This is a genomic window from Limibacillus sp. MBR-115, assembly GCF_040549425.1.
GTDB lineage: Bacteria > Pseudomonadota > Alphaproteobacteria > Kiloniellales > CECT-8803 > Limibacillus > Limibacillus halophilus.
On sequence record NZ_JBEPTJ010000011.1, the window covers coordinates 1 to 50,219 of the forward strand.

48 protein-coding genes and 3 pseudogenes are annotated in these 50,219 nt (G+C 59.2%); 27 read left to right on the forward strand and 24 right to left on the reverse strand.

All coding sequences use genetic code 11. The annotated features are described in order from the left end of the window. Positions 1–465, forward strand: a 465-nt coding sequence (locus ABIE63_RS16670; protein ID WP_354506292.1) for a hypothetical protein, incomplete at its 5' end; no start/stop codon positions are given. 623 nt (positions 466–1,088) lie between these two features. Here ABIE63_RS16670 and ABIE63_RS16675 read toward each other — a convergent pair. The 4 genes and pseudogenes from ABIE63_RS16675 to ABIE63_RS16690 all read right to left on the reverse strand — a co-directional run bounded on the left by ABIE63_RS16675 (position 1,089) and on the right by ABIE63_RS16690 (position 3,291). Next, complete coding sequence (locus tag ABIE63_RS16675; RefSeq protein ID WP_354506295.1) at positions 1,089–1,793, reverse strand: IS6 family transposase; 705 nt, start codon at positions 1,791–1,793, stop codon at positions 1,089–1,091. A gap of 99 nt (positions 1,794–1,892) precedes the next feature. Continuing rightward, positions 1,893–2,366 carry a hypothetical protein gene (locus ABIE63_RS16680; protein ID WP_354506298.1) on the reverse strand — a complete coding sequence of 158 codons (474 nt, stop codon included), beginning with the start codon at positions 2,364–2,366 and terminating at the stop codon, positions 1,893–1,895. Positions 2,367–2,537: 171 nt separating this feature from the next. Continuing rightward, positions 2,538–2,798 (reverse strand): annotated as a pseudogene (locus ABIE63_RS16685) (IS6 family transposase); the annotation flags it as partial. Between the two features lie 64 nt (positions 2,799–2,862). Continuing rightward, positions 2,863–3,291, reverse strand: a complete 429-nt coding sequence (locus ABIE63_RS16690) for a helix-turn-helix domain-containing protein (RefSeq protein ID WP_297780390.1) — start codon at positions 3,289–3,291, stop codon at positions 2,863–2,865. Between the two features lie 253 nt (positions 3,292–3,544). Here ABIE63_RS16690 and ABIE63_RS16695 point away from each other — a divergent pair. The 3 genes and pseudogenes from ABIE63_RS16695 to ABIE63_RS16705 all read left to right on the forward strand — a co-directional run. Then, positions 3,545–3,787 (forward strand): annotated as a pseudogene (locus tag ABIE63_RS16695) (DUF411 domain-containing protein); the annotation flags it as partial. Positions 3,788–3,789: 2 nt separating this feature from the next. Next, the gene (gene lspA, locus ABIE63_RS16700) at positions 3,790–4,281 is read left to right on the forward strand and encodes a signal peptidase II (RefSeq protein WP_297780387.1); all 492 of its coding nucleotides are present in this window, start codon (positions 3,790–3,792) and stop codon (positions 4,279–4,281) included. A gap of 695 nt (positions 4,282–4,976) precedes the next feature. After that, positions 4,977–5,123, forward strand: a complete 147-nt coding sequence (locus ABIE63_RS16705) for a hypothetical protein (protein WP_297780384.1) — start codon at positions 4,977–4,979, stop codon at positions 5,121–5,123. An 18-nt stretch (positions 5,124–5,141) separates the two neighbouring features. Here the strand turns inward: ABIE63_RS16705 and ABIE63_RS16710 are convergent, their stop codons facing one another. The 11 genes from ABIE63_RS16710 to ABIE63_RS16760 all read right to left on the reverse strand — a co-directional run bounded on the left by ABIE63_RS16710 (position 5,142) and on the right by ABIE63_RS16760 (position 14,087). After that, positions 5,142–7,487, reverse strand: coding sequence for a cation-translocating P-type ATPase (locus tag ABIE63_RS16710; RefSeq protein WP_354506303.1), 2,346 nt, complete (start codon positions 7,485–7,487; stop codon positions 5,142–5,144). Between the two features lie 283 nt (positions 7,488–7,770). After that, positions 7,771–8,511, reverse strand: a complete 741-nt coding sequence (locus ABIE63_RS16715) for a cytochrome c biogenesis protein CcdA (RefSeq protein WP_354506305.1) — start codon at positions 8,509–8,511, stop codon at positions 7,771–7,773. Next, a complete protein-coding gene (locus ABIE63_RS16720) occupies positions 8,504–9,022 on the reverse strand; it encodes a hypothetical protein (RefSeq protein WP_297780377.1) in 519 nt (172 codons plus the stop codon). Before ABIE63_RS16720 ends, ABIE63_RS16715 begins: the two co-directional genes overlap by 8 nt. Then, positions 9,023–9,724, reverse strand: a complete 702-nt coding sequence (locus ABIE63_RS16725) for an SCO family protein (RefSeq protein WP_354506308.1) — start codon at positions 9,722–9,724, stop codon at positions 9,023–9,025. It lies immediately after the preceding gene. A 60-nt stretch (positions 9,725–9,784) separates the two neighbouring features. Further along, positions 9,785–10,075, reverse strand: a complete 291-nt coding sequence (locus ABIE63_RS16730) for a hypothetical protein (RefSeq protein WP_354506311.1) — start codon at positions 10,073–10,075, stop codon at positions 9,785–9,787. A gap of 334 nt (positions 10,076–10,409) precedes the next feature. Continuing rightward, positions 10,410–10,949, reverse strand: a complete 540-nt coding sequence (locus ABIE63_RS16735; RefSeq protein WP_354506314.1) for a TlpA disulfide reductase family protein — start codon at positions 10,947–10,949, stop codon at positions 10,410–10,412. Next, positions 10,946–11,548: a DsbE family thiol:disulfide interchange protein gene (locus tag ABIE63_RS16740; RefSeq protein ID WP_354506317.1), complete on the reverse strand. Its 603-nt coding sequence runs from the start codon at positions 11,546–11,548 to the stop codon at positions 10,946–10,948. The genes ABIE63_RS16735 and ABIE63_RS16740 overlap by 4 nt, the downstream gene beginning before the upstream one ends. Continuing rightward, positions 11,541–11,696: a hypothetical protein gene (locus ABIE63_RS16745; RefSeq protein ID WP_354506320.1), complete on the reverse strand. Its 156-nt coding sequence runs from the start codon at positions 11,694–11,696 to the stop codon at positions 11,541–11,543. The genes ABIE63_RS16740 and ABIE63_RS16745 overlap by 8 nt, the downstream gene beginning before the upstream one ends. Positions 11,697–11,736: 40 nt before the next feature. After that, positions 11,737–12,189, reverse strand: a complete 453-nt coding sequence (locus ABIE63_RS16750; RefSeq protein ID WP_354506323.1) for a DUF411 domain-containing protein — start codon at positions 12,187–12,189, stop codon at positions 11,737–11,739. 29 nt (positions 12,190–12,218) lie between these two features. Beyond that, the gene (locus ABIE63_RS16755; protein ID WP_354506326.1) at positions 12,219–13,694 is read right to left on the reverse strand and encodes a multicopper oxidase family protein; all 1,476 of its coding nucleotides are present in this window, start codon (positions 13,692–13,694) and stop codon (positions 12,219–12,221) included. A gap of 141 nt (positions 13,695–13,835) precedes the next feature. Further along, positions 13,836–14,087 carry a hypothetical protein gene (locus tag ABIE63_RS16760; RefSeq protein WP_354506329.1) on the reverse strand — a complete coding sequence of 84 codons (252 nt, stop codon included), beginning with the start codon at positions 14,085–14,087 and terminating at the stop codon, positions 13,836–13,838. Positions 14,088–14,622: 535 nt separating this feature from the next. Between ABIE63_RS16760 and ABIE63_RS16765 the strand changes: the two genes are divergently transcribed. Continuing rightward, a complete protein-coding gene (locus tag ABIE63_RS16765; protein WP_354506332.1) occupies positions 14,623–15,087 on the forward strand; it encodes a MerR family DNA-binding protein in 465 nt (154 codons plus the stop codon). Further along, positions 15,084–15,305, forward strand: a complete 222-nt coding sequence (locus tag ABIE63_RS16770; protein WP_354506335.1) for a heavy-metal-associated domain-containing protein — start codon at positions 15,084–15,086, stop codon at positions 15,303–15,305. Before ABIE63_RS16765 ends, ABIE63_RS16770 begins: the two co-directional genes overlap by 4 nt. A gap of 58 nt (positions 15,306–15,363) precedes the next feature. Here ABIE63_RS16770 and ABIE63_RS16775 read toward each other — a convergent pair. Beyond that, positions 15,364–16,050, reverse strand: a pseudogene (locus ABIE63_RS16775) (IS6 family transposase); the annotation flags it as partial. Between the two features lie 31 nt (positions 16,051–16,081). Beyond that, positions 16,082–16,369, reverse strand: coding sequence for a hypothetical protein (locus ABIE63_RS16780; RefSeq protein ID WP_354506337.1), 288 nt, complete (start codon positions 16,367–16,369; stop codon positions 16,082–16,084). Between the two features lie 301 nt (positions 16,370–16,670). Between ABIE63_RS16780 and ABIE63_RS16785 the strand changes: the two genes are divergently transcribed. Next, positions 16,671–17,729 carry a LacI family DNA-binding transcriptional regulator gene (locus ABIE63_RS16785; RefSeq protein WP_354506340.1) on the forward strand — a complete coding sequence of 353 codons (1,059 nt, stop codon included), beginning with the start codon at positions 16,671–16,673 and terminating at the stop codon, positions 17,727–17,729. Here ABIE63_RS16785 and ABIE63_RS16790 read toward each other — a convergent pair. The 3 genes from ABIE63_RS16790 to ABIE63_RS16800 are packed head-to-tail and all read right to left on the reverse strand — an operon-like array spanning position 17,717 to position 20,618. Then, on the reverse strand, positions 17,717–18,271 hold the full coding sequence (locus tag ABIE63_RS16790; protein WP_354506343.1) for a carboxymuconolactone decarboxylase family protein: 555 nt from the start codon (positions 18,269–18,271) through the stop codon (positions 17,717–17,719). The genes ABIE63_RS16785 and ABIE63_RS16790 overlap by 13 nt on opposite strands. 35 nt (positions 18,272–18,306) lie before the next feature. After that, entirely contained in the window at positions 18,307–19,356 is a 1,050-nt protein-coding gene (locus tag ABIE63_RS16795) for a Glu/Leu/Phe/Val dehydrogenase dimerization domain-containing protein (protein WP_354506346.1), read from the reverse strand. 56 nt (positions 19,357–19,412) lie between these two features. Continuing rightward, positions 19,413–20,618 carry an alpha-hydroxy acid oxidase gene (locus ABIE63_RS16800; RefSeq protein WP_354506349.1) on the reverse strand — a complete coding sequence of 402 codons (1,206 nt, stop codon included), beginning with the start codon at positions 20,616–20,618 and terminating at the stop codon, positions 19,413–19,415. Between the two features lie 454 nt (positions 20,619–21,072). Between ABIE63_RS16800 and ABIE63_RS16805 the strand changes: the two genes are divergently transcribed. From ABIE63_RS16805 to ABIE63_RS16825, 5 genes are read left to right on the forward strand one after another with little or no spacing between them, the layout of a single operon-like run. Beyond that, positions 21,073–21,936 (forward strand): branched-chain amino acid ABC transporter permease, encoded by an 864-nt coding sequence (locus tag ABIE63_RS16805; RefSeq protein ID WP_354506352.1) that lies wholly within the window; start codon positions 21,073–21,075, stop codon positions 21,934–21,936. After that, positions 21,933–22,931 (forward strand): branched-chain amino acid ABC transporter permease, encoded by a 999-nt coding sequence (locus tag ABIE63_RS16810; RefSeq protein WP_354506355.1) that lies wholly within the window; start codon positions 21,933–21,935, stop codon positions 22,929–22,931. The genes ABIE63_RS16805 and ABIE63_RS16810 overlap by 4 nt, the downstream gene beginning before the upstream one ends. Then, entirely contained in the window at positions 22,928–23,647 is a 720-nt protein-coding gene (locus tag ABIE63_RS16815; protein WP_354506357.1) for an ATP-binding cassette domain-containing protein, read from the forward strand. Before ABIE63_RS16810 ends, ABIE63_RS16815 begins: the two co-directional genes overlap by 4 nt. Continuing rightward, complete coding sequence (locus tag ABIE63_RS16820; RefSeq protein ID WP_354506360.1) at positions 23,644–24,384, forward strand: ABC transporter ATP-binding protein; 741 nt, start codon at positions 23,644–23,646, stop codon at positions 24,382–24,384. Before ABIE63_RS16815 ends, ABIE63_RS16820 begins: the two co-directional genes overlap by 4 nt. Before the next feature lie 10 nt (positions 24,385–24,394). Further along, positions 24,395–25,600 carry an ABC transporter substrate-binding protein gene (locus ABIE63_RS16825; RefSeq protein WP_354506363.1) on the forward strand — a complete coding sequence of 402 codons (1,206 nt, stop codon included), beginning with the start codon at positions 24,395–24,397 and terminating at the stop codon, positions 25,598–25,600. A 98-nt stretch (positions 25,601–25,698) separates the two neighbouring features. Here ABIE63_RS16825 and ABIE63_RS16830 read toward each other — a convergent pair whose 3' ends face one another. From ABIE63_RS16830 to ABIE63_RS16840, 3 genes are read right to left on the reverse strand one after another with little or no spacing between them, the layout of a single operon-like run. Next, positions 25,699–26,367, reverse strand: coding sequence for a hypothetical protein (locus ABIE63_RS16830; protein ID WP_354506366.1), 669 nt, complete (start codon positions 26,365–26,367; stop codon positions 25,699–25,701). 13 nt (positions 26,368–26,380) lie between these two features. Then, entirely contained in the window at positions 26,381–27,448 is a 1,068-nt protein-coding gene (locus ABIE63_RS16835; protein WP_354506369.1) for a MaoC family dehydratase, read from the reverse strand. Positions 27,449–27,456: 8 nt separating this feature from the next. After that, positions 27,457–28,122, reverse strand: a complete 666-nt coding sequence (locus ABIE63_RS16840; RefSeq protein WP_354506372.1) for a hypothetical protein — start codon at positions 28,120–28,122, stop codon at positions 27,457–27,459. Between the two features lie 178 nt (positions 28,123–28,300). On the opposite strand from ABIE63_RS16840, the gene ABIE63_RS16845 reads away from it, so the two are divergent. The 11 genes from ABIE63_RS16845 to drmC all read left to right on the forward strand — a co-directional run bounded on the left by ABIE63_RS16845 (position 28,301) and on the right by drmC (position 47,880). Continuing rightward, a complete protein-coding gene (locus ABIE63_RS16845) occupies positions 28,301–29,278 on the forward strand; it encodes a quinone oxidoreductase (protein WP_354506375.1) in 978 nt (325 codons plus the stop codon). A 571-nt stretch (positions 29,279–29,849) separates the two neighbouring features. Beyond that, on the forward strand, positions 29,850–30,101 hold the full coding sequence (locus ABIE63_RS16850) for a helix-turn-helix domain-containing protein (RefSeq protein ID WP_354506378.1): 252 nt from the start codon (positions 29,850–29,852) through the stop codon (positions 30,099–30,101). Further along, positions 30,094–31,191: a DNA cytosine methyltransferase gene (locus ABIE63_RS16855; RefSeq protein WP_354506380.1), complete on the forward strand. Its 1,098-nt coding sequence runs from the start codon at positions 30,094–30,096 to the stop codon at positions 31,189–31,191. The genes ABIE63_RS16850 and ABIE63_RS16855 overlap by 8 nt, the downstream gene beginning before the upstream one ends. Next, positions 31,163–31,603: a very short patch repair endonuclease gene (locus tag ABIE63_RS16860; RefSeq protein ID WP_354506383.1), complete on the forward strand. Its 441-nt coding sequence runs from the start codon at positions 31,163–31,165 to the stop codon at positions 31,601–31,603. Before ABIE63_RS16855 ends, ABIE63_RS16860 begins: the two co-directional genes overlap by 29 nt. Further along, on the forward strand, positions 31,600–34,713 hold the full coding sequence (gene drmD, locus ABIE63_RS16865) for a DISARM system SNF2-like helicase DrmD (RefSeq protein WP_354506386.1): 3,114 nt from the start codon (positions 31,600–31,602) through the stop codon (positions 34,711–34,713). The genes ABIE63_RS16860 and drmD overlap by 4 nt, the downstream gene beginning before the upstream one ends. Beyond that, a complete protein-coding gene (locus tag ABIE63_RS16870) occupies positions 34,710–38,858 on the forward strand; it encodes a type IIL restriction-modification enzyme MmeI (protein ID WP_354506389.1) in 4,149 nt (1,382 codons plus the stop codon). The genes drmD and ABIE63_RS16870 overlap by 4 nt, the downstream gene beginning before the upstream one ends. Beyond that, complete coding sequence (locus ABIE63_RS16875; RefSeq protein ID WP_354506392.1) at positions 38,855–40,270, forward strand: ATP-binding protein; 1,416 nt, start codon at positions 38,855–38,857, stop codon at positions 40,268–40,270. The genes ABIE63_RS16870 and ABIE63_RS16875 overlap by 4 nt, the downstream gene beginning before the upstream one ends. 3 nt (positions 40,271–40,273) lie before the next feature. Then, the gene (locus ABIE63_RS16880) at positions 40,274–41,269 is read left to right on the forward strand and encodes an O-methyltransferase (protein ID WP_354506395.1); all 996 of its coding nucleotides are present in this window, start codon (positions 40,274–40,276) and stop codon (positions 41,267–41,269) included. Between the two features lie 22 nt (positions 41,270–41,291). Next, positions 41,292–45,281, forward strand: coding sequence for a DISARM system helicase DrmA (gene drmA / locus ABIE63_RS16885; RefSeq protein WP_354506398.1), 3,990 nt, complete (start codon positions 41,292–41,294; stop codon positions 45,279–45,281). Continuing rightward, positions 45,278–47,119 carry a DUF1998 domain-containing protein gene (locus ABIE63_RS16890; protein ID WP_354506400.1) on the forward strand — a complete coding sequence of 614 codons (1,842 nt, stop codon included), beginning with the start codon at positions 45,278–45,280 and terminating at the stop codon, positions 47,117–47,119. The genes drmA and ABIE63_RS16890 overlap by 4 nt, the downstream gene beginning before the upstream one ends. Continuing rightward, on the forward strand, positions 47,119–47,880 hold the full coding sequence (gene drmC, locus ABIE63_RS16895) for a DISARM system phospholipase D-like protein DrmC (protein WP_354506402.1): 762 nt from the start codon (positions 47,119–47,121) through the stop codon (positions 47,878–47,880). The genes ABIE63_RS16890 and drmC overlap by 1 nt, the downstream gene beginning before the upstream one ends. Here drmC and ABIE63_RS16900 read toward each other — a convergent pair. Further along, positions 47,877–48,260: a hypothetical protein gene (locus ABIE63_RS16900; RefSeq protein WP_354506405.1), complete on the reverse strand. Its 384-nt coding sequence runs from the start codon at positions 48,258–48,260 to the stop codon at positions 47,877–47,879. The two genes, drmC and ABIE63_RS16900, sit on opposite strands and share 4 nt — an antisense overlap. Before the next feature lie 194 nt (positions 48,261–48,454). Here ABIE63_RS16900 and ABIE63_RS16905 point away from each other — a divergent pair, with 194 nt between their 5' ends. From ABIE63_RS16905 to ABIE63_RS16920, 4 genes are all read left to right on the forward strand, one after another. Beyond that, positions 48,455–48,991, forward strand: coding sequence for a hypothetical protein (locus ABIE63_RS16905; RefSeq protein WP_354506408.1), 537 nt, complete (start codon positions 48,455–48,457; stop codon positions 48,989–48,991). A 325-nt stretch (positions 48,992–49,316) separates the two neighbouring features. Further along, positions 49,317–49,625 (forward strand): DUF3489 domain-containing protein, encoded by a 309-nt coding sequence (locus ABIE63_RS16910; protein WP_354506411.1) that lies wholly within the window; start codon positions 49,317–49,319, stop codon positions 49,623–49,625. Beyond that, positions 49,622–50,029: a DUF2924 domain-containing protein gene (locus ABIE63_RS16915; RefSeq protein WP_354506414.1), complete on the forward strand. Its 408-nt coding sequence runs from the start codon at positions 49,622–49,624 to the stop codon at positions 50,027–50,029. The genes ABIE63_RS16910 and ABIE63_RS16915 overlap by 4 nt, the downstream gene beginning before the upstream one ends. Further along, positions 50,026–50,219: recombinase family protein (locus ABIE63_RS16920; protein ID WP_354506417.1), on the forward strand; the 194-nt coding region annotated here is incomplete at its 3' end. The genes ABIE63_RS16915 and ABIE63_RS16920, both read left to right, overlap by 4 nt.

Here is a 50,219-nt window from a genome sequence, read left to right on the forward strand (position 1 = left end):
GAGGGGCAACTGGAGACGGGCTTGATCACGATCGATCTTGAGGTTAAGCAGCTGGCAGAGGCGCTGGGCCTGGAGGCCAGCCTGCTGGCGCCGGCTCTCTCTCAGGTTACGGCCACTTTCGAGATCCGACGGCGCGGCGTGGAGGCCCGGATCATCGTCGGTAAGACGCATCCGGCCGCGGACCCGGCCTTGTTGCGCGGCCTGGCAAAAGGCCATAGATGGGCCGCGGCCTTAAAAGCTGGTGCATCCCTCTGCGAGATCGCCCGACAAGAGCGTGTGACGGAGGCCTACATCAGGCCAAGGATCAGGCTCGCCTTCCTGTCGCCCCGCATCCAGAGCGCCATTCTGGAAGGACGCCAGCCGGTGGATCTGACACTGGAGCGTCTGGTGCGCCTGCGGCTCCCGCTAGCCTGGACTGCGCAGGAGCGCCTGCTGGGGTTCGAGGTCCCTCGAGCAAAGCCATAGCATCGGGTGGGGGGGGGTAAAAGATGTCGCAGGCGACAGCAGCCTATCGCATGCATTGGGTCAGCAAGACCGGCCGCAAGGACTGGTGCGAAACACCCTTGAGCGCTTTGATCAACGATTCGGATGAGGAAGATCCCCCAATCATCGCAAACGCGACCTGCCAGGATTTCGCTAGGGGCAGGCGCAAATCCCGTTCCCTGTTTTTCCTGAACGGTTTCCCTGTTCGTCAAAAACCTTTCCCTGTTCCCCTAATTTAAATTCCCTGTTCTGTCTGGAACAGGGAAATGCCCTATAACCCGCTGGAATCAGGTCCATATTCATGGCCAAAATTCGCAGAAACCGGCCAAAAGGCCCTCAAAAAACGAAAATTCCCTGTTAATTCCCTGTAAAGCAGGGAAGCCCCCTAAAACCGAACCGCCTCAAAGAGCCTGCTGAGACTCGGGCTATATTTTCGGCTGATCTGGGGGCTGCGGTGCGTCTCTGATAGGGCAGCCCCAAGGTAACTCGCGGAAAACACGCGGTAATTCAGAGCCTTTCCGAAGCCTACGAGAGAGACGGGGGTGAGTGGCGGTGCTGTCAGACCAATTCGAACTAGTCTCAGTATACTGCATCCAAGGCGAGCGTCAGGCAGCGAAAAGACCGCGCCACTCGGAGAGAGCGGCCGCACAGCTTAGCTTGAAGTTGGCTCGAAAGGAAAGGCTGCGTTCTGTATTGAAGAGGTTATAGACGGAGGCGTGGACGGCGACGAATTGCTGCAAACTTCGCATTCGTCTGAAGCGGGCCATTGCTCGTTCCCGTCTTCGAAAGGGCAGGTGTGAGTTCTCTGCTCGGTTGTTCAGCCATCGGCCACACTCCTGGCAATCTGCAGCCCCTATTTCCCTGAGCGCAGCGCCGTACGAACGCAGCCGATCTGTCACGATAACCTCGGGCCGGCCGTGCTTGCGCATTGCTTTCCTCAGGAATTTCAACGCAGCTTTCGTATCCCGCTTCTTCGTTACGAAGCTTTCCAGAACCTCACCCTCGTGATCCACGGCGCGCCATAGATAATGTATCTCGCCATTGATCTTCACGAAGACCTCGTCCAGATGCCACCGCCAGAGGCTTGACCGCAGGCGTTGGATCCGTCGCTTACGGATCTCAGAGGCGAACATTGGGCCGAAGCGCTGCCACCAGAAACGCAATGTCTCGTGGCTGATATCGATGCCACGTTCGTGGAGAAGATCCTCTACATTCCGAAGCGAGAGTGGGAAGCGAATATACATCATGACCGCTAGGCGGATGATCTCGGGCGATGTCTTGAAGTAGCGAAAGGGGTTTCGTTTGGTCATGGCCGGACGCTACGAAATCGCCCGACCTTGCTCAAGGCGATTTGCTCTGACAATGCCCCCTCTTGAGTTTGCAGAGACAAGGCAAGCAAGCCACTTTGCCTATTGAACCGCCTGCATGCGTCCCGTGTGGCGGTCGACTTCGATCTTCCGAACCAACGAGCCGTCCTTGGTCACGATTTCGGTAACGATGGTATCGGCGTCTTGTTCCGTAATCTTTCCGACTTTCAGGTTCGGGTTTCCGGCCCAGTCGACACGATGTTCCATCATGTGCTTGACCTCGTCGGTGGTCAGGTCGCGCCGCAAAGGCTGCATCTGCCCGTATCCGTATCCGCCCATCATCGGCATCTGATCCATCATTCCTTGGCCCATCATCGGCATGTGCCCCTGACCCATCATGCCCTGTCCCATCATCGGCATGTGCCCCTGACCCATCATGCCCTGGTGGCCCATCATCGGCATCTGTCCTTGGCCGCTGCCCTGGGAGTCGGGATCGTGCGCGATAGCCGACGCGACAACCGATACGGTAAAAACGCCTGCCAAAGCCAAGCCGGTTAAATTCATTGTCAGTCTCATGGTGTCGCCCTTTCATTGATGCGGCGTAAAAACATCGCTTTCGTGGAATTTAGGTCAGTTGTGGAATACGTACATTGATCTAGGTCAAAGTCTTGTAAGATTGTGTCCCAGGATGCGCACTGACACGCTAACTACTCACTTTGAGCCGGCTCACACACGAAGCGACGCCATTCAAGCTGCGTAGCATGCAGACTCCCAGACCAAGAAGGCTTCGTTGCGAAGTGTTTTGTAGCTTGATCGGTTGAGGAGGTGACGTTGGCAGTTGAAGGTGTTGTAGATGGCTGAATGGATGGAAAGGAAACGCTGAGCGGAACCAAAACCTGGTGACTTGAAGCCTTGTTGCTATCGCTCTCGCCTTCGAATGGGTTGATGAGAGTTCACCGCTCTATTATTGGCTCTAAGCCCGCGATCATGCCGCGCTGACAGGCCAAGACCGACGAAGCATCCTGCGATCTCGGCCAGAGCGGCCAGTGGATAGACAAGTGCGGCCGGCACCTCAGGCGCCGATCTCGCTATGGTCGGTTAGGCATTCGGAATGGTCGCGCAACACCTCCAGCACGCGGCAATCCGCCGTTCGGCCGCCAGCGCAGTCTTGTACCATACGTTTCAGTTCGGCACGCAGTGCTTCCAATCGGGCAAGCCGCTGCTCGACCTGCTTCAACTGCCGCCGGGCGATGGCGTCGGCCTCATGGCATGGCCGGTTCGGATGGTCCGACAGGCCGAGAAGCTCGCGGATCGCCGCCAGCGTGAATCCCAATTGCCGAGCATGTCGGATGAAGGACAGCCGGTCGAGATCGGCATCGCCATAGCGGCGCTGCCCGCCTTCGGTGCGGCCCGGGTCCGGCATCAATCCGATCTGTTCATAGTACCGGACGGTCTGAACCTTGGTTCCGGTCTTCTGCGCTAGCGTGCCGATCGTCAGCATGGATCCTCCTGAAACATACAGCATTTGTAGGTTTTCGGGAGCTGGAGGGCAAGACTGCGACATCGTGCACAGGTCAGGGCCGCTGAACCCGAACAGCGGAAAATTGCTTGAACCTCCAGTAGCTATAGGATGTAAGCACGCCGATAAGCACGATCCCATTCAGGCACACACTTTGAAACTTACCCCGTTACAGAAGGGCCTTTGGGCGCTAGCAGGCAAATCCACCGAACGAAAGGATCTGACCGCACGCAACCCTTCACAGCGCATGGTCGCCTGCCATGCGGCGGAGATCGAGGGCTACATCGTCGATGGCCATGTGCCCGCCGCCGAAAATCGCCGCCTGCTGGAGGTGCGCCCAGATGCCGTCGGTCTCGCCGTTCCCGACATGCCGCTCGGATCTCCGGGCATGGATCAGGTTCGTAGAGCAGAAGCCTATGACGTGTTTCTGATCCGGAACGACGGTACGACCGAGATCTTCGCGAGCTATCCCGGATAGCGATGACCTTGAAGCATTTCAGACGAACCACGGGCATTGGACTTTTTGCAGCGACTGTCGCCCTGGCGGTCGACCAGTTCAGCAAGGTACTTGTCGTGCTCTCAGCAGATAAGCTGTCAGCCGGCGTGCCGGTCTTCCCCGGTTTCAACCTCGTCTTTCTGCGCAACGACGGCGTGAGCTTCGGTATGTTCGGCGGGTCGGCGCCATGGCTGCTGGTTGCGCTCGCGCTGTCGATCTGCTGCTGGCTCATGGTGGTGATGCTGCGCACCCGGAACCAATTCGAAGCAGTGGGCTGCGGGCTAGTCATTGGCGGTGCGCTCGGCAACGTCGTCGACCGGCTGCGTCATGGCGCGGTCACGGACTTTCTCGATCTTTACGTGGGCATTTGGCACTGGCCGGCCTTCAATCTCGCGGATACTTTCATTTTCTGCGGGGTCGCGGCGCTTCTTCTTGCGGGTCCGCTTGAAGCGCGTCTCGGGCAGGGGCGGTCCTGAGCCTTGGTGTCGGTCGTCGACCTCTGCGGATCCAAGACGGCCGGTCTTGCCGCAAGGCTTGCCCTTGCGTTTGGGGCCGGGGCAGCGTCCGTCCTGACCCTGCCACCGTTTTCCCTGCTCGCCCTGCTTCCTATCGCCTGGTCGAGCCTATTCGCCTGTCTCGTGAACATTAGGCCGCGCAGGGCTTTCCTGGCGGGATTTGCCTTTGGCCTCAGCAATTTCGGTTTGGGTCTCTCATGAATCGCCGAAAGCTTTTATGTGGATGCGGCGCGCTTCGGCGTACTGGTGCTTCCCGCCGTCGCCGGTCTCTCGACCGGCCTTGCGGTGTATTCTGCACTCGCCGCTTTCGTGTTCGCACGCCTGTCACGGCATTTCGGCCCGGGCCTTCCTGCCGCGCATGGTCGAGAGTCGAGGCACCTTCTCACCGGGACGCGGGCCGCGCACACTGGCATTGGCCGGAGTACCGCCGGTCGCCCCCCGGCCATTTGCTACGAGATCAGCTTTCCCTGGCCATGTGATCGACGGGGTGTACCGGCCCGACTGGATCTTCAACACCACTAATGACGCTTGGTTCGGCACCACTTTTGGTCCCGAACAGCATCTTGCCGTGGCGCGGATGCGAGCGGTGGAGGAAGGAATGTCAGTGATCCGAGCGGCAATCCGGCATCTCCGCGGTTATCAACGCGCACGGGGACGTGATTCGGCGGCTCGATCTCGACCGCGCAGGTACCGAACTGCCACGCGCATTGCCCCAGACGCTCTACGCCTGGGTCGGCGATCTGGTGCTGCCGTTGCTGATCTTCTCGGTATGGCTGGGCGTCGTGGTCGGCGCCCACGCCTAAGCGATCCCGTCGCGCGAATCAATGGCCGTCGGCTAGTGCTCCTGCAGCCACGCGGTCGCCAATGCCGTCGCCTCCTATGGGAGGCGGGGCATCCGGGTCCGCTGCATTCAGCAAGCGCAGGGCGTTGGCCACGACGAGCAGCGACACGCCCACGTCGGCGGCGATCGCGCCCCACATCGAGGCCATGCCGAAAGCAGTCAGCCCAACAAAAAGCGCCTTCGTCGCCAGCGAGAGCCCGATGTTCTGGCGGATGATGCCGATTGTGCGGCGCGAGTGGCCGATGAGCCAGGGAACCTTGCCGATGTCATCGGTCATCAGCGCGATGTCCGCCGTCTCGATGGCGGCGTCCGAGCCAACCGCGCCCATGGCGATGCCGTAATGCGCCCGCGCCATGGCGGGGGCGTCGTTCACCCCGTCGCCGATCATCGCCACTATGTCGTGCGACGCGACCAACTCCTCGATTGCCGCGACCTTGTCCTCGGGCAGAAGCTCGGCGCGCACCTCGTCGATACCGACCTCGGCGGCGACTGCGTGCGCGGTGCGTTCGTTGTCACCGGTCAGCATGATGATGGTCTTCACGCCCTGTGCGTGCAGCCGCGCCACGATGCCCTTGGCGTCAGGGCGAATGCGGTCGCGCAATTCGAGCACGCCGAGTACCCCGCCTTCATCGCCCACCACGACCATGGTCGTGCCGGCGCCCTCGATCCGCTCGCGCAGGTTGGAGGGGATCGCTTCGGCAAACCCCTTCTCGGCGGCGAATCGGTCGGAGCCGAGCCAGACCGCGCGGCCCCGGAACCGGCCTTCGAGGCCGCGGCCCGGCACAGTGCGGGTACCTTCAGCGGCGGTCACTTGCGGACCGGCGCGGTCCAGAATGGCGCGCGCCAGCGGGTGCGAGGAGCGTGCCTCGAGCGATGCAGCGATGGCGAGCAGATCGGCCTCCGCCGTGCCTCCGAGCGGATGCACGGCGGCTACCTCGGGCTTGCCTTCCGTGATCGTACCGGTCTTGTCGAGTGCTAGCGCCGTGGTGCGCGCCGGTGCCTCGACATAGGCGCCACCCTTTATCAGCACGCCGCCCCGCGCCGAGGCGGTGAGCGCCGCGACGATGGAAACCGGTGTCGAGATCACCAGCGCGCAGGGGCAGGCGATGACCAGAAGCACCAGCGCGTTGTAGAACCAGAAGCCCCAGGCCCCGCCCGCGATGAGCGGCGGCATTAGCGCGATGGCGATCGCAAGCGCCATCACGGCGGGGGTGTAGACACGGGCAAACCGCGTCACCCATTGCTCCACCTCGGCGCGACGGGAATGCGCGTCGCCTACCATGCGGACAATCTTCGCGAGCACCGTGTCCGACGCGGGCTTCGTGGCCCGCACCGTCAGCGTGCCCTCGCCGTTGATCGTGCCGGCATAGACGGCGTCGCCCGGCTCCTTGGGGACAAGCGCGCTCTCGCCCGTGATCGGCGCCTGATCGACCGCGCCCGTGCCGTCCGTCACCTCGCCGTCGAGTGGGATGCGATCGCCACCGCGTACGACAAATCGGTTGCCCACTGCAACCCGTTCGGCTGGCACGACCGCCTCGGTCCCGTCGTCGCGGATCACCCGCGCTGTGGGCGGTGCAAGATCGAGCAATGCCGATACGGCATTGCGTGCCCGTCCCACGCTCCAGCCTTCCAAATAAAGAGAGAGTGCGAAGAAGAAGGCCACGGTCGCCGCCTCGAAGAACTCGCCCAGCCCAATCGCACCCGCGACTGCGACAACCATCAAGAGGTTCATGTCGGGCGAAACCTTGCGGGCCGATGACCACGCCTTGGGCGCGACCAGCCAGACACCGAACAGGATCGCCAGGCCGAACAACGCCGCCTCGGCCAGCGGCATCGCCGCCTCGCCGTGTCCCGCGAAAAGCCCGAGCGCGCCACCCAAGCCCGTCTCGACGATGTGATAAAGGAATCCCGCCGCCCAGAAGCCACCGCTCAGCGCCGTGAACCGTCCCTGCCGCCGCAGATGCGCGGCCCGGTCCGCCTCGGCATTGTCCCTATCCCATGGACGGGCGCTCATGCCAGTGCTCGCGACTGCCTCAACAATCTGGTCCTCGGAGACATCGTCAGCAGTGTCGAGCACCGCCATCCGCCCGTTGATGACATCGAAGGCTAAATGCTCCGAGCCGCCGACCACCGGCCCCACTATCCGGTTGAGGATAGCCACTTCCTCGGCGCAATCCAGACCGCTGACCTGGAAACTGCGTCCCCTGTTTGGGCCGGTGCTCGCCGGCGCGGGATCGTCGCAGCAGATGCGAGCGGGTTCCTGTTCCGTCTGCGGATGCATGTTGCCGTTGTGGCAGTCAGGATGGTCAAATGTATCAGGCGGCATGGCAAAGACCCTCAGGTTACTTAGGTCCTCGAAAGATAGTTCCTACATCAACTAGAGGTTCAAGAGGCAATGTGACGGGGCTTTCTCCGGGATATGCGGCACACCCGCGCCTAGTCCCCTCAGCGCAATGTCAATAGCGTCTTACCGAGGTTGGTTTCATCCCGGGAGATCAGCCGTTGGCTTCGAGACGTGACAGATCAGTTAGCTATTCATAGCCCGACTGAGGCTACGTCGAAGCCTGGAACCTCTGAAAATCTCACCAGGGAGAAGCTGTTGCTGTGGCCTAGCCAATCCGTCCTAGCACTGGGAAAGCACCCAATAACCAGTAGGAGAAGGCCGATAATCGACCAGTCATCATTGCAAAACCCATGGCGATCATGACAACGCCCGCAAACATTTGAAGCCATCGGCCCACCTGTCCGATCATTCGGACCCTTCGAAGCAAGCGGTCGGTAAAGGCAGCGGCAAGCAGGAACGGTATCCCTAAACCCGCCGAGTAGACCGCCAGCATGACGATCCCTTCCGATATAGTCGAGGCGGCGGCGGTCGCGGTCAGGATCGCTCCCAAGATTGGCCCTATACAGGGAGTCCAGCCGAAACCGAAGGCAAGCCCCAGGATGTAGGCGGAAAAGGGCTTGCCACCAGGAATGTTTAGGTGGAACCGCCAATCACGCTGAATCGCACTGATCCTAACCATTCCGATCATCAGCAGGCCAAACAGTATGACAATGACGCCGCCCGCGATGTTGAGTTCGTAGCGATAGCTCAACATCAATTGACCAAGCGCTGTGGCGCTGGCGCCAAGTATCATGAACACCGTCGAGAAACCGAGCACGAAGTAGAGGCTGAGAAGGATCGCAACAAAGCGCCCGACAGGCCGAGCCCGATGTGCATGACCCGGTGCGGTCTGCCCGGCCACATAGGAAACATAACCCGGCACCAAAGGCAGCACGCAGGGCGAAACAAAGGAGATCACGCCTGCCAAGAAGGTGGCAAGGACTCCTATTCCTAGAAAATCAGGCATGACTAGTTGCTCGATTGTACTGCGCCCTACAGGGCAGGGTTGCCCACCAGTAGGCAACCACAGGGATGAGTATCCACTGCAGCATTGGCGTGAGTCCGGCGTCGAGGTAGGGCACAATCGGCATGATGTCACGATAGGCCCAGGCCTCTCGGATCACGATGTTGAGCCACTCACTGAAGATCGTATAACCGAGACCAAAACAGACTGTCAGCCATAAGACACGACGGTCATTGCCGTATGGCCAACGATGATCGCCCACCAGTAACAATGCGAGCATAATCGATGCCAGGGCAATCAGAATGTCACCGCCCGTACAGTGGACTGCGGCAAAGACGATTTCCTGCAACGTCCCGGTTTCCCAGAGTGTGTAGAGCGGAATGTGGGCAAACTCCCAAATGAGATTTGCTACCGCGACGAAAGTCATATAGCGGCGCAATACCCAAAGCCAGGCACTGTCCGTTAATCTAGAAGGCCCACGCAGGCCATTCGATCTTTTGAACAGACGGATCATTTAGAACCAACTCCTAACTTTCTCCCACCAATTTTCATCTGGCTTCTCTTGGGGGCCGTAAGCCTTGTTGATCAGTCCGTTCACGTAGAGCACAAAATTCACGGAATCAAAACGCAGTCCGTAGAAATTGGCAGCCCAATGGCCATCGGTGTCGATAACGTGGGTTACGATGCTATGGGTCTGGTATCCCCCATCGTTCGGCGTGAATTTATGACCGAACTCCTGGGCCAGTTGCCGCGTCGCGTCCTCGCTCTGCCCAAGTTTCCTGGTCAGGAATACCCAATTGGTGTCCTCAAGCCCATGGATTGCGCCGTAGCTTCCTATAACCTCTGGCGTATCGTTCTCAGGGTCGGTTGTGATGGTGACGAATTGTACCACGTCTTTCATTGGGGAGGCATTGATCTTCGCCTGGATGTCGGCAATTTTTTCGGAATGCAGCGGGCAGACATCTGGACAGCTGGCGTAGATGAAATTCAGCACGACGACTTTCCCAGACAGGGCTTTGATTCCCACGCGATTGCCCTCTGAATCCTGTAGTTCGAAGGTAGGTGCGGGTTTGTCGATCGCCTGGAAATAGGTTTCCTTGTCACCGATGATCTTATTGAGATCGGCTCCTGCGTCATGCGCGAATGCCGATAGCGCGCCGCCAAACACAGTGACTGCGACTATGAGAATCGAAAATACGGCCTTCAGGTATGCCATGTTATTTCTCCGGAGTGCCCCTTGCCGGCAATGACACCGGCAAGGGGATTGCTGGACTGGCTAACTCTTGTCGTCCGGTGTCCCGAAAGCCTTTGGAGTACTATCCATGTGATCGGCCATTGCGGCCATCATCTCGTTACAGCGCTCCATCATTGGCCCCATCTGCTGCATCATCTTCATCATGTCCATCATCCCGGACATTCCGTCGCCCATCTTCTCGTCACCCATCATGCCGTTCTCCTGCATGTGGGAGAGTTGCGAGGGTGTCTTTCCTGCATCGTCCGATGGGCCAGCGGCGAATGCGACTGACGTCGCCGCTAAGAGAGCAATTGCAAGGGGGATCACTTTCATAGTTACAAACATCCTTAATCTCCTTTCAGGGAGGTTCTGGTTGTGGCCCCTAGTTGGGGCCGTTGCTGCTGGTCGGCAGGTCGTGGCGGCTCAGCAAGGGATGCGGAGCCTGCGGAGCAGGTGTTCTTGGAACTACCTTTCATGCAGAGGCCCAAGGCACACATGGCCGCGCAGGGCAAAACAGCCAGAAGGATGGGCGCGGCTCCGACAGCCGTAAGCCAGCCCCAGTTCAAAGCTGAGCCTGTCGCGATGGCAGTTCCTCCAATAAGAATGATGGCGCGCGGTTTTGTTAACCAAGGGGGCAAGGACAGCTTGTTGATGGCACTATCCAAAGTCATTTCTGACCACCTTTCATTTGCTGGCTAATGGTTGATTTGATGAAACTTATCATCTCGGGAGAATCCCACTCGGTGGCGCCAATCAGGCGACCCAACTCCTGTCCCTTTGTGTCTATGAGCAACGTTGCAGGAAGTCCGAAGACCTTGAGATCGCGCGCCGCGGCACCGCTATCGTCTACGAAGACTCTCAGGTTCCGAATGTTGATTTCGCGGTAGAACTCTTCGACGACCTTTATACCCGCCCGATCAATGGAGAGGGCGACAACTTCGAAGCTGTCGCTCCCCAACTCTTTCTGGACCTTATCGAGAGTTGGCATTTCCTCACGACAAGGTACACACCATGTTGCCCAGATGTTGAGCAGCACGAGTTTCCCTTTCCAATTTCTGAGAGAGACTGTTGCTCCTTCACTATCGGCGAAGGATATTTCCGGCAGGGCCCTTGGCTTTTCATGGAGTGGTATAAGTGGCTCACCTTGCGCCATTGCGGTCTCGGCTGACCCAATGAGCATTAGCATGGCCAACAGGATTTGCCTCATGATGCTGGCTCCCTTTTCACGCCTCGCAGGCGATCGACGAGGGGTAGGACCGTCTCCTTTAAGATTGATTCTGTAACTGGCCCGACATGTTTGTAGGCGATGCGACCGTCGGCACCGACAACATAGGTTTCGGGCACGCCGTAGACACCCCACTCGATGGCGACACGGCCATTCAGATCGGCACCGGTCCTGCCGTAAGGATCCCCCAAAGTGTCAAGCCAGGCCGCAGCATCGGCAGGCCGATCCTTGTAGTTGAGACCGTGGACCGGCACCCTTCCTTGCTGGGCAAGATCCATAAAAAGAGGATGTTCCTGGCGACAGGCCGTGCACCAGGACGCGAAGACGTTGACCAGAGAGACCTCGCCGTGCAGGTCGTAACTGGATAGTCCGAGAACTCGCCTTTGCACTGGCGGTAGCACAAACTCAGGCACCAGTTTGCCGACCATCGTGGAGGGAATTGTCCCCGGGGCTCTCGTCAACCCCCAAACGAAGGCAAAGCCGAGTCCCACAAAAGCAACAACCGGGATGAGCATGATCAACCGCTTGCCAGTGATTGCCAACTTGGTGCGACCAGCGTTGTCCGTAGGTGTGTCAACCATCGCTCTGAATTCCGCAGTGGGCAAAAAAGAGCAACTTGACAAGCGCTGCGATACCCAGCACGAGCAGAACGATGACCAGGAGCCAAGTCAGCCCCATGGCCCCCATCATGCTCCCCATGCGTTCCATCATGCCGTCGGACATATTCATTTTTATCGCCTCCATTAGGGTTTGCGCCGTCTATTGATGGCTACTCGACCGCGTAGACTTGGGGCTGTTCTTTCCCGACCTCATAGATCGTGAAGGGCTCACTCTTCTGTCCTCCCATACCCGGGGAGCCCATCGGCATGCCCGGTAGCGTAATACCCTTTATCTCGGGCCTTTCATCGAGCAGCTTCCTCAAAGTGTTCACGGGAACATGTCCGCTCACGATATAGCCCTCGACAAAGGCAAGGTGGCAGCCCTGAAAATCGTCGGGTATGCCGGCATCTCGACTCATGGCAACCAGTTCATGGGTCGGATTTACTTCGACAGTAAAATCGTTGGCGCGGAGATAGTCCGCGTAGCCCTCACAGCAACCGCATTGAGGGTTCTTGAAAAGCTTGACCTCCTGCGCTTCCACTTTTGAGGTTTGTAGGAAATAAGTGACTCCGGTGATGGTTAGCGCGGCTATCGTGCCGAAGATCATCAATCGCTTTCGCATGGTTTGCTCCTTTCTTGAAATGTGTTTGGTCAGGCAACGCGGATGACACCCATCATGCCGCCAGCCATGTGTTCTAAGATGTGACAGTGGAACATCCAGTCGCCCGGGTTGTCGGCGACGAGGGCGATATCGACGCGTTCTTTGGGGGCCATCAGCACCGTGTCTTGCCACTCTCGGTGCGTTGTCGGCGTACCGTTTCTTGAGATGACCCGGAAAGAATGGCCGTGGAAATGGATAGGATGGTGCCAGGCTGTCGCGTTCGTCATGGCGATAACATGGCTGCGGTTTTGCTCTAGCGTGAGCATTGGCTCGAGGATATGGCCCTCCGCCGCTACGCCGTTGATAAACCAGATATTTCCGCTATGCATGCCGCCCATCATTGACCCCATGCCACCCATCATGCCGGTGGGGCTGCTGTCACCCATGCTACCGCCCATCTCCTGCATGACCATGCCGCCCATCATGCCGCCGTTGAAGACGACCCTATGGCGGATGGCGTTGTTCAAATCGGGTTCCGGTATTGGGTTCGCCGGCAGTTCAAGCGGCCAGTCCGGTGGCTGCGACCTCAAGGGCTGATTGCTATAGGCAAGATCGACCAGGCGGTACTCGAGATCTTTGTAGAAGCGATCAATAACGGTGGTGCTCTGGTTTGCCTCGCCCTTCATGTCGAGCACTACATCAGCGCGCATTGCCGGCCCGAGTACGATCAACCCTCGATCTGGTGCATGGGGTGTAACCGGTTGCCCATCGAGCGCGACAACAATGGGTTCGTGATTCTGAAAATCGAGCCCAAAGATGCGAGCGTTTGCCGCGTTGATGAGACGCAAGCGGATGCGCTCACCCTTGTGAACAGTGAACCTGTCAGGCACGCGTCCATTGATCGTGACGCTGTTTCCGATCCTGCCGCTATGGCTTATGTCGTGTGCGTTGCCGAAGTCATCGCTGATGGCGGCAGAAGGGGTGAGGCGCCAGTCATCGAGCACCCAGGTAACCTCCCTGTCGACCTGCAGCGGTTCCCTTTCCTCTATGATCAAAGGGCCATAGAGGCCGCGGCCAACTTGTTCGAAGCCACGCTGGTGCGGGTGATACCAGAAGGTCCCGGCATCGACGGCGTCAAACTCGTATAGGAACTCTCCACCAGGCTCTATGGGGGGCTGTGTCAGATCGGGCACGCCATCCATTCCATTGGGCACCCGGACGCCGTGCCAGTGCACGGTTGTTTGTTCATCTAATGCATTATCGACGATGACCTGAAGTCGGTCACCCTGACGCACTCTGATCTCGGGTCCCGGAACGCTACCGTTGTAGCACCAGACAGCGGTTTCACCAGCCGGTTCGGGCGCAAGGCGAACGCTCGCCTGTCCCGCCTTCAAGCGGACCTGTGTTGTTGTTTTAGCGCTCGACTTCGAGATGTGTGGCCCGGATATGGCGAATCCCGCGGATATCAGAGCCGCCGATTTGAGAAATCCCCGGCGTGTGATCGCCGGGACTATCTTGCTGGACATTTTTTGTTTTCCTGATGGCCAGACATCCGAAATGCAGATGCCGGGCACAGAACGCTTTTGCATGCAGAGCGGTCGATTTCTGACCCTGCGGCGAACGGCATTCTGGCGTAATGTGCCGAACAGGGTCCGGCTTACGTCAGATCAGGAAAAATTTCGGGGAGGGTCAGGATCGTTGTGCGCTGATCGTCCAATGAGAATGCTGTTAAGGATTGGCAAATTTTGGTGAGCAATTTGCGCAACCAAATCGACTTCCTTAACCAGGATCGCTGTCATAGACGTGGTGCAGACCATGTCGCAGGTGGGCGTTACATCTTCCTTGCCACTCCGATCACAGGCTTGGCAATCCACGCTCATCATGCCGCTCGAGTCAGTCGTGGCCATCTTCGCAGCCATGGAAGAGATTCCAGCCGCATGCACGACTGTGCTGACCGCGAAAGCAACCAGAAGAACCAAAATTCCGATACGAGCACGTGACCACATGGAAATTAGATAAGATACTTGTAGGGGTTTGTCTAGAGACAGTTCGTCGCAACTAGGCGCAATGGCCCAAGCTTTCGATTAAAACGACCGTAGGGCGCGCAAAAACCAGGTGCTGTGGATTAAGGTTTCTATCCAACCGCCCTTCCAACCCGTGCCTATTATCTAATACCAGAGGCAAACTGAAATCTTCTATTGGCACTGGCCGTGTATTGTTTTCTCAAATTTTCGAGGCGCTGCAGTTCAACCTGAGAGGGACGGTTGTTGACCAACTCGGGTCCAGACTTCAGAGGGTCAATTGAATGCCCATTGATACGCATCTCGAAATGGAGATTAGGTCCGGTGGCAGTGCCGTCCAGGCCCTCACACAGCAAAGCGCGCTTATCCCCTGTCACGACCTCTTGACTCCGTACCATACTACGAAGTGCATGATTGGCGAGGAGGTTAAGCGATGTCGCGATTCACTATCAGTCGCGCCGCTAAAGCGGCCAACGTAAATGTCGAGACCATACGCTTCTACGAGCGCAAAGGACTGATCGAGCAGCCTCCCAAACCCAGCGGTGGGGGCTCTCGGGAATATGACGACAAGACCGTATCCCGTATCCGCTTCGTGCGCCAAGCACAGGAGATCGGATTCTCATTGCGTGAAGTTGGCGACCTGCTTTCGCTTCGCGCCGACCCCGATGCCGACTGCGCCGATGTACGCAGGCGCGCAATCGAGAAGAAGGACGAAGTCCAGGCCAAACTCGATCAGCTTTCGCATATGCGTGATGCCCTCGACGAGTTGATCGCGAGCTGCCCGGGCGGCGGAGATGTCAAGGCGTGCACCATTCTCGAGGCCATGGAGCGGGGCACGCAGGGTTCGGTACCGTATCGCCAGGCGAAGGAAAACCATCAAGGGAAGACGCTGAAATGATGAAAACAACGGTTCTGAGTGTCAACGGAATGCATTGCGATGGCTGTGCACAAACGATCGAGGCCCTGCTCAGTCGGGTGCCCGGCGTGAGAAAGGCCGAGGCGTCCTACGAGGGTCGCCGTGCCCGCATCCTGCATGATCAAGAGCAAGCGCCGGTACGCAATCTCATTGCGGCGATCGCCAAGGGCGGTTTCGAAGTGAAAGCCGCCGTGGGATGATCGAACTGAGTTTCATGGGCCTTGTCGCCATTCCTGCCGGACTTGGCTTGATCGGGCCGCGCCACTCGGAGAGAGCGGCGGCGCGGTTCAGCTTGAATATGGTACGAGAGGAAAGGCTGCGTTCTGTGTTGAAGTGGTTGTAGACGGAGGCATGGATGGCGGTGAATTGCTGCAAACTTCGCATCTGCCTGAAGCGAAGCATCGCGCGCTCTCGTCGTCGGAAGGGCAGATGTGAGTTCTCTGCTCGGTTGTTCAGCCAGCGGCCACATACCTGGCGATTGATGTTGCCGACCTCTTTCATAGCGGCCCCGTAGGATCTCAGCCGGTCGGTCACAATGATCTTAGGCTGGCCATGCTTACGCATTGCTTTCCTTAGGAATTTCAACGCAGCTTTCTTATCTCGTCTCTTTGTCACAAAGCTTTCAAGAACCTCGCCCTCGTGATCCACGGCGCGCCATAGGTAATGTATCTCGCCGTTGATCTTCACAAACACCTCGTCCAAGTGCCATCGCCAGAGGCTTGACCGCAGGCGTTGGATCCGGCGCTTGCGGATTTCGTTAGCGAACATTGGGCCAAAGCGGCTCCACCAGAAGCGCACCGTTTCATGGCTGATATCGATCCCGCGCTCGTGAAGGAGGTCCTCTACATTCCGAAGTGAGAGTGGAAACCGAATATACATCATAACAGCCAGGCGGATGATATCGGGGCTGGTTTTGAAGTATCGGAATGGGCTGCGTTTTGTCATGAGCGCAGGGTAGGGGGCAGCACAAGTTCTCTCAACCCAAGTTCTTCTGACAATCCCTCACGAAGACCTTGTCCAGGTGCCATCGCCAGCGGCTTGACCGCATGCTTTGGATCCGTCGCTTGCGGATCTCGGCAGCGAACATCGGTCCAAAGCGGCTCCACCAGAAACGCACTGTCTCGTGGCTGATATCGATCCCGCGCTCATGAAGGAGATCCTCCACATTCCGAAGTGAGAGTGGGAAGCGAATATACATCATGACCGCTAGGCGGATGATCTCGGGCGACGTCTTGAAGTAGCGAAAGGGGCTTCGTTTGGTCATGTGCGCAAGGGTAGGGGGCCGCACAAGTTCTCTCAACCCAAGTTCTTCTGACACTGCCACCGTGACAGTATTGCCAAGGCAACCAGACTGCGCCTCGTAGATGGTTCTGCCTTCGCCGTTGACAGATAGACTGCGTGATGGTCGAGTTAAAATTAGTGATGGGATTGCAGCGCAACCATTGGTGGGACATTCAGTCGTCGGCCAAACGGCGACGCTGGATATCCCATTCTACAAACGCTGACATCGGACTGGGCCTCCAGGCGCAGCGCCCTTCCACCCTTGAGAGATCATACGGACCAGCATGCCAGATACCAGAAAATCCGCTAACAAGGCGCCGACGATCAAGGATGTAGCCCGTGTTTCCGAGGTTTCGGTTGGCACAGTTTCCAAAGTCATCAACAAGGATGCAACTGTCCGCGAAGCTCTGCGAGAAAGAGTCATACGCGCGATCGAGGAACTTGGTTTTCAGCCGAATGCGTTGGCTCAAGGAATGCGGCGGAGCGGCACCGGTATCATTGGCTGTACTATTTCGGATATCACGCATCCTATCATAGCCACGATGGTCAGTTCGGCGGAAATGGTGCTCAGCGACGCTGGTTACGGCATGGTGCTGACCAGCCACCGCGATCAGCTACGCCACGAGCACCGACTGTTCGAGTTCCTCAGGCAACGGCGGGTCGACGGCCTGATCGGGACTGTGGTTTACGATGATTCGCAAACGGTTCCGGATATTCTGAGAAACGCGCGAATTCCTATCGCCCTAATGGAGCGGCAGTTCGGGGATTGGTTTGATTCCGTGGTCAGCGATCAAGAACGCGGTTGTTATCTTCTAACCAAGCATCTGCTCGATCTCGGTCACAGACGGATCGGGATACTGACACCGCCGCACCAGTCGCGACCGGGGCGGGACCGCATCCGGGGCTTTCATCGCGCACACGCCGATTTTGGTCTCAGCGCCGACACCTTGCTGATCAAGGATCGAGAAAATCGCGTTGATACGGGTTTTCGCGACTCTTACGCGATGCTAACGCAGGCACATCGACCTTCCGCCATAATCATTTCTGTGAATGAATTGCCCGGTGTCGTCCAGGCGGCAAACATGTGCGAGCTTTCGATCCCACATGATGTGTCAATAGCAGCCTGCGGCGATTCCGATCTTGCCGCAATGATCAAGCCCGCTGTTACCTGCTTTCGGTGGGATGCCGCCAAGATCGGTCGCTACGCGGCCGAGCTTTTGATTTCTCGCCTGCGAAACAACTCAGATCGGCCGGTGCAACAAATTGTCCTCGAAACCGAAGTTGTCCTGCGGGATTCTTGCGCTCCGCCAGCTCGCGGGAAGAAGTCGTCTCAGGCTTTCTGATCCAGGACCGCGACATCGTCCTCAATCGGGATCTGCAGCACATCGTTGAGGCGATTGAGACCGATACCAAAAGTAATCCTAAACGTCAGTTCGACAATTTGGGCATCGTCAAAGTGTTGACGGAGCCTGTCAAACATCGCATCGCGGATACGGTGATGGTCCCGGAACAGGGCGATGGTGTACTCGACGATCACCTTTTGCGCATCGTCGAGTTCGGGATGATCCTCGTAATCAAGCAAATTTTCGACGCCTTCCGCGGTAAGCTTGGCCTCCGACATCAACATAGGTGTGTGGTGAGATACGCAGTAGGTGCAGAGGTTCAGCTTTGATACCGCGACCAACGCAACCTCGAGATACTTGCGCGGCACGACTTCTTCCTCACGAATCTCAAGCATCATTTTAAAAATACTGTTGAGGATTGGAGGGCGGTGCGCCAGAACGGCGATCTGATTGGCAAATGATCCGTAGTTTAGCCCTTGATCATAGACCTTGAGGGCATTGGGTGAGACTTCATGTCGTTGCAGAAGCTTTACGCGGGCCATGGTCTTCTCCTGTTTGGTCGTCGTAGTTGAATTCGCTATGCGGTCGATCGGTTTCCATAGATATCGAGGATCAACCGGTCGGTGAAGCGAGCAATTCCGGCATTCGCGGAGATTCCGGCACGCTCCGCCTCGGCAAAGAAATTGAGACAAAGGCTATGAAGCGCATCAATTTTGCGTTCAGCGTCGAAACTCGCCTGCCCGGCGCGGATCGCCGCGACGGTAATAACGCCACCCGAGTTCGATAGGTAATCGGGCACGAAGAGGATTGAGCGCTCTGCAAGGCGCTCTCCGTGGCGCGGTTCGGCAAGGAGATTGTTCGCCCCCCCGCAGATAACCTTCGCGCGTATTTTGTCGATCGTCAGGTCATTCACCACTTCGCCGAGAGCGCAAGGAGCCAGGACATCGACGTCTTGGAAAAGGAGGGCTTCGGGATCGACAGCCGTGGCACCGAGCTCGGTAACAGCGCGGACCACCCTTTCGCCCACAATGTCTGAGACCACCAGATGTGCACCGGCGTCGCGAAGCAGTCGGCAGAGATTGTAGCCGACATCACCGAGCCCTTGCACGGCGACGGAAGTGCCCTCCAAGCTGTCGCGTCCGAGTCTATGGGTTACCGCCGCACGCAGGCATACCAGGATTCCCAAAGCCGTCCCGGGCGAGGGGTCCTGTCCAGGCAGGCCTACGACATGCGTCGTCTCCTGCGCGATAAAGGTAAGATCCTCGGCCACGATGCCAATGTCTTCGGCGCAGAAGTAACGTCCGCCGAAGGATTCGACGACACGTCCGAAGGCGCGGAGCAAGGCTTCGGTCTTATCCTTCCGAGGGTCGCCAATAATGACCGACTTTGCGCTTCCGATCCTGATCCCCGATACAGCAAGTTTGTATGTCATAGCGCGGCTGAGGCGTAGTGCGTCTGCGACCGCCGCTTCCTCGCTCGGATAGGGCCACATGCGGATTCCCCCACCGGAGGGCGCGGCGGGGAGGCGACGGTGGAAGGCAATGATCGCCTTCAGTCCTGATTCCTGATCGTTGAAAAAGTGCAACTCCTCGTGCCCATCAAAATCCACTGCTTTAAATATGCTCATATGTCCCCGCCTTTCAGATTCGCTTGAAGGATGGAATGAATAGGGCAGGTCATCCGTTAAGCCGCGCCACCTTGTTGTTTGCCTTGACTGGTCGCCTCACTGTCGAAACCCGCTGGCCAGGGAAAGGCTTGGCGTAGCGCTATGTCGCGTCGGGAAACCTGATTGATGCTGTTCCAACCGCCATGAGCGAGCGCCCTTGCCAACTCGTCTTTGAGAATGTCAAAGACCCGGGTGACGCCGGCTTCGCCCCCCGCTCCCAGGCCCCATAGATAGGGGCGGCCGATAAGGCAGCAGCGTGCGCCAAGCGCGAGGCATTTCAGAACGTCGCTACCGCGGCGAATGCCGCCGTCAACAATAACCGGCACCCGATCGTCCACGGCCTCGACGATTCTTGGCAAAACCTCGACCGTTGCTGGTTCTGTGTCGAGTTGCCGACCACCGTGATTTGAAACCATTACCGCATCGACACCGACTTCTATGGCGAGCCTTGCGTCGTCAGGGTGCATGATCCCCTTGATAACCAAAGGGCCTGACCAATGCTGCCGCAGCCATTCTAGGTCTCGCCACTGCACCGTTGGGTCAATCAAACCGTTAAGCCACTCGCCAATGTCCAACAGGCCCGAGCTCCCATAGCCCTCGAAGTTTGGAAAGGATATGCGTGGCTGGCTTGCCATCTGACGCAGCCAGCCGAACCGTCGCATCATATCGAGACCGCTGGAGATGGTGAGGCTAGGCGGAACGGTGAAACCATTCCGCAGATCTCTAAAACGCTTGCCGGGTGCTGGAACGTCAACCGTGACGACGAGCGCTTTGTAGCCAGCCGCTTCAGCGCGGGCTGCGAGGTCAAGCGTGACACCGCGATCCTTGTAAATAAACTGCTGAAACCACTTTGGCCCGGGTGATGACTGGGCGATCTCCTCCATACTGAGGCTCGATGCGGCGCTTACGACCATTACGCTGCCGGCCGCAGAGGCGGCGCGTGCGACAGCTGCCTCCCCGCGCGGCCAAACGATGCCGGTGAAGCCAGTTGGCGTCACGAGCACCGGCATGGCCAAGCGGTCACTGAAGATCTCCACTCCAGTATCGCAATCTGGAGTTGGCCGCAACATGTGTGGCAACAGAGCAATCTCGGCGAATGCCCTCACGTTCTGTGTGGCTGTGATTTCTTGGTCGGCGGCGCCGTCGATGTAATCGAAGACCACACGCGGTAAGCGCCGTTGCGCACGCGAGCGGAGATCGGCAATGCTGTAGGCATTGTTCACCGATCTTGCCCACCTAGTGGAACGCTCAGATGGCAATCGATATCTCCGTTGCTGGAAGGCCAATGCGGTTGCACCGTGCCAAACGGCGCCCTATCCACTGCATAACGCGACATCTTTCGACTGAATTATCAAATATGAAACGTTATTATATCGAGATAATTTTTTCAAGAAAGAAGGAAATAGAATCTCCTTCAAAAGGCCATTGCACAACAAATTAATTTATGAGAATCTTCTATGAAACGTTCTCATATTATAGTAATTTCATGGCCGAGGGGGGAGCCTTGCCTGTGGGGGAAGTTGCAACCTACGAACTGCGTTTTGGTGCCATTGCGTCTGCAACGGGGCGTCGACATCGCTTCTGCGCGCGGAATCGGTGGCTGCGGTCCGCAATCATTCGATTTAAGCACGGTTCAACCAATTGCATCGCGCCAATTACCACGCGGGGGGAGACGTAATGGCCGAGCTCATTGGGCAGATGATTGCGGGAATTACCTACGGTCTGATTCTGCTCCTGATTTCTCTCGGGCTAACGGTGGTTTTCGGAATCGGGCGGGTCGTGAACTTCGCGCATGGCGCGTTTTACGCTTTGGGTGCTTTCGTCGGTGTTTCCCTGGCTCCTTATCTTGGCCTTTTTGGCGCCATGATCGTGGCGCCGTTGGTTGTCGCGGCACTCGCAATATTTCTCGACCATCTGGTGATCCATAAGGTTCGTCATCACTCAGAGCTGATGACGTTCATCCTGACTTACGGTCTGCTGTTAATTTTGACCAACCTGACCAGGGAAGTTTGGGGAACCAACAGCCAATACATCGACATTCCGCAATCCCTTCAGGGTTTCTGGGAAATCTTGGGCGTCCGTATCGGCCGCTATCAATTGGCGGCTGGAGGTATTGCCCTGGCAGTCGCTGTCGGATTGCTTACAATTCTTTACCGCACAGAGATTGGGCTCAAGTTTCGCGCTTCCTCCGAGGACCCGGACGTAGCCGCATTCATCGGAATTGATGTCGAGCGCATGTTCCGGGTCGTCTTCGCAACGGGGAGTGGGCTTGCAGCCTTTGCCGGTGTGGTCAGCGTGCCACTGTACTCCGCCGTAGTAGGCATGGAAGAGATCGTCATCTACACCTTTGTCATCGTCATAGTCGGCGGCTTGGGCAGCCTGCGCGGTACCGTGCTGGCTGCCCTCCTGGTTGGCGTACTTACTTCGGTAGGTTCCGCTTACGTAGCGGCCTGGTCGAACATGTTGGTATTTCTGCTGATGCTGGTTGTGCTGATCCTCGAGCCACGCGGCATCTTCCGCGAAGGAAGGGTGCTGATATGACCGCGCTTGAAGCCATGAAGCGGACGCGCGAGCCCGGTGGACTGCTGGGGTTGCCGATGCCTTACCTCGTCGCCGTTTCTGTGACATTAATCCTGATGCTGGCGCCGGCATTTAATCCGTCGAGCGGGACTATATCCCTGCTTTGTCTCGTGGTGGTCTATGGCATTGCCGTGATGAGTCTTGATTACGTCTTCGGTTACGGCGGCATGATGAGCTTCGGCCACGCAGCTCTGTTCGCATTTGGCGCCTACATGGGCGGCTTCGTCTTGCTACACCTCAACACGGAAATCCTTATTGGGCTACCGTTGGCCGCGCTAGCCACTGCTCTGCTCGGCGCCTTCTGGGGCATCCTGCTTGGTCGATTGGAAGGTGTTGCTTTCGCGATGGGCACTCTGGCGTTGGCATCTAGCGTACGCTTCCTTTTTATTCAGCTCCGCGACATCACCGGCGGAACTGATGGCTTGGTTGCCCTGCCGCTCGCGGAATTCTTCGGCATGCCCATCCGTACCGGCGCACTTTACTATGTCAGCGTCCTTATCGCCTTTGCCATCTTCTTGATCCTAAAGCAGGTCGTGCGCACCCGCTACGGTTTGTCCTTGCAGGCGGTCCGCGACAACCCTCAAAGGGCCGAAGCAGCAGGGATCAATGTCTATGGTCACCGAGTGGTAGCGATGGGCATCAGCGGCGCGGTGGCGGGGGTCGCGGGAGCGCTCTTCGTCTATCTGCAAGGCGCGATCGATCCGAGTCAGGCCCATTGGGTACTTTCAGGCCACTTCATGATCCAGCTGCTCATGGGCGGGCCTGGAACGCTGATCGGACCCTTCATCGCCGCACTCTTTATGACTTACCTGCAGCATTGGCTATCCGGTGTGATTGCTCACTGGGAGCTAATCCTCGGGACGCTCGTAGTGCTCTTCGTCTACTTCACCCCGCGGGGCGTCGTCCCCGGAATCATCGAGTTTGCCGGCTGGTACCGGCGGAGGAGGCGCACGTGAACAAAGTAGTGCTCTCCGGCAGCAATCTTTCGAAGAGTTTTGGCGGCGTACATGCAGTGCGCAGGGTATCGCTCGAACTCGGCCCCGACGCACCGGTCACCACCATCATTGGGCCGAACGGTGCCGGTAAGACAACCCTGCTCAACCTGCTCTGCGGTGCAATACCGCTTGATGAAGGCAAGGTAGAGTTCAAGGGTGCAGACATCACCGGTGTCCGGATGCGTCAGCGGATGAAAATGGGGATCGCCCGCACCTTCCAGCACACAGGTATCTTCGGGCGCTTAACACCTCGCGAGCACTTTTTTCTGATGGCGCGTAACCTGGGGCCGGGCAGCAAGTGGCATTCCATCGAGCAGTTTCTTGATATCTTCAATCTCGAGACTTTCGCCGACGTTCAGGCTGAGAGCCTCAATCACGTTAGCCAGCGATTGCTCGAGATCGGAATGATCGTGTCGGCTTCTCCGTCGGTCCTCATGCTGGATGAACCGACAGCGGGAATGGATTTGGCGGAAACCGCCCAGATTGCCTCTGTGATACGAGAGCTCCGCGGCATCATGCAGGTTATGATCATTGAGCACGACATCGACTTCGTACTCGATATTTCCGACCGCATCATCGTGCTCGACCAGGGTGCGGTGATAGCAAGCGGCCTGCCGGACGAAATTCAGCGGGATGACGTCGTCGCGGCCGCATATATGCGTCGGGGGCACAGATGATAGAGGTTCGTAACCTGTGCGCATGGTACGGCCAAGTACCGGTCTTGCATGATCTTTCCTTTGATGTGCCAGTCGGAAGCTCGCTTGCGATCCTCGGCCGAAATGGCATGGGAAAAACCTCTCTTTTGCGCTGTCTGATTGGCTCCGAGTCGCCTTTTTGGACCGGCGACATCCAGGTCAAAGGCGAAGCGGTCCGAATTGGCAAACCACACGCCGTCGTGGCCCGGGGGTATGCTTACGTGCCCGAAGGCCGTGGCTTATTCCGCAGTTTGACGGTGGCTGAAAACCTTCGCGTAGCTCGCCGTCAGATCGCCAAACCGAACTGGACGCTTGAGCGGATTCACGAAATGTTTCCGGTTCTTAAGGAGCGAGCGACACAGGTCGCCGGAACGCTTAGCGGCGGCCAGCAGCAGATGCTAGCGCTGGGTCGGGCGCTGGCAAACGAGCCGGACATACTCGTTCTCGACGAACCATCCCTCGGGTTGGCGCCTGCGATCATCGGCGACCTCGAGCAATCCCTGATCGATGTCTCAGCGTCGGGCGTGACCATGATTACCGTCGAGCAGCACCTGAATTTTGCACTGACTGTCAGCAGCCAGGCGATGGTGCTGGAAAAGGGCCGCATTACCGGTATCCATTCCTCAGCGGATCTGAGGGCCAATCCGGATTTCGCGGAATCGATACTTAGCCTGGGTACTCGGAAGTCACCGAGCCCGGATCCCACTCCAATCTCATAGGGAGATTCTGATGAGAAATGCCATTCTCGTATTTGCCGGAATGCTGGGGGCAGTTTTCTCCTTCCAGCAAGCCTCGGCGGCGGCCAGCAAGGGCGTGATCGAAATTGGCTGCATCACCCCACTTTCAGGTGCTGCCGCACCAATCGGTGATCGTCTGAGCGCTGGCGCTAAATTTGCAATCAGTCAGCGCCCCACGGTCAACGGCTGGGAAGTTCAACTTAATCTGCAAGACACGGTCGGCGACCCGGCCAATGCCTTGCAGAAAGCGCAGGCACTAGCCGGTAATGACAACGTTCGTGCGATCACCTGCCTTGGTTACAGCCAGGAAGCCGCGGCGATCAGCGGGGCCCTGAAAACAGGCCGTCTCGAGATTCCCTACATCGACGGAAACAACGTTGGAGACAACATCACCGGGGATTTCTGCAACGATTGGACCTTCCGCGTGGCTCCGAATATCTCGACCATGATCAATGCCATGAAGCTCTATCTTGAGCGCAATCCTTCTGTTGGCCAGAATGGCTGGTACATTATCGGCTCCGATTCCGCCTACGGTCACGGCATGGAGAAAACCTTCGCCAAGGTTGGCGCTAAGGTAGTAGGTAGCAACCTAGCCGCGCTCGACACCCAGGACTGGTTGCCGGTTATCAACAAGGCATTGAGCTCCGGGGCGGATGCAATCTGGCTTCCCGTGAATTTTGGAACGTCGCTTTCGCAGTTCTTGAATCAAGCCAGCCAGCTTGGCCTGCTCAAGCAGACCAAGGTCTTCCTTCCGGTAGGCCTCCCCTTTCTTGATGCTATCCAAACATTGGGAGACGACGGCATCGGCTTGATCAGCACCTCGTATCAGACCGACTTCGTTCTGCCGGAGGCGCACGATATTGCCAAGGCGTACTACGAGGCCAACGGAGAGCCGCCGTCACAGCAGACGCTGCAGCAGATCGCTGTCACCAACATTATCCTCGATGCGATTGAAGCGACCCAAGAACCAACTCGCGAAGCCATTCGCGAAGCATTAGCGACTAAGGAATTCAAGAACTTCAACGGCACCGTAAAATTCCGACAGCCCGACCAGCAAGCCATTAACACCCTCTTGGAAGGTTCGATCCATAAATTAAGCGAACCGCAGTTTGGGGTTAACTACTCTTGGGTCGCGGAGCGAAGCTACTCCAGCGCCGAAGTGATGCCCTCCGCAGAGGAGATGGGCTGCAAGAAGTAGTCAATCGAACAGGAGTGCAAGACCAAATGAAAAACCCCGGTAGGCCGAGAGGTCTACCGGGGTTTTTGCATCAGCACTCTAGAGCCGGTGGCGCAACGCTACTTAGCGCTTTTTTCGACCTCAATTGAGGTCTTGCTCGGATAAACATCGATCAGCGCATGTCCGGCTTTCAAATTCTCCACCGTAACTGCTTCCGAGTCGCGAAAGGCGCGGGCAACCGATAGTACTTCTTCGATGCGCTCGGCGGGGCAAACCATGACACCATCCGCATCCGCAGCGACAAGGTCACCTGGTGCAACCTCGACACCATCGATTTCGAGGGTAACAGCGACCGAGGTATCCGCATCGTTGGGTATCATGCCGGTCGGAGTAGCGCCTCGCGTCCAGAAAGGCAGTCCGATTTCACGCAACTGGAGGACATCCCTGGCGTCGCCGTCAACCACCACGCCAGCGAGGCCGCGCCGGTTGAGCCTCAGCGCGACCATCTCACCAAAGACGGCGGCACCAACATCCTCGTCGGCTTGGATCACGAAGATCGCGCCACCGGGTGCGGTATCAATGGCATCGAACCAGCGAGCCCGTTCCTCTCCAGTCTTTTCCTGTGCGAAGCGGACACGGACCGTATAGGCGAGCCCGACCGCCGGTTTTCCCGACTGCGGCTGAAAGCCTGAAAGCTGCTGCCCGCGCACAAAAGAAACGCCACCCACCCGCTGCATTGCGTCTGCTATCAGCGAGGCGTTCAACCGATCGATATCTTCTAAGCTCATAGTCATTCTCCTCTCAGGCCTTCGTAGTGCGGCGCGGTATGAGACCGATGTAGTCAAGTTCGAGTAACACGTCGCCCGGTTGCCCAGCGGCAGGTGCTGGCGGAAAGTCTCCGCAAGGCTGATTCTTGGTCGCGGTACTCCGCAGCCGTAAGGCACCGATGTCGGTGCTACCGGGGATTGCTAATTTTTCAACCACCTCCGTCCAGGCATAGATCGTAGCACCCGGAAAGGTGTGCTGGAGGTGCCGTGCTCGATCAATCGATGCCATCCGGAAGACGTTGCCAAGACCATTGTAGGACAGCGCTCGCGTCAAACCGACAATGTGTCCGACAAAGGCAATGCGCCGCTCCAAAGGCGTAGAGGACATGAAGTGCGCGTCGTAATGCGGCGGTGCAACATTCTGGTATAGCCGGGCCGCCGTCATGGCTTCGCTTTCTTCGATCGTACAGCCAACGACGTGGTCGATACGCTCTCCGACCTCATAGTCCTCCCAGAGGTGTTGAGAGCCCGAAACCCGGGTGTCGTAGTTTCGCATCGACAATCCGTCGAGACCTTGTATTTGCTCTGCGGATACCGGCGGCGGCAATGAGTCCGCCGACAACACCGCCGTCACTGTTGCAGGCATTCGCCGACGCACAGTAACCCAGCGATAGTAGGAAACAACCATAGCACCATGTTGGTTGCGCCCAGTCGTGTGGACGCGCACAAGTCCGACGTCTTTCGTCGGCCCTGGTTCCAGCGAAATGATCTCGGTTTCCGACTGTATAGTATCACCCGAATAGACAGGTTCACCAAACACGCAGCCCCCGTAGCCGAGGGTAGCGATGGCGCGCATCGAGATATCGGCGACCGTTTGGCCGAACGCGATCTTGAACACCAGAACGTCATCCAGCGGACAATCGCGATAGCCCAGCGCGCGCGCGAAAGGCTCCGCACATTGCGTCGGAAAGCGAATCCCGGACAGCACCCGATAGAGTGTAGCCATGCCTTCGGTCGCAGTTAGCGCACCGGCATGGTAAATGACCTGATTAGCCTGGAAATCCTCGAAGTAGCGACCTGAGAAACTTTTTTGCTCGGTCATGAATCCTCCTAAGCCTTGGGAAGCTTGGCCTTGGTTTTCGAGGGATAGGCCTCGACTATCGACTTGCCGCTGGCCACGCCTTCATGGGTTTTGCTTTCGGAGGTCAAAAACTCCTGTGCCAAGGTAGTTGCTTCCTGGGCGTAGGCAGCGGGACAAACGAACACTCCGTCCATATCGACCGAAATGAGATCGCCGGGACGGACCATCACGCCATCCAGATTGATCGGCACGCCGATCTCCACTTCAACTTCGCTCGGCACCATGCCCGCCATACTGATCTCACGCGCCCAGACCGGAAAATCAAACTGCCCGATGGCCAGCACGTCGCGAATACAACCGTCAACCACGGCTGCCTTGACGCCTAGCTTCTTCAAACGATGGGCAACGACATCTCCGACAACGCCGCCACCTAGATTTCCAACGACCTCGATAGCAAGAATAGTGCCGCCGGGCGCATTGTCGTATGCGGCCATGACGCGCTCCCGCTCGCCGCCATCCAGTTCGATGGCGCGGCTGAGACGCAGTGTATGTGCCGGCGCGACAAAAGCTTTCTGGGGCGCGATGGCGCGTAGGTTTCGACAGCACAAAGCTTCACTCACCGAGTGGCCCTTCAGTCGCTCGATCGCATCATGAAGCAAGGATGTGTTAAGACCCTGGGCATTGATTTCCGCCATTGTACGCCTTTCGCTACTCAATATGAAACCATTCATGTTTAAACTGGTAACCTTAGAGATAATGCTAAAATAAACAAGAAAATCCAACGATTATATAATATGGAACGTTTCAATTTTTCGCTGCGATCCCTATTATCACGCTGGCAGCTAGGTTTATCGAAATTGGAAAGGTGAGAAAATGGGAAGAGCAGCCGTTATTCGTCGTACAGGAGGCCCCGAGGTCATCGAAATCGAGGAGGTTACTGTGGGTCACCCGGGACCGCGCGAGGCGAAAGTCCGCCACGAAGCCATCGCCGTCAATTTCCACGACATCTACGTGCGCTCCGGCCTCTATCCCGTGCAAGATCTTCTGCCGCTCGTTCTCGGAACAGAAGCGGCGGGCGTTGTCTTGGAGGTTGGAGCGGATGTGGACTACCTGCAGCCCGGAGACCGCGTCGCTTATGCCTGCCGACCCTACGGCGCCTTCTCTGACGAACGCCTGATCGAAGCGGATAATCTGGTCAAGCTGCCCGACGTTATCGATGCTCGGACCGCTGCGTGCGTTATGTTGAAGGGCATGACAGCCGAATACCTCCTGCACAGGACACATAAGGTGCACGCTGGCGACACTATCCTCGTGCATGCTGCCGCTGGCGGGGTCGGACAGATCCTCTGTCAGTGGGCTCGACACCTCGGCGTCACGGTTATCGGGACTGCCGGCGGCCCCGAAAAGACCGCGATTGCCCGCGCAGTGGGGTGCGCCCACGTGATCGACTACAAGGCGGAAGATTTTGTCGCTCGGGTAAAGGAGATCACACAAGGTGCAGGCGTGCCGGTGGTGTATGATTCCGTCGGCCGAGATACTTTTTTTGGCTCCATGGAATGCCTCGCGACGCGAGGCCATCTGGTTAACTTCGGCCAGTCTTCTGGACCGATTGAGGGCTTTGCCGTGGCGCAGCTCAGCGAAAAGTCGCTCACTCTCTCACGGCCTGTGCTGTTCCACTATATCTCGACCCGGGCCGAGTTAGAGGAAGTCGCCGGTAATCTCTTTAGTGTAATTGGGAGCGGTGTGGTGACGGCCCGGGTGGGCCATAGCTATCCGCTTGAAGAAGCCGGTCGTGCGCAAGCCGCCCTTGAGCAGCGCAAAACCGTGGGGGCTTCTATCCTCCTGCCCTGATCCTACCCGCCAACGCAAAACCGCGCTGAAGGGCAAGAGGCGAGGAGGCCGTGCCACTCAGGGATGGCCGCAGCCGTTTTCCAGCAAGAAGCCATCCGTATTGCAATCTGGCTCTATGCAAGGTTCAAGTGCTGTCATGTGTGGACAGCTCCTTCCGGCGTTGACACGTTAACTCGGCGAGACGAGGGCGATCGCTTCTCGCAATCGGTTCCTATGCAGCTTCGCTGGCGCTAGCCCACACCGCAAATGCTTCTCGGCGGGCATTGTCTCGGAGCCATTGAGGTGGAAGCGGGCGAAAACCCATCGAGGCTCGCGGCGAAAAATAGTCGAGCCGCATCAGGAAGCCGGATATAGGTCAGCAGTTGTGGCCCTTGATCCTGATCCAGCCATCCCGTTGCAATCGGGCGGGGTGCATATACGTCCACACATGACAGAACCATCCAGTAGACCCGTCCATAACCCGATCAATTACCGTCTAATCAGATTAAACCGTCTTATTTCCGGTTTACGCCAAGCCGGCCGCGTGACATACTCGAAAACTGACGAAGGCTGTCCATTGAAGGGCCAAACCATGTCCGACCGCTGGGTCTCCGTGGAGGAGATCGCCGAATATTTGGGTGTCAGTAAGGACACGGTCTACGGATGGATCGCCAAGAAGGAGATGCCTGCCCACAAGGTCGGAAGGCTTTGGAAGTTCAAGATGGACGAAGTCGATGATTGGGTGAGGCACGGAAAAGCATCGGACGATCAAAAGGAAAGCGAAGCGGCCGAGCCCAGTTCACAGAAGGGGAAGCATGCGGGGGGAGAGAAAGCGGATGGCTGATGTCGCGTGCGTCGACCTTTTTTGCGGGGCCGGAGGCCTCACGCATGGCCTGATCTTGGAGGGCATCAGGGTCGTCGCGGGTATTGACGTCGATGAAGCGTGCCGTCACCCCTTCGAAGCCAACAACGCAGCGCGCTTCATCAACGAAGACGTTGGCCTCCTCGCTCCCAAGCGTCTCAACGAAATGTTCGGTGATGCCGAAATCCGGGTGCTCGCCGGTTGCGCCCCTTGTCAGCCGTTCTCGACCTATGCCCAGCGTTATGACGTCGTCGGAAGCCCCCGTTGGGGCTTGCTCTATCAGTTCGGCCGCCTGATCAAATCGACGCGTCCTGATCTGGTCACGATGGAGAATGTTCCGTCGGTGGCCAAGCACGCGGTATTCGACGACTTCATCGAGACGCTGCAGAAAATGGGATACCACATCCACCACGGTGTAGTTGATTGTTCCCTGTACGGGCTGCCGCAAAATCGGCGACGAATGGTCCTGCTCGCCTCCCGCCTCGGCCCCATCGAACTGGTCGCCCCGACGCATGGTCGCCCGACGACCGTTCGCGCGGCGATTGGCAAGCTCGCACCGATCGCTCAGGGTGGGGCCCATCCGAAAGATCCGCTGCATGCCGCGTCCAAGCTCTCCGACCTGAACCTTAAAAGAATTCGTGCCTCCCGACCGGGCGGTACGTGGCGTGACTGGCCAAAGCATCTCGTTGCGGACTGCCATCGGCGTGAGACGGGCCATACGTATCCGGGTGTTTATGGACGGATGGTCTGGGACGAACCCGCGCCGACCTTGACGACCCAGTATTACGGCTTCGGAAATGGTCGGTTCGGTCATCCCGAACAGGATCGCGCCATTTCCCTGCGAGAAGGGGCAATTCTTCAAGGCTTCCCCAAGTCCTATTCTTTCATCCCGGATGGAGCCCCCGTTCATTTCAAGGCGTTGGGCCGAATGATCGGGAACGCGGTGCCGGTGACGCTCGGCGAGGTGATCGGCCAGAGCATCGCAGCCCATCTCGGAATTGAAGCCGAGAAGACGAAAAGAAAGAAGAAGGGAGCCGTCGCGGATGACGCGCGTAAGTCCCTCGTCGCATGACGCCAGTCGTCGGATGGCCCGCGTGCGACAGAAGGGCACGCAAGCGGAAATCTACCTCCGCAGGGTTCTGCATGCCAAGGGCTTGCGCTACCGCCTCCACGTTCCGCTGCTGACGAAGCCAAGACGCGTCGCCGATATCGTTTTCCCCAGCGCGAGGCTGGCAGTGTTCGTCGACGGATGCTTCTGGCACGCGTGTCCCCAGCACGCTTCCTGGCCGAAGAGCAATGCCGATTTCTGGCGGGAAAAGATCGAAACCAATCGATCCAGGGATGCCGATACCGATCAGCGGCTGAACGCCCTTGGTTGGAAGTCGGTCCGGATCTGGGAACACGAAGACGCCACCGAAGCCGCGATCCGCATCGCCGAACTCGTCGACGCGCGCAAGAAGAATGGGGCCCACCTATGTCGATGACTGCGGATGAAATGGTGGCCAATGTCGCTCACGCAACTGCCCCAGAGCCGGGCCAGTTGGTCGAGGTTCGCCGCCGCCAATGGATCGTCTCCGAAGTCGAAGGCGGTTCGGTTGCACCCGGACTCCCCAAGCGGCATCTCGTCCGGCTGGCCTCGATCGACGAGGACGCGCTGGGCGAAGAGATCGAAGTTCTCTGGGACCTTGAGCCCGGGGCCCATGTAATCGAGCGAGCCGGACTGCCGCGCATGACCGGACTAGACGACCCCTCGACACTTCAAGCCTTCCTCGATGCGGTGGTTTGGGGCGCTGCGACGAACGCGGATCGCGGCTATCTTCAGGCACCATTCCGCAGCGGCGTGAGCATCGAGGACTACCAGTTGGATCCGCTCGTGCGCGCGATCGACATGGCGCGCACCAATCTGCTGATCGCCGACGACGTCGGCCTCGGAAAAACCATCGAGGCCGGACTCGTCATTCAAGAGATGCTGCTGCGGCATCGTGCCCGCACCGTTCTCGTGCTTTGCCCCGCCTCTTTGCAGGAGAAGTGGCGCGTCGAGATGCAGGAGAAGTTCGGGCTCGAGTTCCGGATCGTCGATACGGAATACGTCAAGCGTCTGCGCCGTGAGCGAGGCCTGCACGCCAATCCGTGGACGTCTTTTCCCCGTCTCATCACGTCGATGGACTGGGCCAAGCAGGGTGAAGGCTTGCGCCTTCTGCGGGACGCACTGCCCCCGCACGTGAGCCATCCCAGGAAGTTCGACCTGCTGATAATCGACGAGGCTCACAACGTTGCCCCGACCGTCGGCCGCTATGCTGTCGAAAGCCTGAGGACACGGCTGGTTCGTCTGGCCGCGCCACACTTCCAGCACAAGCTGTTTCTCACCGCCACGCCGCATGACGGTTACACCGAATCCTTCACCGCGCTCCTTGAACTTCTCGATGATCAGCGGTTTGCGAGAAACGTCCTCCCAAGCGACCCCCAGCTCGCCCGGGTCATGGTCCGTCGGCTGAAGAGCGATCTGGTCGATGCGAACGGCAAGCACATTTACCCCGAGCGGCGACTCGAGGCGCTGCCGGTGGAGTATAGCGAAGACGAGAGGGGCGCCCGGCGGCAGCTGGAGGCATACATCAAGAGCCGCGAAGGCGGTGCTGATGGAGGGCGGACCGTCGATCACTTCGTACACCAATTGCTGCGTAAGCGCCTGTCATCGTCTCCTGCGGCGTTCGCAGCCACGCTGGAGCGGCATGTTGCGACGATCGAAGGCCGGTCGTCGAGCGAGCGCGGCCAGAAGAAATTCGATGATCGTATCCTCCGGCGAGCGATAGCGAAAACCGAGGAAGACTACGCAGACGATGCCCAGCGGGACGCCGCCGAGGCTGAAGCGATCGAGGAGGCCGGCAAACACGTTCGTCCACCAACCGACGAAGAACGCCGGATGCTCGACCGGTTGCGGTCATGGGCTCAGCAGGCGGCTCGTCGAACGGGTGCCAAGGCCAGCGCCGTGCTGGATTGGCTGACCCGACACCTCAAGGACGGTGACAGGTGGACGAACGAACGGGTGATCCTGTTCACTGAATACCGTGCCACTCAGCAATGGGTGCACGAGATCCTCGCGGCCCGAGGTTTCGGGGCCGAGCGACTTGCTCTGATCTATGGCGGCATGGATCCGAAGGAGCGTGAGGCCGTGAAAGCCGGGTTCCAGGCAAACCCCTCGGACTCCCCTGTGAGAATACTGCTGGCGACCGACGCTGCTTCGGAGGGCATCGACCTCCAGAACCACTGCCATCTGATGATCCACCTCGAAATTCCGTACAACCCGAATGTAATGGAGCAGCGGAACGGCCGCATCGACCGCCATGGGCAACGCGCCAGCGAGGTCGTCATCTGGCATCCGGTGGATGCAGAGGGTGGCCACGGAGACGATATCCTGCGTGCGCTCCGCAAACTGGATGCGATGCGCGCCGACATGGGTAGCGTGAACCCGGTCATCGCGCCTCAACTGCCCGACCTTCTCGAGGGTCGCCGGCGCGATCTCGACACGCGGCAAGCCGAATCCCGGATAGAGAAATCCCGCCGCTTCGTGAAGGTCGAGCGCGATCTTCGCGAGCGCGTTGCCAAACTTCACGACCGGCTGAACGAGACTCGGCTTGAGCAGAGCTTGGTGCCCGATCATATCGAGCAAGCCGTACGCACCGCGTTGCGTCTCGCGGACAAACCGGATCTGGAGCCCGTTTCGCTGGCTGGCGCGCCGGATGGCACGGTCTTCCGAATGCCGCCGCTCTCGGGTTCCTGGTCCCGATGCCTGGAGGGGCTCGAACACCCCTATACCCAGAAGGTCCGCCCTATCACCTTCGACCACGAAGTCGCCAAGGGCCGTGACGACGTTGTCCTCGTCCACCTGAACCACCGGCTGGTCCAAATGAGCCTCCGACTCCTGCGCGCGGAGATCTGGGCGCGCGACGACATGAAGAAGCTTCATCGCGTAACCGTCCGCTCGCTTCCGGATGGGCGGATCGACGGGTCGGCCGTGGTGGTGATGTCGCGGCTCGTCGTGACGGGCGGGAACCATCACCGGCTGCACGAGGAACTCACGGAGGCTGGCGGCTACCTGCGTGATGCCGGTTTCCGGCGGGAGGAACGGGTCACGGAAGTCCGACGATGGCTGGAGGATTCACAACCCGCGGCCCTGTCGGATGCGACGTTCGACGCGTTGAGGACGCGCTTCGACAAGCAGCGTGATTCCGTTCTCGCAGCCGTCGAGGCACGCTCGAAGGACCGGCTGCGTTTCCTCGTGAACACGATAGAGACCCGGAAACGCAAGGAGGCCGAGGACATCCGCCAAGTGCTGGACGATCTCGAACGAGCGTTGAAGACCGAGATCGCCGCAGAACAGCAACCCTTGCAGCTCTCTCTGTTCTCCGAAGACGAGCGCACTCAGCTCAAGCGTGACCGAGCGGCCCTCGAAGCACGCTTGGCCCGGATCCCCAAGGAGCGCGAGCAGGAGCTACGCGCGATCGAGGAACGGCACTCCAATGCCGTCGAGCACACCTTCCCCGTGGCCGTGGTGCTGCTGGTTCCGAACTCCCTCGCGAAGGAGAAGCGCGGATGAGCAACGATCACGAGTGGCTGAACCTCATCGAAATCTCCGGGCCCTTTCTGGCGGTACCCGTGCTGCGAGATGTATTCCCGCAAGGCCTCGAAGCTCTGCCTTCCGGGCGGCCTCAGCGGCTGCGTCGGACTTATGAGGAATGGCGCGATGCCGTCGACATGGACGACCTCGAGCTCCCCGCGTTGCACGCGGCGTGGATCGACGACGTGCTGGTCACCGCGCTGGAAATGGATGAGGCGTTGCTGCACAAGAGCGCGACGCTGCCTGAGCAGCTCACTGTCTCAATGCCCGAACACGGGGTCACGGTCGCGCCCGATCTGGCCGTCGTGAATCCGACGAACTCCGACGAACCGCTTCTACTCATCCATGTCTACGAGCCCGACACCGATCTGGACGCGACGCGCCGTTTCGATGGCCTCGCGATCACCCCGGCCGACCGGATGGTCGCGCTGCTCCGGGCGACGGGATGTCCCACTGGCATCGTGACCAATGGCGAGCGCTGGATGCTCGTCCACGCGCCCGTCGGTGCCGTGGCAGGCTTCGCGAGTTGGTATGCGCGCCTCTGGGGTCAGGAACCGGAAACGCTGCGCGCCTTCGTCAGCCTTCTGGGTGTCCGTCGCTTCTTCGGACCCGACGAGGGCAAGCTGCCGGCGCTCTATGAGCGGTCCCTGAAGTACCAGGACGACGTGACCGAAGCGCTCGGCGAGCAGGTCCGGCGCGCCGTCGAAGTGCTCGTGCAGGCTCTCGACCGCGCCGACCAGGACCGCAATCGCGAGCTCTTGCGCGACGTCGATCCGCGAGAGCTCTACGAGGCCGGCCTGACGGTCATGATGCGGCTCGTCTTCCTGCTATCGGCCGAGGAACGCGCCCTGTTGCTGCTCGGCGATCCCCGTTACGACTCCTTCTACGCCATCTCCAGCCTGCGAATGCAGCTGCGTGCGGATTCCGAAGAGATCCTCGAGCGTCGCCGGTCTGCCTGGTCGCGATTGCTCGCCCTGTTTCGCGGCGTCTATGGCGGCATTGATCATCCGACGCTGCGCCTTCCGGCACTCGGAGGTTCGCTGTTCGACCCCGATCGTTATCCCTTTCTCGAAGGGCGGAAGAAGGGCACGAGCTGGCGGTGCGATCCGGCTGAACCACTGCCGATAGACGACCGCACCGTTCTGCTCCTGCTGGAAGCGATCCAGACCTTCGAAGGTCGCACGCTGTCCTACCGCGCGCTCGACGTTGAGCAGATCGGGCACGTCTATGAGGGTCTCCTTGAGCGCACGGTGAAGCGCGTCGACGGCGTGACGCTGGAACTCGACAGCGGCGCGAAGGCCAAGAGCCCGCGTGTGACGCTCGGCGAGATGGAGTCGGCGCGCCTGGATGGTACGGCAAGGGTCGCCGAGCTGCTGAAGGAACGGAGCGAACGCTCGGAGCCCGCCATCCGCAACGCCCTTGAGCGGGCCGCCGACGATCGTCTCGCCGCGCGCCTGCTCACCGTCTGCCGGGGCGACATCGGTCTGCGCGACCGTATTCTGCCCTACGCGTCCCTTCTGCGGACCGACCCTTGGGGCTATCCGCTCGTGCACCACAAGGGTGCCTTCGTCGTCGTGCTCGGCGCCGATCGGCGCGAGAGCGGCACGCACTACACGCCGAAGAGCCTGACCGAGAAGATCGTCGAGGAGACCCTCTCCCCGGTCGCCTACCGCGGCCCAGCCGAAGGCAAGTCGCCCGAGGAATGGGACCTTAAGGGTGCCGAGGAACTGCTGGATCTGAAAATCTGCGATCCTGCCATGGGGTCCGGAGCCTTCCTGGTGCAGGCGTGCCGTTGGCTCTCCGATCGTCTAGTCGAGGCCTGGGCGGCGGCAGAGGCCAGCGACAAACGGATCGACAGTGAAGGACGCATTATCGATGAGGGCGACGCCGAAGGTTTCGATCCCTTGTCGCCGGACGCCGAGGAGCGCGCGGTCCTCGCGCGGCGTCTCATCGTGGAACGCTGCCTCTATGGTGTGGATCGAAACCCGCTCGCCGTCGAGCTCGCCAAGCTGTCGCTCTGGTTGACCACGATGTCCAAGGGGCGCCCCTTCGGCTTCCTCGACCACAACCTGCGTAGCGGTGACAGCCTTCTCGGCATTCACGATCTCGGTCAGCTGGTCGAGCTCGACATGAACCCGAAGGGGAAGGCACAGCTACGCTTGTTCGGTCGGACCATTCGGTCTGCGGTCGACAGGGCCCTCGAACTCCGCGCTCGTCTGCGGGAGATCCCCATTCGCGACATACAGGATGTCGAAGCGATGGCAGCGCTCGATGCTCGGTCGCGAGGCGAATTAGCACTGCCGGCACTCGTCGCCGATGCGTTCGTCGGCATCATCCTCGCAGAGGAGCGTGCGGGAGAGCGAGCAGCTAGAATCGAGGCTCTGGCTGCATTCGCCGACGCCGCCGCAAGCGGCGACATCTCGGCGAGGGATAGGCTTTTGCGTGATGCATCGAATGATCTGGCCAAAGATGCCCCCGACGGTGTCGCACGAACCCCGTTCGATTGGCCGCTGGAGTTCCCCGAAGTGTTCCTTCGTGAGAACGGTGGGTTCGATGCCTTCGTCGGAAACCCGCCGTTTCTAGGCGGCCAAAGGATCACCGGAGCAATGGGCACCACCTTCCGCAACTGGCTGGTGGGGCAAGTTGCGGAAGGGCGACGTGGATCAGCCGATCTCGTGGCTTACTTCTTCCTGCGTGCATTCACCTTGCTGCGAAACGGGGGGGGCTTCGGCCTGCTCGCGGTCAATACGATCTCGGAGGGGGACACAAGGCTGGTCGGATTGGAGGCAATGATCCGGGACGGCGCCGTCATTCGTGCCGCGTATCCGAACGAGCCGTGGCCTGGAACGGCGGCCGTAGCGACCAGCCGCGTTCATGTGCAGAAGGGAAACTGGAATGGGCAGCGGACCCTTCTTGGTCGGCCGGCACCCCATATCTCCGCGTTTCTTTCCGATCATGAAGAGTGGAGTCCTAAGCAGTTGAAGAGCAACGAGAACATAGCCTTTCAAGGTTCTATCGTTCTTGGGATGGGGTTCGTCATCGCGCCAGATGAAGCGAGCGACCTGATTGCGTTAGATCCTCGCAATGCTGATGTCTTGTTTCCCTACATGAATGGCCAAGATCTGAACTCAGAGCCGAACCAAGAACCCACCCGCTGGGCCATTAACTTCTGGGATTGGCCTGAAGAACGGGCGCAGACGTACGACGGGCCATGGAAGATAGTGGAAGAGCGGGTGAAGCCAGAGAGACAAAGACGGAAGTCAAACGGCGAATACGCACTGAGGAACCCGCTGCCGCAGCGCTGGTGGCAGTATGGCGAAAAGCGCCCTGGCCTTTACCACAAGATCGGCAGAGGTCACGCGTTTGAGCGCCATCCAGAATGGTGGGATCCAGATCAGGTCCCGCTTGATCAGGTGATTGCAATACCTGAAACCACAAAGTACTGCTCGTTTTCTTTCGTTTCAAACTCGATCGTTCTGTCGCATATGCTAAAGATAATAGCCAGCGATTCTCCGGCTATGTTTTGTATTCTTAACTCCGCAATACATGAATGCTGGGCAAGAAAACAATCTTCTACGTTGGAGACGCGACTAAAATACATTACAACATCCGCATTCGAAACTTTTGTTTTTCCCTCCGAGCAAAGAATTTCATTTGACGATTTGCGCAAAAAGCTCGTCCAGAATAGAGAATTATTGATGCATCAGGAGGGAATTGGCCTCACGCGTCTGTACAATAGATTTCATAATCCAACGGAATGTTCTCCGAATATTCAAGCGCTTCGCGATGCACATCGCGAAATAGATGAGGCTACGGCCGAGGCTTATGATTGGGACGACCTTGTACTCGGGCACGGCTTCTATGAGGTGCCTTACCTACCTGAGAATGATCGGGTCCGGTTCACGATCTCAGAGCCTGCGCGCCTAGAGGTTCTGCGTCGCTTGGCGGAGCTGAACCGGCAGCGTTACCAGGAAGAAGTCGATCAGGGCCTGCACGGCGGAACGTCTGGCACAGGCAAGGCGCGTGGACGCAGACCTCGCGCTGCTTCTTCGTCCGAACCGACACTCGACCTCGACGACATCTCCCCAACAAATAACGACCCATTGCTGAGATCATGCCAATGACGAAGCCAACCACAGACCACGCAGAGGCCAGTCCAACGAAGCGGTTCTTCGTGTCGATGCTGACGCGAGACATTAACCTTGCCGACGCGATCCTTGACCTCCTCGACAACTGCCTTGATGGCGCGCTCCGGCTCGCAGACGGCAACGAGGTAGATTACTCGCAGCATTTCGTGAAGATTGAACTCGCAGCGGGTCGTTTTTCGATCGAAGACAACTGCGGCGGCATCCCGCGCGACGTTGCTAAGAATTACGCATTTAAAATGGGCCGCGAGCCCGGTGACGACCGCGATTCCGACGCAGAGACCATTGGTATGTATGGCGTGGGAATGAAGCGCGCGATCTTCAAGATGGGTCGCGAGGCGCTCGTGCGGACCCGGTATGGCGACGACACGTTCGAAGTGCCGATAACCTCGACTTGGCTAGAAGGCAAAGGATGGGATCCACTGCCAATCAATGAGCCGGCGGAGGCCGCCGAGAAGCTCCCCGAGCCCGGTACGGTCATCACCGTCCGCGATCTGTACGACGGAGTCTCCAGGCATTTTGCCAACGAGGCGTTTGAGAACGAAGTCCGCACGGCTATCTCTGAGCACTTCACAGTGTTCCTCCAATGGGGACTCAAGGTCGACCTCAACGGCAAACCCGTGGAGCCGGTACTCGTCGAAGTGCTCGTGTCAGAACGCGACGATGGACCAGCACCGTTCATTTTTCAAAAGACGATCGACGACGTCCTCGTCTCGATCACGGTTGGATTGAACACCGGTCGGAGTCTGGGCGACGAAGAGGATGAAGACTCAGGCTTTGAGCGCGACCGATCGTCGGTGACCGCCGGCTGGACGGTCCTCTGCAACGACCGCGCGGTAATCGTAGGCGACAAGAGCCGTCTCACCGGCTGGGGCGATGGCATTCCCCTGTACCATCCGCAGTTCGCCATCATCACCGGCATCATTGAGTTCCGCTCCAAGCATGCTGACAAGCTCCCGGTCACGACGACGAAGCGGGCACTCGACACATCGTCGAACGTTTGGCTCGAGTCCTTGGTGAAGATGAAGGAGGGTATGCGGGTTTGGATCTCGTATACGAACCAGTGGAAGAACCACCCGCGTGCCGATCAGTCGAACCACTGGGAGGATGCACGTTCGCTTCCTTTGAGGGGAGCGATCGCGGCAGTCACTTCGCGTGATGCTACCAGGAAGACTGACGACTACGTCGAATTTAACCCGCAGAAGGCAAAAGTCCTGCCTGAGCCGCCGGGCAAAACGCCATCCTCCCGAAGGATTGTGTTCTCGCGGCCAGTCGAGGAAATACGGCTCGTCTCCAGAATGCTATTCGACGTAGATGATGAGAAGCCGGGAATCGTGGGCGAGAAGTGCTTCGAGCTGACGCTCACCAAGGCCAAGAAGCGGGACGGCTGAGAGATGAGCGCCGGATCTTCGCTTCCCTACCGGCTGAGGCCCAACAAGGCCGTTGACCGGGAACTGTTCCTGTCACTCCTGATGCGGCTGGCTCCCGCGTTGTCGCTGGAGAACTACCAATATGTCGGTCTCGGCGGCCCGTTTCTCGAAGACTTTAGATTGGTGCATGCCCGGCTCGGCCTCAAAGCGATGACCTGCGTCGAGGCCGAAGAGCAGGTTCACAAGCGCCAACAATTCAATTGCCCAATCGCTTCAATAGAATGCGTCCACAAGACGCTCGAAGATTACCTTGATGGGCACGAATTCGAGGTGCCGGCGATCATTTGGTTCGACTACACGGAGCCGAAAGGCATCACCAAGCAGATCGAGCGCTTCGCACGGACGGTAGGCACAGTTCCGCTCGGAAGCGTGCTTAGGATGACGCTTAACGCAAATCCGTCCTCACTTGGCAAACCCGACCCCAGTGAGCTTTCGGTGGAGATCGACGGTGAGGAATCCAGTGATCGTGCAGTGAAGCCGACGATTCAAGAATGGCGGCTCGCGCGTTTCAAGGAGCGCCTCGGTACGCTATTCCCGAGCGGACTGACGACCGAAGGGATGAGCTTTAAAACCTACGGCCCGAGCCTTCTCCGTGCGCTGAAGCTCGCGGTCGAGAAAGAAATGCTCAGCTTCCGTGATCGCCGTGTCGTATGGGTGCTGGGCACGCACTATGCCGACGGGCAGGCCATGGTGACTGCGGCGCTCGTGGTGTGTGCTGCCAATGACACCTCCATCGAAGAGCTCGTGAAAGAGTGGGAGTTCTACTCGACACCGGAATTGCCGCATCGTCTCGACCTGCCCGCCCTTTCAACTCTGGAGCGGTTGACGATGGAGTCGCACGAGGATCCACGCGGGAAATTGCTTTTCGACCTGCCCAAGTCCGATATGGGCGAGGACCCGTTCTCGGTCTTTAAGAAGTTCTACCGCATCTACCCGCACTTTTCTCGTGTCGAACTTTGACCGCGGCGGACGGAAGATGACTATGGCCGATCTGACCACGACCACCGAACCATCCGTCAGTGCTTGGATCCTCAAGAAGACGTCCAACTCGCCCCGCTATTCCGTCCGTATCGACGTGGGGTCGACCACTCACGGCGCAATCGAGGAGAGCCATTGGGCCGTCGTTCTGGACGATGGCGGCGAAGTCTCGGAGGTGGGCAGGATCCTTCGTATCCGTTCGGACCTCGACGACACCACGATCCATTTCGACCATTGGCGCGCCGTCGAACCGTCCGTGCCGCTCGCCGTCCTCGGCTTGACCGCGCGGACCGTCCCCGCCGCGCGACTGCCATGGGACGAGTTCCTCCGCATTCTGCCGCTGCTCGGCGTTCCTGACCCCGCAGCAGTGCCCCTGATCAATGATGTCGTCTACACCCGAGACCTCCTGGAACTTTCCGTGCGGGACGATCTGCTCGGCCCCGCCGGAGGCCCCCATGAGCTGATCAAGGACATGAGCGTCCGCGACCGCTATCTGGTCGGCAAGCTGGCGCCGCACCGGCCGGATGACGACCAGGCAGCACGGGTCGAATCGGCCTCGGCAGCCGAGGAGGCTGGCGACCTCGAGGACGAACGGACGGCGCCTCTCCATGAACCCGGTGCCGAGTTCGCCAGTGCATCGGGTCGCGTGGAGCCGGAGGATGACGCGCTCGACGAGATCGACACGACGAACAACCAGTCGCTGGTTCCCTCCAGCATGGGCCTGACCTTCTGCGTAGCGCCCGATGTCGGGAAGCTGGCCGTCGATGCACGATGGGGACGGTACGAGCGCGTACCGAACGATGAACACGATATCGTCAAGACGCGAAAGAATCGCCAGACCGGTCACCAGGAGGAGGTAAAGGTCAGGGTCTGGCAGCGCATCCCGTGTGGTGGCGTCGTCACGGTTCCGCTCGTCGATGGGCCGATCAAGCCGTCCACTCCCGACCCCGATCAACCGGATGTCCGCCTGCAGGGGACGGTTCGGACGAACAACAAGGGGGAGCGCCTGGTCACTTTGTTCCTCGTCAACGGGCAGTTGGAACCCGAAGACAACAAGGACCGCGCCTGGCTGTTCCAGCCGGAGATCACCGTCGAGGCCTCCGAAGATCACGGGGACAAGTCGGTCTTTCGACGTCGCCCCTCCAACGAAGTGGTCGTCGACGACCCGGAACGCGACCGTCTCGCGCTCATCTATCGCAACAGGCTGGAGTTCGCGGTCGGACACGGGGTGTCCGTTCACGCCGATACGACGCTCGAGGAACCGACCAAGGCCCATCGCGTCAGAACAGAGATCATCCCGCGCTACGAAGTCGCCGTAACCGAAACGCCGGGCCTCGATCCCAGGGACCGTCCTGCCATGCGGCGCATGGTCGACGAGGGCTGGCTCGACATGACGCGTCTGGCCGAGATGGCGCCGGATGCGTTGCGCGACGCACTTTCGTGCCTCGTCGACGATTACGCCGTTTGGATCGGCGAGCAGAAAACCCGGCTTGGGTCGGAGATCACTGGCTTCGATGATCCGGGCAAGGACGTAATTCAGCGCTGCGAGGAGATCCTGCGCCGCCTCCGAGAGGGTATGGATACTCTCTTCGCCGATCGGAAAGCGCTGGAGGCATTCCGCTTCGCCAACCGGTCCATGGCCATGCAGCGTGTCCGAAGCATCTACGCTCTGAAGCGCCGACGGAACGAAGCCGTCGACGTGACCACTTTGGACGTGCAGAAGAACAGATCTTGGCGCCCGTTCCAGCTGGCGTTCCTGCTGCTGTCTATCCCGTCGCTCGCCGACCCGACACACCCGGACCGGACGAAGCCGGTCGAGGCGTTCGCTGATCTGCTCTGGTTCCCGACGGGTGGTGGCAAGACCGAGGCCTATCTTGGTGTGGCAGCCTTCGCCATGGCCATGCGCCGACTGAAGAATGATCTCGGCGGCCTCGACGCATCACGTGGTCTCGCCGTCATCATGCGGTACACGCTGCGACTGCTGACTCTGCAGCAGTTCCAGAGGGCGACGACGCTGCTCTGCGCGATGGAGGTCATCCGTCGTGCAGACGACAAGACCTGGGGCAAGGAACCTTTCACGCTCGGTCTTTGGGTCGGCAATCGCGTGACACCGGGCACGACCGAAGCGTCTCACCAGGCTGTCGAGGCCATTCGAAACAACGATCGCAACAAGGCGGGCATTGCATCGCCTGCACAGTTGACCAGTTGCCCTTGGTGCGGTTCGGAGATCTCCGGTGGTCGCGACATCGAGGTCGACAGGGTCGCCGGCCGAACGCTGATCCACTGCGGCGACAAGCTGGGCGGCTGCGATTTCTCGAAGGCGAAATCCACTGGGCAGCCTCACCCGGGGCTTCCCGTGAAAGTCGTCGACGAGGAAATCTATCACCGCCCGCCGACGATGATGATCGCGACAGTGGACAAGTTCGCGATGATGGCGTGGCGTCCCGAGGTTCGGAACCTTTTCGGCCGCATCGAGCAGGAATGCGGACGCCATGGATTGCTCTGGCCGAGTCATGACTGCGGGACGGGGCACCGAGCGAGGGGGGTATATCCGGCCGCTAGTGTGAAGCCGGTCCGCGCAATTCGACCACCAGACTTGATCATCCAGGACGAGTTCCACCTCATCAGCGGCCCGTTGGGCACCATGGTGGGTCTTTATGAAACGGCGGTCGACGAGCTGAGCAGCTGGGTTCTGGGCGACGAGAAGGTTCGCCCCAAGGTCGTGGCTTCCACCGCGACCGTGCGGCGGGCCGACGATCAGGTGCGCAATGTTTTCATGCGCCGCATTTCCGTTTTCCCGCCTTCCGGCCTGGACGTCGAAGACAATTTCTTCTCGGTCCAGAGACCCATCCGCGAGAAACTCGGCCGACGGTACATGGGAATCTGCGCTCCCGGCAGCTCTCGCCCTGCAGTGCTGATCAGAACCTATACGGCGTTCCTCACCGCCGCGCAGGCGTTGTTCGATCGGTTCGGCCCGGTGGCCGACCCCTATATGACTCTCGTCGGCTACTTCAACTCGCTGCGAGAACTCGGAGGGATGAAGCGTCTGGCCGAAGACGACGTCCAAACGCGTTCCTTCCGTGTCGATATGAGCCTGGTGGACCGACCGGGGCTCGCGCAGCGGCGGGTCGAGGAAATCAGCGAACTGACATCGCGGGTCTCCAGTCAGGACATCCCGAGATACCTCGATCAGCTCGAGGTGCCATTCGAGGGAGCGTTCGATCCGGCACTAGGCAAATGGGTGACCAACAGGAAGCCAGGGGAAGCCCGGCCGATCGATGCCGTTCTCGCGACGAACATGCTGTCGGTCGGTGTCGACGTGAACCGTCTCGGAGTGATGGTCGTAAACGGCCAACCTAAGGGAACGGCCGAGTACATCCAGGCGACCAGCCGTGTGGGCCGAACGCCGCCAGGACTGGTGGCCACTGTGCTGACTTGGGCGCGACCTCGGGACTTGTCGCATTACGAGACCTTCGAGCATTACCACGCCACCTTCTATCAGCACGTCGAAGCTCAATCCGTCACCCCGTTCTCGCCACGGGCGTTGGACAGAGGGCTCACCGGCGCGATGCTCTCCATCATGCGTCACTCCTACGATCCATTCGCGGCAAATGACGGCGCTGGCGCCATGAACAGTCCGAGCCGCAAAGAGATGTTGGACACGATAGGCGCCGTCGCCGCTCGCACCTGGGAAGTCACGGAAGACTCGGGAAAGAAGACTCTAACCGAAGCCGAGATGAAGAGCCGCGCTGACGATTGGGCCAATGAAGCGGGCGTAGGCGGCCGCACGCTCGTCTACCAGAAGCACGGCGCAGGACCCACCGCATATCCGTTGCTTTCGGTGCCGGGCATCAAGCCTTGGACCGACTGGACGGTCCCGATGTCCATGCGCGAAGTCGAGCCTGGTGTCAGACTCGTGATGGAGGACGACCGTTCGACGAGTGATCCGACTTGGAGACCGCGGGTGACGCAGCCCCAGGAGGATCAGCAATGAGCAGGACACCCGTAGGAGAAATTCGACCGAGCCAGTTGCTTTGGACCTACGGCCCGGGAGCCTTGATCGACCTCCCGAATATGTCGGTGGTCACGATGGGGATCGACCGCTGGGAAAAAGACAGGTGTCAGCCGATACAAGAGGCACGGTTGCTTGCCAACGTCCGGGGCGTGCTCGGACCCCAAGTCGAATCATTGCATATGCCGCCCGTGGGCGAGAGGGAAATCGCAGACCCATTTTCGGCCGCCGCGCTGATCGGCGTGCCCGTCAAGCCCTTCCCGCGGTGGCTGCGCTGCGTCAAATGCGGCCTGCTATCACCCTATGACGCCGGCTTGTTCAAGCTGAAGGAAAACAGGTATCGCCCCGAGCTGACGCGTTTCGTCCATGAGGGCTGTCGCGGATCGAATAACGATCAGAGGGCCAGGGATGCCGATGCGGTTCCGGCGCGCTTTCTCATGGCGTGTCGGGCTGGCCACCTGGACGACTTTGCATGGCACTGGTTCGTTCACGGCGGATCTAGCACCTGTCGTGCGACGCTGAGGTTCTTCGAGAGCGGCGCATCACTTCAAACCGAGAACCTTTGGGTCAAATGCGATGGCTGCGGCGCATCGAAGAACATGGCGCAGGCTTTTGGTCAGGCAGGTCGAGACAACCTTCCAGCCTGCCGAGGGCGGCATCCGCACGTGGATCGGTTCGAGGACGAATGCACCGAGGAACCTCGCGCAATTCTACTCGGCGCAACGAATAGCTGGTTCCCGGTCACACTCTCGGTTCTCGCGATCCCACAGGTGGGAAGCCCTCTGGCGCAACTGGTCGCGGATGGCTGGACGTTCTTTGAAGACGTCACATCGGCGGCCGAAGTGGCGTTCGTCGTCAAAACCCTGAAGAAGACGGCGCAGCTGCCTGGCGTCGAGCAGTTCACTGACGAGCAGATTTGGTCCGCAATCGAAACCCATCGCAATGGCCGACCGGGCGTCGAACAGAGCGACCTCAAAGGGCCGGAATGGGATGTGCTCACGGCCGAGAACCCACCCACCGACTATCCGCATTTCATGAGCAAGAAGGTGGGCGTGCCCTCGGGCTTCGGTGCGGCGATCACACGCGTTCTGCTGCTCGAGCGGCTTCGTGAGGTGAACGCCCTCCTTGGATTCACACGAGTCGAGTCTCCTGACGAAGGAACGGGAGATGAGGCAGCCCCACGAGCCCCGCTCGCACGGGCAGCACCAAACTGGGTGCCGGCCACTCAAGTTCACGGTGAAGGAATTTTCGTTCGCTTCGATGCAGATGCATTGGGGGCTTGGGCGGATAAGGATCCGGTGAAGGCTCTCGACTCTCGGCTACGGCAAGGCCATCGCGGATGGCGGCAAAAGAGGAACCTGGACCCAAACCAAGGTTACCCGGGCGTTCGTTATGTCATGCTACACACGCTCGCGCACATGCTGATACGGGAACTGGCTTTGGAGTGCGGCTACAACGCCGCGAGTATTCGTGAGCGTATATATGCAGACGTCGAGGACGGCCGGGATCAAGCCGGATTTCTCATCTACACGGCTGCAGCAGATTCTGATGGCACTCTGGGGGGTCTCGTAGAGCTGGGAAAGCCTGAAAATCTCGGGCGACTTCTGCGCCAAGCGCTGGATCGCGCCCATATTTGCGCCTCCGATCCACTCTGTTCGGAACACAATCCGAGCAAGGACCAGTCACTTCACGGCGCAGCATGTCACGCCTGTTCATTCGTCTCGGAAACGTCCTGTGAGAGGGGAAATCGTCATCTCGATCGTTCCTTCGTGGTACCCACCCTTGAAAATCCCGACGCGGCATTCTTCGAGACCGTCTGATGGAAGCGATATTGGTCGCTGCCACAGACCTCGTGGCCATGTTATCACCGTCGAGGATCGAAGCGCTCGCAGATCGTGTCCGCGGCTTGATGCCGATCGAAAGAGACGGAAGCCTGCATCAGCTCGTGAGCACGCCGGCTGCTCGCGCAGCACTTGATCGCTTGATCACCGCCTGGAAGCAGACGGAAATATCAGGCGATGTGCTGGCCGGGATCTTGGTCGGCGCCGCCTTCGCCCGCCAACAGGTGCAGCGCGAGAACAGTGTCGAGCTCGTTTGGACGGGCCCGACGACACCATTCGTCGCCACCCGCCGCACGGAGCAGGTGCTCTTGGATCTCATCGGTCACGCGCAAAGTGACCTCTTTCTCGTTAGTTTCGTTGCATACGACGTCTCCTCGGTGGTCGATGCATTGAATGCTGCAAGCAGTCGCGGCATCGACATCCGGATTCTGTTGGAGACCTCCACGAGCCATGGCGGGAGCCTGTCCGTCGATCCTATTGCTACGATGCGGCGCTGTGTTCCCTCGGCAGCGCTGTATGTCTGGGCCGACCGGCCGGCACCGTTCGCCGAAGGACGGGTTCACGCGAAAGCGGCTGTTGCCGACGGTAATTCAGCCTTCTTGACCAGTGCTAACCTGACTGGGCACGCGCTGGAGAAGAATATGGAGGCCGGCGTCGTGATCAGCGGTGGACACGTCCCCGCAGGACTACGTGCCCATCTTCATGCTCTAATCGAGACGAAGGTCATTCGGAAAATCTAGAATGACACTCGGCAACTGCGCGCCTGATCCCGCATAACGCTGTAGTCGGCGAGCATTTCGGTGATAGCCGACCCCTCCGGCAGCAGGTCGGGCTCGTCGGTTGCGCGCGCCTGGAAGTCGCGGCTATACTCGACAACCGGTGGGCAGACGGTCGCCACGCGGGGGTCAGAAGCGACCGTCGCGCAGCCGGTCAGCGAGATCGTCGCGATCCCGAGGGCGGCGAGCGGCATTGTCATATGTGGACGGCATGGAAGCACGATTACAACCACTATCGGCCACACTCCGCCCATGGTGGAGAAACGCCGGTCGAGTTCGCCGAAAAAGCCGATAGCGGGCATGCCCCATACCGCCTTGAACAAACCGCCCGCAACGGGCAACATTCTGAAACCGGACTCTCCCTATGACTGAAGGGAAGTCGGGTCTCAGGTCAATGCCATCCAGAAGCGTGGGTTGGGTCGGCAAGTTCCTGGCCATGGAGGGCCGCGTCAGAGTATGACCACCCACGTCTTTTCCCTAGGGCCTGAACGGATACCCGGGTGTGCAGACCCGGATGACAAGCAAAGGATGGGAAAAGATGACTGAAGTAAGAGTCGATGGGTACTTGGTACAAAAGAAGCTAGAGGATGCGTTGAAGGCAATTGTTGGAAACAGCGCCTGGGAGGGCCGGGAGTTGCTTGTTCCTGGTACGAGGCGTCGGTGGGATATGGCCTATGAACTCGGGAGCAAGGTTACAGTTGTCGAATTCGACGGAGATGCCCACTACCGAGACCCTTTGAAGATGAAAGTTGACAATGAAAAGGATGTCACAGCTAGAAGCTTGGGATACAAAGTGGTGCGCATGCCTTATTGGGTCCAGCTCACAAACCAGACATTGCAGCACTATTTCGGCCTAAGCGCAGAGATTTATCAGGATTTTCCACACGGCTTCATTGCGACGAAACTGTTTCCAGCGTCCTACTGCGAAATGGGGATTGAGCGGTTCGAAAGGGAACTGAGCAGCCTGCCCAATAGCGTTAAAGATGCTGTCATGAGTTCTCTAGTAGACAGATGTGCAGAGCACGGGGCCGATTATGTGCTGCCAAGAAAGCTGAGATGTATAGCGCCTCAATAGGCCATAAATGCGCGACTTGATCTGCTTCCCGGCAACGCCCTCGATCTGAGTTAGAGTTTTCTGCGTCTTGAGCCTTGACTGGGAGATGAGCGGAGAACGATGAAAGCATCGAACCCATGGCCCTCAGCTTGGGAAACTCGCAGCCGCCTGAGACAAACTCTTGACGACGACGCTGCTTCCGCTTGCACAGCCTATCAATACCCCAAGATCCTACTGGACTTCCGCGGCATAGCGAGCGTTGCTGTGGGCATGCCCGGCGGCTGCGCTGGGCTTCTCCCGGTAGCAGGGCTGGCATGGGGCCGGCTTTGTCACCCGGGAGACCGAGATGATCAAGGCTAAACCTAAATCCCCCGCAACCGCCACCGTGCCCAAGACGCGCGACCAGGCAACCCCAAAGGCGCGCCTCAAACCACCACGTCAGACAAAAGCGGCCCTGCTGCGCGAGCTGCTCGCGCGCCCGGTGGGAGCCAGTCTTGATGATCTTTGCAGGACCACTGGCTGGCAGCGTCATACGCTGCGGGCGGCGCTCAGCGGCCTGCGCAAGGCGGGGCACGCCGTCGAGCGCCTTGAGGAGGAGGGTGGGTGCTCGCGCTACCGCATTGCGGGTGCGGGCGCTGGGGAGGGGGAGCAATGACCAGCCTGGCCGAGATCGAGACGCTGGAGCGGGCCGATCTGAGGGCACTCTGGCTGGCGCTCTTCGGGGAGCCACCGCCCAAGAGCCTCAGCCGTGCGGGGCTGCAACGCGTGCTGGCCTTTGAGGTGCAGGCGCGTGCAGAGGGCGGCTTGCCCAATGGCTTTACGGCCAAGCTCGAGCGGGCTGTGGGTGTTGATGCGCCGGCCCGCAGCCCGGCGCTGCAGCCAGGCGGACGGCTCCTGCGGGAGTGGAACGGGGTGTCACATGTTGTCGAGGTGACCGCGCAGGGCTTTTCCTGGCGCGGCCGGAGCTGGCGCTCGCTTTCGGCCATCGCGCGCGAGATCACCGGCACCCACTGGTCGGGCCCGCGCTTCTTTGGGCTGGACAGGAGGGCAGGGGCATGAGCCGCAAGATCCGCTGCGCCATCTATACCCGCAAATCATCGGACGATGGGCTCGATCAGGACTTCAACTCGCTCGACGCCCAGCACCAGGCTTGCGCGGCCTACATCGCCAGCCAGCGGGGCGAGGGCTGGCACTTACTACCCGCGCGCTATGACGACGGCGGCCTGTCGGGCGGGACGCTGGAGCGCCC

Bases quoted from the DNA above. Each gene is read 5' to 3' on its own strand.
- ABIE63_RS16675 (WP_354506295.1), bottom strand. From the start codon at position 1,793: ATGACCAAACGAAACCCCTTTCGCTACTTCAAGACATCGCCCGAGATC.
- ABIE63_RS16680 (WP_354506298.1), bottom strand. From the start codon at position 2,366: ATGAGACTGACAATGAATTTAACCGGCTTGGCTTTGGCAGGCGTTTTT.
- ABIE63_RS16690 (WP_297780390.1), bottom strand. From the start codon at position 3,291: ATGCTGACGATCGGCACGCTAGCGCAGAAGACCGGAACCAAGGTTCAG.
- lspA (WP_297780387.1), top strand. From the start codon at position 3,790: ATGACCTTGAAGCATTTCAGACGAACCACGGGCATTGGACTTTTTGCA.
- ABIE63_RS16710 (WP_354506303.1), bottom strand. From the start codon at position 7,487: ATGCCGCCTGATACATTTGACCATCCTGACTGCCACAACGGCAACATG.
- ABIE63_RS16715 (WP_354506305.1), bottom strand. From the start codon at position 8,511: ATGCCTGATTTTCTAGGAATAGGAGTCCTTGCCACCTTCTTGGCAGGC.
- ABIE63_RS16720 (WP_297780377.1), bottom strand. From the start codon at position 9,022: ATGATCCGTCTGTTCAAAAGATCGAATGGCCTGCGTGGGCCTTCTAGA.
- ABIE63_RS16725 (WP_354506308.1), bottom strand. From the start codon at position 9,724: ATGGCATACCTGAAGGCCGTATTTTCGATTCTCATAGTCGCAGTCACT.
- ABIE63_RS16730 (WP_354506311.1), bottom strand. From the start codon at position 10,075: ATGAAAGTGATCCCCCTTGCAATTGCTCTCTTAGCGGCGACGTCAGTC.
- ABIE63_RS16735 (WP_354506314.1), bottom strand. From the start codon at position 10,949: ATGAGGCAAATCCTGTTGGCCATGCTAATGCTCATTGGGTCAGCCGAG.
- ABIE63_RS16740 (WP_354506317.1), bottom strand. From the start codon at position 11,548: ATGGTTGACACACCTACGGACAACGCTGGTCGCACCAAGTTGGCAATC.
- ABIE63_RS16745 (WP_354506320.1), bottom strand. From the start codon at position 11,696: ATGAATATGTCCGACGGCATGATGGAACGCATGGGGAGCATGATGGGG.
- ABIE63_RS16750 (WP_354506323.1), bottom strand. From the start codon at position 12,189: ATGCGAAAGCGATTGATGATCTTCGGCACGATAGCCGCGCTAACCATC.
- ABIE63_RS16755 (WP_354506326.1), bottom strand. From the start codon at position 13,694: ATGTCCAGCAAGATAGTCCCGGCGATCACACGCCGGGGATTTCTCAAA.
- ABIE63_RS16760 (WP_354506329.1), bottom strand. From the start codon at position 14,087: ATGGCTGCGAAGATGGCCACGACTGACTCGAGCGGCATGATGAGCGTG.
- ABIE63_RS16765 (WP_354506332.1), top strand. From the start codon at position 14,623: ATGTCGCGATTCACTATCAGTCGCGCCGCTAAAGCGGCCAACGTAAAT.
- ABIE63_RS16770 (WP_354506335.1), top strand. From the start codon at position 15,084: ATGATGAAAACAACGGTTCTGAGTGTCAACGGAATGCATTGCGATGGC.
- ABIE63_RS16780 (WP_354506337.1), bottom strand. From the start codon at position 16,369: ATGACCAAACGAAGCCCCTTTCGCTACTTCAAGACGTCGCCCGAGATC.
- ABIE63_RS16785 (WP_354506340.1), top strand. From the start codon at position 16,671: ATGCCAGATACCAGAAAATCCGCTAACAAGGCGCCGACGATCAAGGAT.
- ABIE63_RS16790 (WP_354506343.1), bottom strand. From the start codon at position 18,271: ATGGCCCGCGTAAAGCTTCTGCAACGACATGAAGTCTCACCCAATGCC.
- ABIE63_RS16795 (WP_354506346.1), bottom strand. From the start codon at position 19,356: ATGAGCATATTTAAAGCAGTGGATTTTGATGGGCACGAGGAGTTGCAC.
- ABIE63_RS16805 (WP_354506352.1), top strand. From the start codon at position 21,073: ATGGCCGAGCTCATTGGGCAGATGATTGCGGGAATTACCTACGGTCTG.
- ABIE63_RS16810 (WP_354506355.1), top strand. From the start codon at position 21,933: ATGACCGCGCTTGAAGCCATGAAGCGGACGCGCGAGCCCGGTGGACTG.
- ABIE63_RS16820 (WP_354506360.1), top strand. From the start codon at position 23,644: ATGATAGAGGTTCGTAACCTGTGCGCATGGTACGGCCAAGTACCGGTC.
- ABIE63_RS16825 (WP_354506363.1), top strand. From the start codon at position 24,395: ATGAGAAATGCCATTCTCGTATTTGCCGGAATGCTGGGGGCAGTTTTC.
- ABIE63_RS16830 (WP_354506366.1), bottom strand. From the start codon at position 26,367: ATGAGCTTAGAAGATATCGATCGGTTGAACGCCTCGCTGATAGCAGAC.
- ABIE63_RS16835 (WP_354506369.1), bottom strand. From the start codon at position 27,448: ATGACCGAGCAAAAAAGTTTCTCAGGTCGCTACTTCGAGGATTTCCAG.
- ABIE63_RS16840 (WP_354506372.1), bottom strand. From the start codon at position 28,122: ATGGCGGAAATCAATGCCCAGGGTCTTAACACATCCTTGCTTCATGAT.
- ABIE63_RS16845 (WP_354506375.1), top strand. From the start codon at position 28,301: ATGGGAAGAGCAGCCGTTATTCGTCGTACAGGAGGCCCCGAGGTCATC.
- ABIE63_RS16850 (WP_354506378.1), top strand. From the start codon at position 29,850: ATGTCCGACCGCTGGGTCTCCGTGGAGGAGATCGCCGAATATTTGGGT.
- ABIE63_RS16855 (WP_354506380.1), top strand. From the start codon at position 30,094: ATGGCTGATGTCGCGTGCGTCGACCTTTTTTGCGGGGCCGGAGGCCTC.
- ABIE63_RS16860 (WP_354506383.1), top strand. From the start codon at position 31,163: ATGACGCGCGTAAGTCCCTCGTCGCATGACGCCAGTCGTCGGATGGCC.
- drmD (WP_354506386.1), top strand. From the start codon at position 31,600: ATGACTGCGGATGAAATGGTGGCCAATGTCGCTCACGCAACTGCCCCA.
- ABIE63_RS16870 (WP_354506389.1), top strand. From the start codon at position 34,710: ATGAGCAACGATCACGAGTGGCTGAACCTCATCGAAATCTCCGGGCCC.
- ABIE63_RS16875 (WP_354506392.1), top strand. From the start codon at position 38,855: ATGACGAAGCCAACCACAGACCACGCAGAGGCCAGTCCAACGAAGCGG.
- ABIE63_RS16880 (WP_354506395.1), top strand. From the start codon at position 40,274: ATGAGCGCCGGATCTTCGCTTCCCTACCGGCTGAGGCCCAACAAGGCC.
- drmA (WP_354506398.1), top strand. From the start codon at position 41,292: ATGGCCGATCTGACCACGACCACCGAACCATCCGTCAGTGCTTGGATC.
- ABIE63_RS16890 (WP_354506400.1), top strand. From the start codon at position 45,278: ATGAGCAGGACACCCGTAGGAGAAATTCGACCGAGCCAGTTGCTTTGG.
- drmC (WP_354506402.1), top strand. From the start codon at position 47,119: ATGGAAGCGATATTGGTCGCTGCCACAGACCTCGTGGCCATGTTATCA.
- ABIE63_RS16900 (WP_354506405.1), bottom strand. From the start codon at position 48,260: ATGTTGCCCGTTGCGGGCGGTTTGTTCAAGGCGGTATGGGGCATGCCC.
- ABIE63_RS16905 (WP_354506408.1), top strand. From the start codon at position 48,455: ATGACTGAAGTAAGAGTCGATGGGTACTTGGTACAAAAGAAGCTAGAG.
- ABIE63_RS16910 (WP_354506411.1), top strand. From the start codon at position 49,317: ATGATCAAGGCTAAACCTAAATCCCCCGCAACCGCCACCGTGCCCAAG.
- ABIE63_RS16915 (WP_354506414.1), top strand. From the start codon at position 49,622: ATGACCAGCCTGGCCGAGATCGAGACGCTGGAGCGGGCCGATCTGAGG.